This is a genomic window from Harryflintia acetispora, from assembly GCA_004340125.1.
GTDB classification, from domain to species: Bacteria; Bacillota; Clostridia; order Oscillospirales; family Ruminococcaceae; genus Harryflintia; species Harryflintia acetispora.
On record SLUK01000013.1, the window covers coordinates 57,672 to 106,239 of the forward strand.

50 protein-coding genes (1 of these 50 running past the window's edge) are annotated in these 48,568 nt (G+C 61.2%); 21 read left to right on the forward strand and 29 right to left on the reverse strand.

The window, feature by feature from the left end; genetic code table 11:
- The 4 genes from EDD78_RS12585 to EDD78_RS12600 form a co-directional block, all read left to right on the forward strand.
- A protein-coding gene (locus EDD78_RS12585; RefSeq protein WP_132085178.1) for a Gfo/Idh/MocA family protein crosses the window boundary here: on the forward strand, nt 1-778 show its 3' portion. It extends 191 nt beyond the left edge of the window; only the last 778 of its 969 coding nucleotides appear in the window; its start codon lies beyond the left edge, outside the window; it ends in the stop codon at nt 776-778.
- 478 nt (nt 779-1,256) lie between these two features.
- The gene (locus tag EDD78_RS12590; protein WP_079697902.1) at nt 1,257-2,630 is read left to right on the forward strand and encodes an ABC transporter substrate-binding protein; all 1,374 of its coding nucleotides are present in this window, start codon (nt 1,257-1,259) and stop codon (nt 2,628-2,630) included.
- A gap of 103 nt (nt 2,631-2,733) precedes the next feature.
- Nucleotides 2,734-3,618 (forward strand): carbohydrate ABC transporter permease, encoded by an 885-nt coding sequence (locus tag EDD78_RS12595; protein ID WP_079697901.1) that lies wholly within the window; start codon nt 2,734-2,736, stop codon nt 3,616-3,618.
- 15 nt (nt 3,619-3,633) lie between these two features.
- Nucleotides 3,634-4,470: a carbohydrate ABC transporter permease gene (locus EDD78_RS12600; RefSeq protein ID WP_079697900.1), complete on the forward strand. Its 837-nt coding sequence runs from the start codon at nt 3,634-3,636 to the stop codon at nt 4,468-4,470.
- 403 nt (nt 4,471-4,873) lie between these two features.
- On the opposite strand, the gene EDD78_RS12605 is transcribed toward EDD78_RS12600, so the two are convergent.
- Nucleotides 4,874-6,316: a Sapep family Mn(2+)-dependent dipeptidase gene (locus EDD78_RS12605; protein WP_165873227.1), complete on the reverse strand. Its 1,443-nt coding sequence runs from the start codon at nt 6,314-6,316 to the stop codon at nt 4,874-4,876.
- Between the two features lie 186 nt (nt 6,317-6,502).
- Here EDD78_RS12605 and EDD78_RS12610 point away from each other — a divergent pair, with 186 nt between their 5' ends.
- Together EDD78_RS12610 and EDD78_RS12615 are read left to right on the forward strand one after the other, a co-directional pair.
- Entirely contained in the window at nt 6,503-6,961 is a 459-nt protein-coding gene (locus EDD78_RS12610; protein ID WP_132085180.1) for a DUF3795 domain-containing protein, read from the forward strand.
- Nucleotides 6,939-7,154 (forward strand): hypothetical protein, encoded by a 216-nt coding sequence (locus EDD78_RS12615; RefSeq protein ID WP_132085181.1) that lies wholly within the window; start codon nt 6,939-6,941, stop codon nt 7,152-7,154. The genes EDD78_RS12610 and EDD78_RS12615 overlap by 23 nt, the downstream gene beginning before the upstream one ends.
- A gap of 122 nt (nt 7,155-7,276) precedes the next feature.
- Here the strand turns inward: EDD78_RS12615 and EDD78_RS12620 are convergent, their stop codons facing one another.
- The 3 genes from EDD78_RS12620 to EDD78_RS12630 form a co-directional block, all read right to left on the reverse strand.
- Nucleotides 7,277-8,551: a DUF2262 domain-containing protein gene (locus EDD78_RS12620; RefSeq protein WP_132085182.1), complete on the reverse strand. Its 1,275-nt coding sequence runs from the start codon at nt 8,549-8,551 to the stop codon at nt 7,277-7,279.
- Between the two features lie 37 nt (nt 8,552-8,588).
- Nucleotides 8,589-9,377, reverse strand: a complete 789-nt coding sequence (proC, locus tag EDD78_RS12625) for a pyrroline-5-carboxylate reductase (protein ID WP_079697896.1) — start codon at nt 9,375-9,377, stop codon at nt 8,589-8,591.
- A 68-nt stretch (nt 9,378-9,445) separates the two neighbouring features.
- Entirely contained in the window at nt 9,446-9,757 is a 312-nt protein-coding gene (locus EDD78_RS12630) for an MGMT family protein (protein WP_341455965.1), read from the reverse strand.
- Between the two features lie 173 nt (nt 9,758-9,930).
- On the opposite strand from EDD78_RS12630, the gene EDD78_RS12635 reads away from it, so the two are divergent.
- Nucleotides 9,931-10,857, forward strand: coding sequence for a 1-phosphofructokinase family hexose kinase (locus EDD78_RS12635; protein WP_117508179.1), 927 nt, complete (start codon nt 9,931-9,933; stop codon nt 10,855-10,857).
- Between the two features lie 309 nt (nt 10,858-11,166).
- Here the strand turns inward: EDD78_RS12635 and EDD78_RS12640 are convergent, their stop codons facing one another.
- Entirely contained in the window at nt 11,167-12,870 is a 1,704-nt protein-coding gene (locus EDD78_RS12640; RefSeq protein ID WP_165873228.1) for a sensor domain-containing diguanylate cyclase, read from the reverse strand.
- 192 nt (nt 12,871-13,062) lie between these two features.
- Between EDD78_RS12640 and EDD78_RS12645 the strand changes: the two genes are divergently transcribed.
- Nucleotides 13,063-13,242: a hypothetical protein gene (locus EDD78_RS12645; protein WP_079697893.1), complete on the forward strand. Its 180-nt coding sequence runs from the start codon at nt 13,063-13,065 to the stop codon at nt 13,240-13,242.
- A gap of 59 nt (nt 13,243-13,301) precedes the next feature.
- Here EDD78_RS12645 and EDD78_RS12650 read toward each other — a convergent pair whose 3' ends face one another.
- The 4 genes from EDD78_RS12650 to EDD78_RS12665 all read right to left on the reverse strand — a co-directional run bounded on the left by EDD78_RS12650 (nt 13,302) and on the right by EDD78_RS12665 (nt 15,333).
- Nucleotides 13,302-13,919 carry a hypothetical protein gene (locus tag EDD78_RS12650; RefSeq protein ID WP_079697892.1) on the reverse strand — a complete coding sequence of 206 codons (618 nt, stop codon included), beginning with the start codon at nt 13,917-13,919 and terminating at the stop codon, nt 13,302-13,304.
- A gap of 2 nt (nt 13,920-13,921) precedes the next feature.
- Nucleotides 13,922-14,158, reverse strand: a complete 237-nt coding sequence (locus tag EDD78_RS12655) for a hypothetical protein (RefSeq protein WP_132085183.1) — start codon at nt 14,156-14,158, stop codon at nt 13,922-13,924.
- Nucleotides 14,159-14,326: 168 nt separating this feature from the next.
- Nucleotides 14,327-14,866 (reverse strand): rubrerythrin, encoded by a 540-nt coding sequence (gene rbr, locus EDD78_RS12660; protein ID WP_132085184.1) that lies wholly within the window; start codon nt 14,864-14,866, stop codon nt 14,327-14,329.
- A 62-nt stretch (nt 14,867-14,928) separates the two neighbouring features.
- On the reverse strand, nt 14,929-15,333 hold the full coding sequence (locus EDD78_RS12665; protein ID WP_079697889.1) for a Fur family transcriptional regulator: 405 nt from the start codon (nt 15,331-15,333) through the stop codon (nt 14,929-14,931).
- Between the two features lie 400 nt (nt 15,334-15,733).
- Here EDD78_RS12665 and EDD78_RS12670 point away from each other — a divergent pair, with 400 nt between their 5' ends.
- Genes EDD78_RS12670 through EDD78_RS12685 form a run of 4 tightly spaced genes read left to right on the forward strand, consistent with a single transcriptional unit; the run spans nt 15,734 to nt 20,099 of the window.
- The gene (locus tag EDD78_RS12670; protein ID WP_132085185.1) at nt 15,734-16,708 is read left to right on the forward strand and encodes a glycosyltransferase family 2 protein; all 975 of its coding nucleotides are present in this window, start codon (nt 15,734-15,736) and stop codon (nt 16,706-16,708) included.
- Nucleotides 16,709-16,735: 27 nt separating this feature from the next.
- Nucleotides 16,736-17,959 (forward strand): EpsG family protein, encoded by a 1,224-nt coding sequence (locus EDD78_RS12675; RefSeq protein ID WP_132085186.1) that lies wholly within the window; start codon nt 16,736-16,738, stop codon nt 17,957-17,959.
- A gap of 3 nt (nt 17,960-17,962) precedes the next feature.
- Nucleotides 17,963-18,958, forward strand: a complete 996-nt coding sequence (locus EDD78_RS12680) for an RluA family pseudouridine synthase (protein ID WP_132085187.1) — start codon at nt 17,963-17,965, stop codon at nt 18,956-18,958.
- A complete protein-coding gene (locus EDD78_RS12685; protein WP_132085188.1) occupies nt 18,948-20,099 on the forward strand; it encodes a GDSL-type esterase/lipase family protein in 1,152 nt (383 codons plus the stop codon). Before EDD78_RS12680 ends, EDD78_RS12685 begins: the two co-directional genes overlap by 11 nt.
- A 62-nt stretch (nt 20,100-20,161) precedes the next feature.
- On the opposite strand, the gene EDD78_RS12690 is transcribed toward EDD78_RS12685, so the two are convergent.
- Nucleotides 20,162-20,926, reverse strand: coding sequence for an ATP-binding protein (locus EDD78_RS12690; protein WP_132085189.1), 765 nt, complete (start codon nt 20,924-20,926; stop codon nt 20,162-20,164).
- Nucleotides 20,927-21,050: 124 nt separating this feature from the next.
- On the opposite strand from EDD78_RS12690, the gene EDD78_RS12695 reads away from it, so the two are divergent.
- The 3 genes from EDD78_RS12695 (at nt 21,051) to EDD78_RS12705 (ending at nt 23,749) form a co-directional block, all read left to right on the forward strand.
- Nucleotides 21,051-21,722 carry a Crp/Fnr family transcriptional regulator gene (locus EDD78_RS12695; protein ID WP_132085190.1) on the forward strand — a complete coding sequence of 224 codons (672 nt, stop codon included), beginning with the start codon at nt 21,051-21,053 and terminating at the stop codon, nt 21,720-21,722.
- Between the two features lie 374 nt (nt 21,723-22,096).
- Nucleotides 22,097-23,224 (forward strand): sugar diacid recognition domain-containing protein, encoded by a 1,128-nt coding sequence (locus tag EDD78_RS12700; protein ID WP_132085191.1) that lies wholly within the window; start codon nt 22,097-22,099, stop codon nt 23,222-23,224.
- Between the two features lie 57 nt (nt 23,225-23,281).
- The gene (locus EDD78_RS12705; RefSeq protein WP_132085192.1) at nt 23,282-23,749 is read left to right on the forward strand and encodes a pyridoxamine 5'-phosphate oxidase family protein; all 468 of its coding nucleotides are present in this window, start codon (nt 23,282-23,284) and stop codon (nt 23,747-23,749) included.
- Nucleotides 23,750-23,828: 79 nt separating this feature from the next.
- Here the strand turns inward: EDD78_RS12705 and EDD78_RS12710 are convergent, their stop codons facing one another.
- The 5 genes from EDD78_RS12710 to EDD78_RS12730 are packed head-to-tail and all read right to left on the reverse strand — an operon-like array spanning nt 23,829 to nt 28,111.
- Nucleotides 23,829-24,689, reverse strand: coding sequence for a KilA-N domain-containing protein (locus tag EDD78_RS12710; protein WP_132085193.1), 861 nt, complete (start codon nt 24,687-24,689; stop codon nt 23,829-23,831).
- 15 nt (nt 24,690-24,704) lie between these two features.
- Entirely contained in the window at nt 24,705-25,436 is a 732-nt protein-coding gene (locus EDD78_RS12715) for a class I SAM-dependent methyltransferase (RefSeq protein ID WP_132085194.1), read from the reverse strand.
- Nucleotides 25,437-25,450: 14 nt separating this feature from the next.
- Nucleotides 25,451-26,317: a carbon-nitrogen hydrolase family protein gene (locus tag EDD78_RS12720; RefSeq protein ID WP_132085195.1), complete on the reverse strand. Its 867-nt coding sequence runs from the start codon at nt 26,315-26,317 to the stop codon at nt 25,451-25,453.
- Nucleotides 26,318-26,327: 10 nt separating this feature from the next.
- On the reverse strand, nt 26,328-26,741 hold the full coding sequence (locus tag EDD78_RS12725; RefSeq protein ID WP_341455964.1) for a GtrA family protein: 414 nt from the start codon (nt 26,739-26,741) through the stop codon (nt 26,328-26,330).
- Between the two features lie 14 nt (nt 26,742-26,755).
- A complete protein-coding gene (locus tag EDD78_RS12730; protein ID WP_132085196.1) occupies nt 26,756-28,111 on the reverse strand; it encodes a sugar transferase in 1,356 nt (451 codons plus the stop codon).
- Between the two features lie 206 nt (nt 28,112-28,317).
- Between EDD78_RS12730 and glgA the strand changes: the two genes are divergently transcribed.
- From glgA to EDD78_RS12745, 3 genes are all read left to right on the forward strand, one after another.
- Nucleotides 28,318-29,760, forward strand: a complete 1,443-nt coding sequence (gene glgA, locus EDD78_RS12735; RefSeq protein WP_132085197.1) for a glycogen synthase GlgA — start codon at nt 28,318-28,320, stop codon at nt 29,758-29,760.
- Between the two features lie 240 nt (nt 29,761-30,000).
- Nucleotides 30,001-30,585, forward strand: a complete 585-nt coding sequence (pyrE, locus tag EDD78_RS12740) for an orotate phosphoribosyltransferase (RefSeq protein WP_079697875.1) — start codon at nt 30,001-30,003, stop codon at nt 30,583-30,585.
- Nucleotides 30,586-31,275, forward strand: a complete 690-nt coding sequence (locus EDD78_RS12745) for a JAB domain-containing protein (protein WP_079697874.1) — start codon at nt 30,586-30,588, stop codon at nt 31,273-31,275.
- Nucleotides 31,276-31,340: 65 nt separating this feature from the next.
- Here EDD78_RS12745 and EDD78_RS12750 read toward each other — a convergent pair whose 3' ends face one another.
- The 14 genes from EDD78_RS12750 to EDD78_RS12815 form a co-directional block, all read right to left on the reverse strand.
- Nucleotides 31,341-32,714 carry an extracellular solute-binding protein gene (locus tag EDD78_RS12750; protein WP_079697873.1) on the reverse strand — a complete coding sequence of 458 codons (1,374 nt, stop codon included), beginning with the start codon at nt 32,712-32,714 and terminating at the stop codon, nt 31,341-31,343.
- A gap of 242 nt (nt 32,715-32,956) precedes the next feature.
- On the reverse strand, nt 32,957-33,805 hold the full coding sequence (locus EDD78_RS12755; protein WP_079697872.1) for a carbohydrate ABC transporter permease: 849 nt from the start codon (nt 33,803-33,805) through the stop codon (nt 32,957-32,959).
- 18 nt (nt 33,806-33,823) lie between these two features.
- Nucleotides 33,824-34,741, reverse strand: coding sequence for a carbohydrate ABC transporter permease (locus tag EDD78_RS12760; RefSeq protein ID WP_079697871.1), 918 nt, complete (start codon nt 34,739-34,741; stop codon nt 33,824-33,826).
- Nucleotides 34,742-34,839: 98 nt separating this feature from the next.
- Nucleotides 34,840-35,580 (reverse strand): GntR family transcriptional regulator, encoded by a 741-nt coding sequence (locus EDD78_RS12765; RefSeq protein ID WP_079697870.1) that lies wholly within the window; start codon nt 35,578-35,580, stop codon nt 34,840-34,842.
- Nucleotides 35,581-35,651: 71 nt separating this feature from the next.
- Nucleotides 35,652-36,827 carry an SIS domain-containing protein gene (locus EDD78_RS12770; RefSeq protein ID WP_207668683.1) on the reverse strand — a complete coding sequence of 392 codons (1,176 nt, stop codon included), beginning with the start codon at nt 36,825-36,827 and terminating at the stop codon, nt 35,652-35,654.
- A gap of 37 nt (nt 36,828-36,864) precedes the next feature.
- Nucleotides 36,865-37,842, reverse strand: a complete 978-nt coding sequence (locus EDD78_RS12775) for a 2-hydroxyacid dehydrogenase (protein WP_132085199.1) — start codon at nt 37,840-37,842, stop codon at nt 36,865-36,867.
- 15 nt (nt 37,843-37,857) lie between these two features.
- A complete protein-coding gene (locus tag EDD78_RS12780) occupies nt 37,858-39,234 on the reverse strand; it encodes a family 4 glycosyl hydrolase (RefSeq protein ID WP_165873231.1) in 1,377 nt (458 codons plus the stop codon).
- A gap of 172 nt (nt 39,235-39,406) precedes the next feature.
- Nucleotides 39,407-40,357 carry a hypothetical protein gene (locus EDD78_RS12785; protein ID WP_132085201.1) on the reverse strand — a complete coding sequence of 317 codons (951 nt, stop codon included), beginning with the start codon at nt 40,355-40,357 and terminating at the stop codon, nt 39,407-39,409.
- A 241-nt stretch (nt 40,358-40,598) separates the two neighbouring features.
- On the reverse strand, nt 40,599-41,390 hold the full coding sequence (locus EDD78_RS12790; protein WP_132085202.1) for an SDR family NAD(P)-dependent oxidoreductase: 792 nt from the start codon (nt 41,388-41,390) through the stop codon (nt 40,599-40,601).
- A gap of 171 nt (nt 41,391-41,561) precedes the next feature.
- Nucleotides 41,562-43,241 (reverse strand): dihydroxy-acid dehydratase, encoded by a 1,680-nt coding sequence (ilvD, locus tag EDD78_RS12795; RefSeq protein ID WP_132085203.1) that lies wholly within the window; start codon nt 43,239-43,241, stop codon nt 41,562-41,564.
- Nucleotides 43,242-43,245: 4 nt separating this feature from the next.
- Nucleotides 43,246-44,256: a 4-hydroxy-2-oxovalerate aldolase gene (gene dmpG / locus EDD78_RS12800; RefSeq protein WP_079697863.1), complete on the reverse strand. Its 1,011-nt coding sequence runs from the start codon at nt 44,254-44,256 to the stop codon at nt 43,246-43,248.
- On the reverse strand, nt 44,256-45,140 hold the full coding sequence (locus tag EDD78_RS12805) for an acetaldehyde dehydrogenase (acetylating) (RefSeq protein WP_132085204.1): 885 nt from the start codon (nt 45,138-45,140) through the stop codon (nt 44,256-44,258). The genes dmpG and EDD78_RS12805 overlap by 1 nt, the downstream gene beginning before the upstream one ends.
- Before the next feature lie 123 nt (nt 45,141-45,263).
- On the reverse strand, nt 45,264-45,989 hold the full coding sequence (locus EDD78_RS12810; protein WP_132085205.1) for a polysaccharide deacetylase family protein: 726 nt from the start codon (nt 45,987-45,989) through the stop codon (nt 45,264-45,266).
- Nucleotides 45,986-46,384, reverse strand: a complete 399-nt coding sequence (locus EDD78_RS12815; protein ID WP_079697861.1) for a hypothetical protein — start codon at nt 46,382-46,384, stop codon at nt 45,986-45,988. The genes EDD78_RS12810 and EDD78_RS12815 overlap by 4 nt, the downstream gene beginning before the upstream one ends.
- Before the next feature lie 335 nt (nt 46,385-46,719).
- Between EDD78_RS12815 and EDD78_RS12820 the strand changes: the two genes are divergently transcribed.
- The 3 genes from EDD78_RS12820 to EDD78_RS12830 all read left to right on the forward strand — a co-directional run.
- Complete coding sequence (locus EDD78_RS12820; RefSeq protein WP_159448872.1) at nt 46,720-47,460, forward strand: GntR family transcriptional regulator; 741 nt, start codon at nt 46,720-46,722, stop codon at nt 47,458-47,460.
- Nucleotides 47,461-47,515: 55 nt separating this feature from the next.
- Nucleotides 47,516-48,268, forward strand: a complete 753-nt coding sequence (locus EDD78_RS12825) for a fumarylacetoacetate hydrolase family protein (RefSeq protein ID WP_079697859.1) — start codon at nt 47,516-47,518, stop codon at nt 48,266-48,268.
- Between the two features lie 81 nt (nt 48,269-48,349).
- Nucleotides 48,350-48,568: hypothetical protein (locus tag EDD78_RS12830; RefSeq protein ID WP_132085206.1), on the forward strand; the 219-nt coding region annotated here is incomplete at its 3' end.

Below are 48,568 nucleotides of genomic sequence, written 5' to 3' on the forward strand. Positions count from 1 at the left end.
GCTGATCTACATCGCCACCCCGCATTCCCACCACTACCAGCACGCCAAGCTGGCGCTGGAGGCGGGGAGGCATGTGCTCTGCGAGAAGGCCTTCACCGCCAACGCATCCCAGGCGCGGGAGCTCTTCGCGCTGGCCGAAGCGCGCGGCCTCTTTCTGGGCGAGGCGATGTGGACCCGCTTCCTGCCGATGAAGGCGAAGCTGCAGCAGCTCCTTCACGATGGCGCGATCGGGCAGGTGCGCTCGCTGAGCGCGAGCATCGGCTATGCCATCAGCGATATCCCCCGCCTGCGCGAGCCGGCGCTCGCCGGGGGCGCGCTGCTGGACATCGGGGTCTATGTGCTCAACTTCGCCGCCATCGCGCTGGGGGAGGAGATCGAAAAGGTCGAGTCGAGCTGCCAGCTTTACGGGACCGGGGTGGATGCCTGCGAGAGTATAACCCTGACCTTCAGAGGCGGCCGGATGGCGGTGCTGCACGCCAACATGACCGCCCTGTCCGACCGGGGCGGGGTGATCTGCGGCAGCGAAGGGTATATCCGGGTGGGGGACGTGGAAACCTGCGCCCCACTGGAGGTTTATGACGGGGAGCGCCGCCTTGTCGCCCGCCACGAGGCGCCGCCCTGCCACAGCGGTTACCAGTACGAGGTGGCCGCGGCGGCCAAGGCGGTCCGGGAGGGCAGGGGAGAGTGCCCCGAAATGCCCCACGCCGAAACGCTGCGGATCCTGGAGCTCTGCGACCGGCTGCGGGACGCTTGGGGCGTGCGGTACCCTTTTGAGTAAATTGACCAAATATTTTGTAAAACCAGGGGACGGGCCCGCGAAAAATCGGGCCCGTCCCTTTACTCATTTAAAGGGATTCTAATGCGGTCCAGCGGGAATTGGCGGCTGGAAAATGAAGGGAGTGGTTTGTTAATGTTGCCTAATTAACAAAAATTTTTTCTACTCTTTTTGGACGAATGGGTTGCAAATTGAAATGGATATGTTATAATAGCGTCATACCGCAAATAAAATTTATGAATTGTTCACAGCGCGTTTTTAAATTCCGCCATTTATTCATAATTCCAGATTTCTGAAAACAGGGTGCGGCGCACCGCTCTGGAGGCAGGGCGCAGATTGTGCAAATGCACCAAATTTGGAAAATGGCGGTGGAACGCCGCCAGCCCCGCCACTGGGGTTGAGAAAAGAAGATGTGGACGACCCGGCGGCTGGTACGCCGGTAGTTATAAATCCGTCAACAAAGAAAACTGGAGGTAGGCAAATGAAGAGTCTCAAAAAAATCCTGGCAATCGTCCTGGCAACTTGCATGAGTGCGGGAATCTTCGCCGGCTGCGGCGGTAGCGGCGGCGGCGAGGCAGCTCCCTCCGAGAGCTCCGGCGGCGAGGCCACCCCGGCGTCCTCCGAGGCGGCGCCCCCTGCGAGCGGCGATTCCGGCGAGTCCTTCGAGCTCAAGCTGTTCCACAAGTGGCCTGAGATCGGCAAGGGCCGCGACTACTTCGAGGCTGCCGTCGCAGCATACGAGGAAGCGAATCCGAACGTTAAGGTCACCATCGAGTGCGTTTCCGATGAAGAAGCCAAATCCAAGCTGCGCGTCATGATGGGCGCCGACTCCCAGCCGGACGTTTACTTCTCCTGGTGCGGTGAGTTCTGCTACAAGTTCGCCCGTGCGGGCAACGCCTGGGATATGACCGAGTACTTAAACAACGATCCCGAGTGGAAAGATTCGATCATGCCCTCCACCCTCAACAGCTACACCATGGACGGCAAGGTCTACGGTATCCCGTTCCGCCTTATCGGCAAGCTGTTCGTCTACAACAAGCAGATCTTCGCGGACAACGGCATCACCGAAGCCCCGAAGACCTGGGATGAGCTGATGGCCACCTGCGAGAAGCTCAAGGGCGCCGGCGTCACCCCGATCGCGTTCGGTAACCTGCAGCCCTGGCCGGCCTGCCACTACATCACCGGCTTCAACGTGGCCTGCGTACCGAGCGACGTGCGCATGACCGACTACAACTATGAGACCGGCGAGTTCACCGATCCCGGTTACATCACCGCGCTCAATTACCTCAAGGAATTCAACGACAAGGGTTACTTCAACAACGGCGTGAACTCCATGATCCACGACGTCGCCTCCGAGAACTTCAAGGCCGGCAAGGCTGCGATGTTCTACTGCGAGACCGGCGAGTTCGGCGGCCTGGTCGACCAGGGCCTCGAGATCGGCGTCTTCCCGATGCCCGACGTTGAGGGCAACGGCGACAAGGGTTACATCGTCGGCGCTCCGGACGGCTTCATGATCTCCACCAAGTCTGCTCACCCCGAGGCTGGCATGGAGCTGCTCAAGCTCTTCACCTCCAACGAGTGGCAGTCCAAGATGGTTGAGGAGCTCTACTACCCGTCCCCGATTATCGGCGTGCACAACGAGCAGAACACCATTCCTTCCCTGCTGGAAGCGATGAACTACATTGAGAATGCCAAGGGCCTGGCCAACTGGCTGGACACCGACGTTCACACCAAGGTTTCCGATGCGTATCTGCCCGCCATGCAGGAGATGCTCAACGGCACCCTGACCCCCGAGCAGGTTATGGAGAAGGTGCAGGAGGCTGCCCAGATCGTTAAGACCGAGGAAGCGCAATAATTCTGCATTTGTTCCCGTAATGGATTGACACCGATAGGAGAGAGGGAGCGGGGAAGACTCCCCGCTCCCTTCTTTCGCTATCGAGAATCGGAGGAATCTGCTTATGAAAGTTTACCGGGATAAAAGGATCATCATCCTCTACCTGTTTCCGGCAATTGCGTTGATGGCCCTTTTCGTCTATTACCCGCTGGTACAGTCGATCGTTTTCAGTCTGTTTAAGTGGGCCTCGTTCTCTCCGGAAAAACAGTGGGTCGGGTTTTATAACTATCATCTTATCGTCTCCGACACCGCTACGTTCTTTACCATTCTGAGAAACAACTTCTTCTACGCAGTGGTTTCCACCATCTTCCAGGCCGGGTTGGGGCTCGTCTTCGCCGCCTGCCTGGAGGAAAAATTCATGCGGGGTACCCAGCCGTTCTTTCGGACCGTGCTCTTTATCCCGTCCCTGATCGCGATGACCGTTATCGCCATGCTCTGGCAGTTCATGTACGACCCCAACATCGGCATGATCAACCAGGCGATCCAGGCGCTCGGCTTCAAGGACTTTAACGCCCAATGGCTGGGTGACAGCAACCTGTCGATCTGGTGCTGCATTATCGTCTCCCAGTGGCAGTACATCGGCTATTGCATGATGCTCGACCTGGTCGGCATCCAGAAGATCGACGGCGAGCTCTTCGAGGCCGCCACCATCGACGGCGCGACCCGCCCGCAGGTCTTCCGCTACATAACCCTTCCGCTGATGAAGGAATCCATCCTGGTTACCACCGTCGTCACCATCCTCGGCTCGGTCAAGGTGTTCACCGAGGTGTACGTCATGACCGCCGGCGGACCCGGACGTTCGAGCGAGGTGCTGGCCACCGCCATGTACCGCGCGGCCTTCAAGAACGATGAAATGGGCGTGGCCTGCGCCTACGCCATCATGATTTTCGTCCTGACATTCATCTGTGCGGCGCTGCAGCTCAAGCTGTCGCATACCGGCGAAGAATAAGGAGGGGTGAAGAGAATGTTTGCGAAAAAAATCGGCTCCAACGCTTGGAAAGTCTTTATCTTCCTGCTCTTTGCCGTCTACGCGTTTGCGATTATCTACCCGTTAAGCTGGATGATCATTTCCTCGCTCAAGACCAATACCGAGTTTTTCACCTCCCCGTGGGGGCTGCCGGCCCAGCCGCAGTGGCACCACTACTATGAGGCGGTCAAGTACGGCGTCGCCGCCTACTTCTTCAACAGCGTGTTCATCACGCTGGCCTCGGTGCTCTTCTCGGTGCTGTTCTCGTCGATGGCTTCCTATATCATCACCCGGTTTGATTTCAAACTGAAGAACGCCGCCTTCCTCTTTATCCTCGGCGGCCTGATGATCTCGCCCGAGGTCACGCTCGTCTCGCTCTTCAAGCTCGAGCAGTCGCTGCATGTCTACAACACCCACTGGGCGCTGATCATCCCCTATACGGTATTCCGTATCCCGTTCACGACCTTCCTGATCCGCTCGTACATGCTCTCGCTGCCCAAGGCGGTGGAGGAGTCGGCTTACATCGACGGGTGTTCCACCTTCAAGGTCTTTTCCCGGATCGTCATGCCGATCTGTAAGCCGATCATCGCCTCGGCCGCCCTGCTGACCGCCATGACCAGCTGGAACGAGTTCATGTTCGCCCTGGTCTTTGTCGAGAGCGAGAAGTACAAGACCATCCCGATCGGGCTGATGAACCTCAAAGGCCAGTTCGGAACCAACTACCCGAGACTGATGGCCGCGCTGGTCGTCTCCGCTTCGGTGATGATCATCCTGTTCCTGTGCTTCCAGAAGCAATTCGTGCGCGGCCTTACCGCCGGAAGCGTCAAGGGCTGATTTGACACCCATTCCAATTCTGATAAAAAGGGGAGCCCCCGGCAACACTTGCCGGGGGCTCCCCTTTGATTGGCATTGGTATCTTGTGAGGTTGGCGGCGTTCGCCGCCGAGGGGAAACCCCTTGATAGGGTTTCCCCTCGCAAAAACCTCCCACTGGGAGCTTTTTGTTCCCCTTCCTGATCCGAGGGGGGATTTCGTCAAGGCAAGTGTCAGCAGTCCGGAAAGGCCGCGGGCGCTGTCCGCACCCGCCAGAAGGACATGTCGCCATCGGCACCTTGGACCCTTGAGAATCCCATTTTGGATTGCCGTCTGCTATAACAGAGGCCCCCGGCGTCTGCCGGGGGCCTCTCGATTCTTTGCGAGTATCTGGAAAGTAAGAATACTTTACAGCTTTAAAAGCGTTTAAACAAGCGGGTCGATCTCGAGCAGGGCGTTGATATAGACCTTGATGTTCAGCAGCAGATGGGCGATGTCCCCATACTCGTCCGCCTGATGGGCGCCGCCCTTTTCCATGCCGAACAGGCGCACCCGCCCGGGCACCGTGGCGCCGTAGGACACCGCATTGGGCAGGCTGCGCGCATAGGTGCCGCCGTCGAGCACCAGCGGCGGGATATCCGGCTGGCCGAGCTGCTCGCGGGCGACCTCGATCAGCTTCTGGATGACCGGGTTATCCAGCGGGATGTAGAGCGCCGGATCGTTGTGCAGCTTTACGATCTCGAAGCCCGCCTTCTCGAAGTATACCGGGATTTGCTTCATCAGGAACTCCTGGTCCATCTTGACCGGGTAGCGGATGTCCGGCTGCAGGATGATCCGATCCCCCTCCTTGCGCAGCATCGAGAGCACGAAGGTCAGCTTGCCGGACACGTCGTCCTCGGCCTCGATTCCCAGCGGCACCCCGTCGTAATCCCCGGTGAGCACCGAGATGACCTCCAGCGCGTCGCGGGTCCTGCCGCCGACGAGCCCGGAGCCCAGCAGCGCCTTGACGAGCACGTCGTTGGCGTTGATCGCCCCGTGCGGGCGGGCGCAGTGGTGGGAGGTGCCGGTGGCGTTCACACGCACCCCGCGCGCGTCGGCCTCGACGCTGATCCGCTCGAAGCCGCCGAGCTTCTCTTTTGCCTCCTCGAGGGACACCCCGCCGAGGACGGCGTAGGCCTTGTCCGGGACCGAGTTGACCACGTCGCCGCCCCAGATGTCCACGAGCTCCTCCCCGACCGGGTAGGAGGCGAACTTGCTGCGCACCATGCCCTTTTCGGCGTAGCCGACCGGGTACTTCGCGTCGGGCACCAGGCACCACTTGGGGGCCTTCTCCCGCGCGAGGAAGGCGGGCATGTCGATCGAGCCGGTCTCCTCGCTCATGCCGAAGACGATCATCACGTTGTTTTTGAGCTTGATCCCATGCTCTTTGAGAAAGCGCATGGCGTAAAGGGCCATCACGCCGGGGGCCTTGTTGTCGGCGGTACCCCGCCCGAAGATGTACTTTCCGTCCTCGGAAATATGCGGCTCGAACGGCTCGCAGGTCCACCCGTCGCCTTCGGGCACGATATCCATATGCGGCACGATGGCGATCGCATCGTCCTGCGGGTTTTCGCCATAGGTCGCGCTGCCCGCGTAGTTTTCATAGTTTTTGGTCCGAAACCCGTATTCCCCGGCCATTTTGAGAGCTTCCATCAGCACCTGGTAGCACCCTTCGCCGTAGGGTTTGTCACCCGGTACGAACTCGTCCTTGGCCTCGGATACGCTGCGGATCCTGCACAGCTTGCTCACGTCGCGCAGGAATTCCTCCCGGATGGTGGGGATCCACCGGTCGAGCTGCTCCCCCAGCTTTTGCTTTTCGCTTGCGGTCAATCGAAACGCCTCCTGTTGATGATTTCCTGTTGGGTTCTCAGGGTCAAATCCCAAGACTACTTTATTGTACACCACCGGCGGGAGAAAGAAAAGACTCATTTTCCGTACCAGGGTATCAAAATAGTCTGGCCGCGGTTGACAGCGCCGGGGCCAGCGCTTACAATAAGGCAAAGGGGAGGGGATAGGATGAAGATGCCGCAAAAAGGGATCGAACCATCCATGTTCGCCCCGTGTGGGATGAACTGTATGGTTTGCTACAGGCATTGCTGTCACCCCAGGCCCTGCGCGGGCTGTCAGGGCGGGGAGGATGGGAAGCCCATCCACTGCCGCAGCTGCAAAATTAAGGAGTGCGCGCGGGAGCGGGGCATATCCTACTGCTTTGCATGTGGCGGCTATCCCTGCGAGCGGGTCAAAAACCTCGAGAAGAGCTACCGGACCCGGTACGGTACCAGCCTGATGGAAAACGGACGCCTTGTCAAGGAAGAGGGGCTGTCCGTCTTCCTGCGGCGGCAGGAGGAACAGTATACCTGCCCGGACTGCGGCGGGGTGATTTCCCTTCACGACCGGGAATGCAGCGAGTGCCAACGGAAGATAACCGCGCAAGCGCAAAGGGGAGGGGCAGATGAAAAAAATGAATTGGCATAGACTTTTGTATATCGCCGGCTTTTTGCTGGTGGCCGGCTTTGTCATTTTGACAGGGGTGGATTTTTTGCAGTATGACGAGCTGGCGTATTCCGCTCCGTTTTCGGCTTTCGTTCTGGTGAGGGCGGTCGAGTTTCTGCCCTTGGCGGCGCTCGCTTTCATTCTGGCCGCCATCCTAAAAAAACGAAACCGCTGATCCGCGGCCCTGCCCGCGCAGCAGAAAATCCCCGGCCCGCGGCTGACTGCCGCGGGTCGGGGGTGTTTATGTTTATAAAACGGTATGGACCTAAAACTTTAGCGGCTGCACGCCGGAACGGGTCACCCCTCCAGGTCTACGGATATCAGGGCATCGTCTTCTACATTCGCTGTGATCCAGTGGCCGGCAAAGGAGTCGTGCTCATCTGTAAAGGCGAGTTCCAGCCTGAAGTGAGCCTCCCCCGCCTCGTCCGGGGAGGTCTTTACGATGAGGGAGGTGATCTGCAGCCCGGCGGCAAACTCCTCCAGGGACAGAGGAGGCAGCTCCGGTTCCGAGTCCTCCCGCCAGGCCTGGCAGGTTGGGTACAGCTCCTGGGCCGCCCGGCGCTGCCAGGCTTCCTCACCCTCCCACTCCAGCCTATCCAGGCGCTTGGCCAGGGCATTTAGGTGCTGCTGTATAGCCTCCTTGTGGGGACAGGGTATGCTGGTTTTTTTCCGCCCCTCTTTCCGCACGGCCTGAATGGCCATCTCCATATACTCGACTTTTTCCTCCGGACCCACCAGAGGGTCCTCCCACAGCTCCTCCATCAGCTTGAGCCGCTCCTGGAGAGGTTTGCCGGAGTATTCAGCCTCTATCGTTTTATCGATGTAGGCGTCATACTCCTCCGGCGTCATTTTCCGGGGAAGGTTCCACAGGCGGTTTCCTCCCTCGACCATCTCGTCGGTGAGCCGGTCTAAGCTGAGAATCATCTCCGCCAGGCCGGGGCCTATATCAATCTGCTGCTGTTTTGCAGTTTCCGCTACCGTCTGCGCCACCCCCAGCAGTTTGCACAACCCCTCGCAGAGCTTGGTGTCATGCCGCAGCAGCTCTTCGGGAAGTTTTGCGTTTGCAAACAGCTCCTTCATGCCGCCCAGGATCGATGCTGCTTTCCGGCACTTGTCCGCTGGCTCCAAACTTTCATCCATCCAAATCTGAAACGCCTCAGCCATAGGAAGGATCAACCTGTCGTTGCCAAAAAACGCGATGCCCCGTTCCTCCAGCGCCCGGTCCGGCGGCGGAGGGAATGTGGCCCGCAGCGCCGCCAGCTTTGCCTCCACCCGCTCGATGTACGCCTGCTTCTCAGGGTCCCGCAGATGCCGGGAACTCCGCGGTTTGTGCTCCGGCTTGTGGGGCTGGGCCAGCAGGTCTATGGGCGCCTCAAAGGGCTGCACCTCCAGGTAGAAATCGATCTTTTTGCCCCACAGCGTCCCCTTGGCGCCGTCCTCGGCGGTGGCGTAGCCATAGAGCCACTCTTGATGTGCTTCGGGCCAAAAAGCGGTATGCTCCTTCAGGGTGACGGCCTTTTGCCCTGCCAACCCTTCCGGCACCAGAAAGCGCCATTTTTTTGTGTCGTCCATGTTCTGTGTCGCTCCTTTTTGGTGTCTCATTTCCTTGTCATTTCCCTTCGATCGCGTCGATCGCGTCGAGCACGGCGGCGCGCAGGCCGCCCCGTTCCAGGGCCGCCACCCCCTTGATGGTGGTACCGCCCGGCGAGCAGACGGCATCCTTCATCGCGCCGGGATGCGCGCCGCTTTGCAGCTGTAAAGCGCCGGTGCCCACAATCATCTGGCTGGCGAGCCGGTAGGAGAGAGCGCGCGGCAGGCCGTGCTTGACCCCCGCGTCGGCCAGCGCCTCGAGGAACATGCTGGCAAAGGCCGGGCCGCAGCCGCTGACCGTCCCGGCCACGCCCAGCTGCGAAGTCTCCACCGGCTGCACCAGGCCGACCTGGGAGAATATCCGCTCGAAGTGCCGGTAATCCTCCCCGCTCAGCGAATGCCGGCGCTCGCAGACGATGATCCCCTCGCCCACCGAGACCGGGGTGTTGGGGATGGTGCTCAAATGCCGCGTGCCGGGCAGCAGCACCTCCTCATACCGCTCGAACGGGTAGCCTGCCGCCACCGAGACGACGGCGCGCTCGTGCAGCACCTCGCGGATCGGGGAGAGCACCTCGGCCACCAGATGGGGCTTGACGGCGATAATCACCATGTCAGTCTCCTGTGCGACCTCCTGCGCGTCGCGGCAGGGGTTGATCCCCCTCTGCGCGCAGTTTTGACGCAGCTTTTCATAATCCTTCGCGCAGGCGTAAAGGTCCTGCGGCGCGACCGCCTTTTTCAGCAGCAGCCCGTCGGCCAGCGCCTGCGCCATGTTGCCAAAGCCGATAAACCCGATTTTGTAGTTTTCCATTTATATCCCCGTTCCTTTCTTTGTCGAGGCTGGCCGTCTAATTGCCCGCCCTACGGACATGGGCATTTTTATTTTCCGTCCCAGCCGCTGTGGGCGAGATCCACCCGCCCGTCCGGCAGAAAGCGGACCCCCTCGCCCTCGAGCGCCTGGCGCTGCAGGTCGGGGGAGCCGAAGGCGTCGCCGGGGCAGAGCGATCCGTCGCGGTAGACCACCCGGTGGCAGGGCAGGCCCTCCCGCTCGGGCACGGCGGCCATCAGCGCACCCACGATCCGGCTCGCGCGCGGCGAGCCCGCCATCAGCGCGATCTGCCCGTAGGTAGCCACCTTTCCTGCCGGGATGCGGCGCACCGCGCCGTAGACCATCTGTGTAAAGGGAGACACCGTATCCTTCCTTTCTTTAGGCCACTTTGCCTTGCCGCATGGGGCCCGCATCGGTGCGGACAAACTTGTATGGCTTACTGATTATTATAGTGCGTGAGGGGAAAATCTGCAAGCGGTTGCGGCACTTCGCACAAGGTGGTATGATCGGGGGGAAGAAAGGAAGGGGATTTCCCATGATCTATACCGTCACCCTCAACCCGTCGCTGGACTACCGGATGGACTTCGGCCATCTGAGGCTGGGGGAGCTTTGCCGCGCCACGGGCACAGCGCTCACCTTTGGAGGGAAGGGGATCAATGTTTCGGTGGTGCTGCGGCGTCTCGGGGTCGAGAGCCGCGCGCTCGGCTTCCTGGGCGGCTTTTGCGGGAAAGAAATTGCCGCGCAGCTACAGGCAGAGGGCTGCCACAGCGACTTTCTGTGGCTGGATGGCCAGAACAGCCGGATCAACGTCAAGCTCCTGGGGACAGAGGAGACCGAGCTGGGCGCCCCCGGCCCGGTGCTGGGAGAGCGGGACCTCGGGCGGCTGCACCAAAAGCTCTGCTCCCTGCTGCGGGAGGGGGATGCCCTGGTGCTCAGCGGCAGTGCGCCGAGAGGCGTGCCGCCGGACGTTTACGGGGAAATCCTGCGCCGCCTTGCCGGGCGGGGGATCGCGGCGGTGGTGGATGCCGGCCGGGACCTGCTCCTGCCGGCATTGGAGCACCGCCCGCTGCTGATCAAGCCGAACCTTTGCGAGCTGGGTGAAATCTTTGGAGCGCCGCCGGAAGGCCTGCCGCAGCTGCTCGGCTATGCCCGCCAGCTGCACCGGCGCGGCGCGCAGAATGTGCTGGTTTCATTGGGAGCGCAGGGTGCACTGCTGCTGCCGAGGCAAGGGAATCCCCTTTACGCTGCTGCGCCGCCCGGGAAGGCAGGGGGGACCACCGGGGCCGGTGATTCGATGGTGGCGGGCTTCCTCGCGGGGCTGCCGCAGGGGATGCGCCATGCGCTGGCGCTGGGGGTCGCCGCCGGCAGCGCGACCGCCTTTGGCGAAGGCCTTGCCGGGCCGGCGCAGATTGCGGCGCTGCTTGCTAAGGTCACGGTGCGGGAACTGGACGGGGAAGCATAGGCATATAAATTCTGCATGAGCGCAATGTTGCGCTCATGCAGAATTTTTTTATTGCTTTGCTTACGCCCGGCGGCGGGGAGATCCAAGGCTTGGAAGGAATGAAACACTCCGAGGTTGCCTGCAGATTATTTCGCTAAAGGAAACTTTAGCGAAATAGAGGGAAACAAAAACAGCCTGTCACGCAGACAGGCAAGGCCGCGAAATCCGGCCCCCGGCCGAGGGAGCACGCGGCCGGACCGCGCGGCAGCGCTCGGGAAACGGCACGGCCGCAAAGAATGACGGCGCCGGGACAGGGCGCAATTGTGCCGCTCAGCGCTCGATCTCCCGGTACTGCACGACCTGGTCGCGGCCGCGGCGCTTGGCTTCGTAGAGCGCCAGGTCCGCCTTCTGGTAGAGCAGGCGGAAATTGAGCCCATCCTGTGGGAAGCGCGCCACCCCGAAGCTGCCGCTGAGCCGGTACTGCCGGCTGGGCTGCATAAGGCTCACGCGCAGCGCGTCCAGCCGCAGATGCACATCCTCGTCGCTCAACACGTCGCGCAGGAAGATGAGGAACTCGTCCCCGCCCAGCCGCCCGCACAGGTCGCCCCCATGCAGACCGGCCTGCAGGCCCCTGGCCACCTCGATGAGCGCCTGGTCGCCCGCCTGATGGCCCTGCGTGTCGTTGAGCTCCTTGAAATGGTCGATGTCCAGGATTACAAAGGCGTGTTGCCCCTCCCCGTCCCGGCGCAGCAGCGGGGACAGGTGGCTGATCAGCGCACGGCGGTTATAGATCCCGGTCAGCGGGTCGCTCTGGCTGAGCTGCTTCATCTGGAGCTGGCGCCGCTTCTCCTCGTCTATGCTCTTGATCAGCACAAAGGCGCGCACCGCGTCCGAAAACGGGTCGTCGATCATCTGGATTTCGAGCAGGGCCCAACGCACCAGCCCCCGCTCGTCGTAACGCCGGTGCTCGCAGCAGAGCTCGTGGACGCCCTCCCTGTGCTTGCGCAGCAGGGCCTTGCGGTCCAGCGCCTGCTCATACTTGCGGCGGTCTTCGGGATGTACGAAGTGCTCGGCCGCGTAATCGGTGATCTGGGAGAACGAGGCGCGCAGCGCCTCCGGGATCTGGGTGGCAACCTGCCCCTCGAGCCGGCCGCAGATGTCGTCGGTGAGGTTGAACTCATAATAGGAGATGCAATCCTTCACCTTCTCCTCATAGGTCTGCCGCCAGCGCCGGTAGGCGACCTCCTTCTCGTGCAGGTCGGTGCAGTCGTAGTAGGAAAGGATCGCGCTGGCCGGCTCCCCCTTGTCGTCACAGACCAGGGTATAATCCACATGGTACCAGCAAAAACAGCCCTTTTCACTGTTCCACATGCGGAAGGTGCCGCTGCCCTTGTCCTGTCCGGCGTGCATCTGGTCGGCGAAGCGGCGGCAGTCGGCCGCGCATTCGGGCGCCACCGCGCCGCAGGCGGCGAAATGGTTGAAGGCGTCGGGCACCACCGGCCCGGTGCCGAGCATGCGCGCCGCGCCCTCGGGAAGCGACAGGGTCCGGGAGCGGATGTCATAGCGGCAGATGATCTTGCCCGACTGCCCGATGGCAATGCGGTTCTCCTCCTCGCTGATGCGCAGCGCCTCCTCGGCCCGCTTGCGGTCGGTGATGTTGAAGACCGCGCCGAGCATGGTGCCCTCTTCGGGGTCGTAGACGGCGCGCACCAACACCCAGATTTGTTCCCGGGAGCGGGTGACGCAGCGGTTTTCCAGCTCGAAATGATACTGCCCGTGCGCGATATGGCCGCGCATCTCCTGCAATACCCGGCTGTATTCGTCGCCTTCGAGGATAAACCGGCAATTGTCGAAGCCCTCTTTGGCGGCGGCTTCGGCGGAGTATCCAAAGCAGCGGTAAAAATATTCGTTGCCGTAAAGCAGGCTCATGCGCTCGTCGAGCACCATCCGAAAAATCCCGCAGGGGATTTCTTCCGCCAGCGGCGCTTTCTGCCGCGCGGGCAGCACCGCCGCGGGGTATACGCTGTCGTCCATCTCTGATCTCCTTCTGTCAAGTAATTGCTCGCCTTGCCAAATAACCGTGGAAGGAAGCCGCCCACGGCGCCGCCCGCGCGGGACGGCCCCCATACCGGGCAGCGCCTCTAACTGTATTCGTTTTTGTATTCGTATAACGCATCTATATTTAGAATACACTATGTAATACGATTATTCAAGAGGTGAGATGAAATGGCGCAGTTCATACCCAAGCAGTATAAAAAGGATCCCATTACATTCCGCATTGAATTTGAAAAGCTGGAAAAAATTGACCGCCTGGCCGCCACCTACGATATGAGCCGGAGCGCATTCATCAACCAATGCATCGATTTTGCACTGGAAAACATGCCGAAAGGGCCGAAAAGGGATTGAGGTGGCAGGATGACATAAAGGGGACGGACGGCAGAAAGCCGCCCGTCCCTTTTTCCCGTTTAAAGCGAATAGTCGATGATCCACTGATCAAGGCTGTAAAAGTCGTCCTCGCCCAGCCCGTAGAGGCCCTCTTCGTCCCGGTACACCAGCACGCTCACCGTGCGTTCCTCGGTGTAGCCTATCTGCGGAATGTATGCGCGCACCGCCCCGATGATCCCGTTTGCAAGGTCGTCGTTTTGCTCCGGGCCGCCGCTTTGGGCGGCCAGCTCATTGATCTTTGCGTCGACCGCGCTGCCGCTGATCGAGAAGATGTCGATCGGGCTGATCGTCACCTCGACGCGGTACCCTTCGCCGGTCTTCTGGGCCTCCCCCACCGTGTACTTCGATTTTTGATAGATCTCCCGGTACATTGAAATGAGCTCGTCACGCACCGGCTGCGAAACGCTCTCTATTCCATAATACTGCAAAAAGACGTCCGCCTCAGCGTCCAGCCCCTGGAGGAATTCGTCCTTTGCCTGCTCGGCGGTGACGCCGGTCAGTTCGATGTAGTCGTCGTACCGTTCCAGATAGGTCGAGTCCAGGATCCCCTGCACGTAGCGGGAGGCGTCAAACTCCGTCGGGGCGCACCCGCCCAAGAGGCAAAGGGCCGCCAGAAGCCCAATGACCCGTTTGATCATTTTCATCGCTCCTGTCCGATATATTTTGAAAAGAAGGGCCGGAGATAATCATAGGCCTTGCGGCTGTGCACGATATAACTGCCGTGCGTCTCCCCCGGTAGGATGCGAAGGCTCCCCTTCGGGATGGACCTGGCGATCAGCTTGGTGTGGTCCTCCCCGTTGCCATGCAGCAGGACCACCGCCGGGCCCGCACCGCTGCGCTCGTAGTAGAGCTCGGCCAACGGTAACGATAGTATCACTCCCCCGCCCCCTTTATCAAACGTTTTCCAAGGCCATTCTACCACCCCCTGCGGGAAATGAGAAGGCCATACCGGAAAGAAAGGCCCTGTATCAAATTTCGATACAGGGCTTGTAACATTATTTTCGGAAGGTAACCAGTTTGAAAGATAAATCTTTCAAACCGTCAATTAATAATTCTCGCAGCGCAGCTCAAAGTAAGCCCTCGGATGGGCGCAGACCGGGCAGACCTCGGGCGCGCTGTCGCCGATGTGGATATGGCCGCAGTTGCGGCAGACCCAGACGACCTTCTCGTCCTTTTTGAAGACCTTGTCGGCCTTGACGTTCTCGAGCAGCTTGCGGTAGCGCTCCTCGTGGCTCTTCTCCACCTTGGCGACGCCTTCGAACTGGGCGGCGAGCTTCGTGAAGCCTTCCTCGCGGGCGACCTTGGCGAACTCGGCATACATCTCAGTCCACTCGTAATTTTCACCCTCGGCGGCGTCGAGGAGATTCTGCGGGGTCTCGGGAACCTTGTCGCCGTGCAGAGCCTTGAACCACAGCTCGGCATGCTCCTTCTCGTTGGCGGCGGTCTCCGCAAAGATGGCGGAAATCTGCTCATAGCCTTCCTTCTTCGCCTTGGAGGCGTAGTAGGTGTATTTGTTTCTCGCCTGGCTCTCGCCGGCAAACGCGGTCAACAGATTGGCTTCAGTCTTGGAACCTTTTAATTCCATGTTCAGTCTCTCCTTCATTATGTAATATATTGTGTGAACGTCCCTACCCTTTGGACGTTTGATCACCTTTTGTAAGTCTCCCCCCGCCGTGCCTGGCAGTCCGGGCAGAGCCCGGTGAAGACGATGTCATAGCCCTCCATCCGGTAGCCGCTGAGCTCACCGGCCCGCTCGGCGAGCCCGCTCTGGTACGGGAGGGGCGAATCCTCGAACCGTCCGCAGCCGCGGCAGAGCATGTGGTAATGCCGGTGGACCGAAAAGTCATACCGGTCGGCCCCGCCGGGCACGGCAATCTTCTTGCAGAGCCCCTGCTCGGCCAGGGAATTTAAGTTGCGGTAGACCGTGGCCAGGCTGATGTTTTCATAATCCTTTGCGACCTCGGCATAGACCTCCTCGGCCGTGGCGTGGGTGTGCAGGGTATTGAGGGCTTGCAGCACCATCTGGCGCTGAAGCGTGTTGCGTTTTGGCATGGCATTGGCCCTCTTTTTAAAATGCGCTCTTTTTCGATAAAATTTATTAATTGATAATTTCTATTAATAGAATACCACCGGCGGAAATCTTTGTCAAGGGAATTTTTGAAAATATTTTTGTCATCGGCGGCTGCACAAAGGGGACTTCCCGCAGCTTTCACCAAATTAACACCTTCTTCATTGAATGCATCCTTCCCCTATGCTATAATAACCGCATGGCGGTTATTATAGAGTTTAATGGCCCGCCTACGGCGTTGGCCAATGATAGCACTGCGTTTCACTTGTGCTATCATTACTTTGTTATAACTGCCCCGCGCTTTTGGCCCGGGGCGGGCGGCATAAAACGCCCTGGAATTCCCAGAATATAATAGGAAAGCTGACAGAGAAAGGAAGACCGCCCATGCCACAGGAACCAAGGCCCGAGGGCCAGCGCCTCTATATGGTCATCCCTTGCTACAACGAGGAGGAGGTCCTGCCCGAGACCGCCAAGCGGCTGCGGCAAAAATACGATACCCTGATCGCGGCCGGGCGGATCGCTAAGAATAGCCGGATTTTGCTGGTCAACGACGGCTCGAAGGACCGTACCTGGGAGATCATTGAGCGGCTGCATGGGAGCGACCCCGTCTTTTCCGGGATCAAGCTCTCCCGCAACCGCGGGCACCAGAACGCCCTGCTCGCCGGGCTGCTGACGGCCAAGGAGCACGCCGACCTCACCATCTCGATGGATGCCGACCTGCAGGACGACATCGGCGTGATCGACAAGTTCCTCGACGAATACTACCAGAACGGCTGCGACGTGGTCTATGGGGTGCGATCCTCCCGCAAGAAGGACACCTTCTTCAAGCGCGCCACCGCCGAGGGGTTCTATAAGTTTATGCGCCTGATGGGGGTGGACATCGTCTTTAACCACGCCGACTGCCGGCTGATGAGCCACCGGGCGGTCGAGGGGCTGGGGGAGTTCCGCGAGGTCAACCTCTTTTTGCGCGGGGTGGTGCCGCTGGTGGGCTACAAGAGCGCCGTCGCCACCTACGAGCGCAGCGAGCGCTTCGCGGGCGAATCGAAGTATCCACTCAAAAAGATGCTTTCCTTCGCCTTCGACGGGATCACCTCGTTTTCGATCAAGCCGATCCGGCTGATCACCACCCTGGGTGTGCTGATCTTCCTCTTCAGCTTCCTGATCCTTCTCTATGCGCTGATCCGCTGGGCCACCGGCAACACCGTGGAGGGCTGGACCTTTTTGATCTTCTCGATCTGGATGCTCGGCGGGATCCAGCTGCTCAGCCTCGGGGTGATCGGGGAATACGTCGGCAAGATCTACGCCGAGGCCAAGGCGCGACCGAAATACATCATCGAGACCTTTTTAAATGAAGATTAAAAAGGACACAGACAAGGTGGGTGCACATTGACGGTATATTATCTTCTCCTGCTGCTGATCGTCGGGCTGGGGCTTTGGATCGGCCGGGACGGCCAGGGCCGCGCAAAGCGCGCGCTCTATGTAGGGACCGTGACGCTGGCGCTGATCGCCGTGGCGTCGCTGCGCTACGGAATCGGGTTTGATTACCCAAACTACATCAAATACCTCTTTCCCCAGATCCGGGCGCTGCCTTGGGGGGAGCTTTTGTCCTCCCCGGCCGAGCCGGGCTTCACCATTCTGACCAAGGCGCTGATGGCGATCAGTGACACGCCGTTCTTCCTCTATACGGTCTACGCCGTGCTCACCATCGGGATCGTGGGGTATGTCGTCTACCGGCATTCGGCACTGCCCTGGCTGTCGATGTTCTGCTTCGTCACGCTGCAATACTTCGCCTCGTCGATGAACCTCATGCGCCAGACCCTGGCCGCCGCCATCTGCCTGCTGGCCATCCCCTATCTGCAAAAGCGCAGGCCCCTCCCCTACTTTCTCATTGTGCTGCTGGCGGCCTCCTTCCACAAGACGGCGCTGATCCTGGTCGCGGTCTACTTTTTGACCCTGCTGCCCTTAAACCGGTATACCGCCGCCGCATACGCCGGGGGCGGGCTGCTGATTTTTCTCTTCTCCGATTTCCTGATGGAGCTGGCGCTGCGCTTCACGAACAAGACTTACACCGCCGGTACCGTCTTTTACGAGGGGAGCTCGTTTTCCTACATCGTCATTTTGATCCTGCTGGCAGCCGGGGTGCTGCTGGCCGGGAAACGGCTGCTTATAAAGGATGAACGAAACGTCGTCTACCTCGACTATATGATCTACGGGATCTTCTTTTCCGCCCTGATCGTGCGCCACTCGATCGTCGAGCGGTTCGCCCTCTATTTCATGATGGCCCTGATCCTCACCGTGCCCATGATGGTCCTCTCCCTGCGCCCGGACGAAAACGCACCGGTTAAGAGCGACGGAAAATTCCGCAGCGACAAGGCCAAGGCCGCCTACGAGCGGGGGCAGCGCCGCGAGCAGCGCCAGGTCTACTATTCGGTGCTCGCGGGGGTGTGCGTGCTCTGCTTCGTGCACTTTTTGCTGGCGGCCAACTACAAGTTCCACAACACCTATCCCTATTACTCCATCTTTTCGGATGAGGCCAGGAGCGGGCAGGAGATCGTCTACATCCCCTACGGCTCGGACGAGCCCTTCCAGGGGCTGTATGTGGAGGAGTAGCGGATGAAGGAAGTCACCATTGGGAAAAACGACGCCGGGCAGCGGCTGGACAAGTTCTTATTTAAAACCTTCCCCGACCTGCCCGCCTCGATTCTCTATAAGTCGATCCGCCTCAAACGGATCAAGGTCGGCGGCAAGCGCGCCGCGATCGGCCAGGTGCTCTGCGAGGGCGACCGGCTGCAGCTCTACGTCAACGACGAATTCCTCGGCCAGGCGCAAAAGCGGGAGCTCTTCCACGCGGTGCCAAAGGCGCTGGAAATCGTCTACGAGGACCAGAACCTCCTGCTGCTCGACAAGCCCGCGGGGCTCCTCTGCCACGAGGACCAGCGCGAGCGGCGGGACACGCTCGTCAACCGGATGCTATGCTACCTCTACGAGAAGGGCGAATACGACCCCGCCGCCGAGCAGAGCTTCACCCCGGCGCTCTGCAACCGGATCGACCGCAATACCGGGGGACTGGTGATCGCCGCCAAGACGGCGGCGGCGCTGCGGGAGATGGACGAGCTGCTGCGCAGCCGCGGGGTCGAGAAGCAGTATCTGTGTATCGCGCTCGGGCGGCTGCCGAAGGAGCGCGACCTGCTGCGCGGCTACCACACCAAGGACGAGGCGAAGGGCCTCGTCAAAATTACCCCCGCCCCGCGCGAGGGAGCGCGCACCGCGCTGACCGAATACCGGGTGCTGGACTGCAAGGACGGGCTCTCGCTGCTGCTTGTCACCCTGCACACCGGGCGCACCCATCAGATCCGCGCCCATCTGGCCGCGGTCGGCCACCCGCTGCTGGGGGACACCAAATACGGCACCGCGAAGCAGAACGAGCGCTATGGCGAGCGCCGGCAGATGCTCTGCTCGTTTTCGCTGCGCTTTCCCGACCTGCCGCAGCACAGCGCGCTGCACGCGCTGTCCGGGCGGCGCTTCCAGGTGGGGCAGGTGGAGTTCCTGTCGCGTTACTTTACAGACTATCAAAACTTTCCAATAAGGGGAACAGAGGATGAATGTTAAAATCGACCGCAGCCGCCGTCCGAGGCGCAATTACACCGTCTTGGTGGCGGTGATCGCCATTTTGCTGGCGATCATTATCCCGACCGGGCTGATCCTGCTCAAAAACGGCTTTCAAAAAGAGAACCCCCTGCCGCCCGAGGAGCCCGAAAGCCTGCCCTCCTCCAGCGAGGAGTCCTCGTCCGAGCCCGAGGAGGAGCCGGTCTTCAACCTCTCTTCCCTCTACCTTGGGGTGCCCGAGAGCGTGCAGGTCGAGCAGAGCTATTTCGACGATGCGGCCTTCTTCGGGGATTCGATCACCAACGGGATTTCGGTTTACGCCTTCATGTCCAATGCCGAGGTGATCGCCGCCACCGGGGTCAACCCGGACAGCGTGCTCACCAAGGAGGCCGTCCCCGTCGAGGGCGAGGAGCAGCGGATCACCATGATCGAGGCGCTGCGGCGGGCCGACCCCAAAAAGATTTACATCCAGCTGGGGGCCAACTGGGTGGGGACCAACACTGGGATCGACAAGGAAACCTTCCTGCACCACTATCGCGACATGCTGCGCCGGATCCGCAGCGAGCACCCGCAGAGCGTCGTCTACCTGCAGTCGATGTTCCCGGTCTCCCGTGCCTTCTCCTCCAACGAGAACGGCAAGAACGGGAACGGCCTGACCATCGAAATTATAAAGGATTATAACGAGTCGCTGCGCCAGCTCGCCAGCGAGGAAGCGGTCTTTTATCTGGACATCTACCCCGCCCTGGCAGACGAGGAGGGATACCTCCCCGACGACGCGACCGCCGACGGCATGCACCTGACCTCGCAGTATTACGAGCACTGGTTCCATTTCCTGCGCACCCACACCGTCGAGGGGGCGATCACCGCCGCCGGGTTTGACCCCGGGCGGGAGCTGGTCTTCCCCGCCCCGCCCGAGCTCCCCAAAGAGGAAACGTCCTCCAATGAGTCCGCGTCCTCCGAGGAGGACGCGACCTCTTCACAGGATGAGAGCTCCTCCAGCCCTGCTCCGCCGGAGAGCTCTTCCCCTGACGAGCAGGCCGTGCAGGCCGCCGCCCAGGACTCCGTGAGCGCGTCGCAGCAGTCCGCGGAACCGTCCGACGAAGAACCGGTCATCCTCGACGAGGACGGCGAAGCGCTCCAGTAGCCATCAAACAAACCGCCCGCCCCCGGCAAGAGCCGGGGGCGGGCGTTCGGTTTTTTGTACTTTTAGCGGCTGAGCACCCGCCCGTCGGTGGAAAGGACGTCCACCTGCCAGGGGATGACCTTCCCGCTTTGCCGCAGCGCCTCGCGCACCGCATGCTCAATCCCGCCGCAGCAGGGCACCTCCATGCGCACCACCCGCAGGGAGCGGATGTCGTTTTGGCTGAGGATCTCGCTAAGCTTCTCGGCGTAGTCGCACCCGTCGAGCTTGGGGCAGCCGATCAAGGTCACCCGCCCGTCCATGTACCGGCCGTGGAAATCCCCGCAGGCGTAGGCGGTGCAGTCGGCGGCGATCAGCAGGTCGGCCCCGTCAAAGTAGGGTGCGTGCACCGGCACGAGCTTTAGCTGCACCGGCCACTGGCGCAGCGCGCTGAGCGTATCGCCCCCCGGCCCAAAGGCCGGGGGATTCCCGGCGCCCGGGGCTGTTTCGCGCCCCGCCCGCTCCAGGACCCGGCTTTCACTGCCCGGGCAGCCGCAGGGAAGCCTCTCCCCGTCCGTCCCGGCTTTTTCATGGTTCGCCGCAGCCCCGGCCTTTGCAGATTGTGCGGCTTTCACGGCCGCTTCATCGTAGGCCGGGGCCTCGCGCTCCTCGAAGCTGATCGCTCCGGTGGGGCAGGCGGGCAGGCAGTCGCCCAGCCCGTCGCAGTAATCCTCCCGCAGGAGCCTGGCCTTCCCGTCCACCATCCCGATCGCCCCCTCGTGGCAGGCCTTGGCGCAGATACCGCAGCCGTTGCAGCGCTCTTCGTCTATCTTGATGATCTTCCGTTTCATTTTTTATTACCTTCCTTTCTGATACACAAAACCATTCCCTTGCCTTTCCACGGCTATCATACTATACTAAAGCTGGAATGTATGTTGTTTTTCCAACAAATCTAAAAAATTGAGGAGCATCCTTATGCTGGAATACCAGGAAATCATCTTAAACGCCCCCCTTTTTCGCGGGATCGGGGCCGAAGAGCTCCCCGCCCTGCTGCAGGTCCTGCAGGGGCGGGTGCGCCGCTTTGGTGAGGGCGAGCTGCTCTTCCTGGCGGGCGAGGCGGCGCACAGCGCCGGGCTGCTGCTCGAGGGGCGGCTGCAGCTCCTGCGGGAGGAGTACGGCGGCAGCCGGACCTTGCAAGCGCAGCTTTCGCCCGGCGAGCTCTTCGGGGAGAGCCCGGCCCTCCTCCCGGACGGGGCGGGCCGGCTGCCGGTGACGGTGCAGGCGGCGGCTCCCAGCACAGTGCTGCTGCTGGAGCTCGGCCGCACGGTGGGCGGATGCCCGGGGAGCTGTAAGTGCCACCAGAAGCTGATGGAAAACCTGCTGGAGGTGCTGGCGCAAAAAAACCTGCTGCTCAACCGCAGGCTCGGGCATCTCTGCCGGCGCACCACCCGCGACAAGCTGCTTTCCTTCCTCCACGAGCAGGCGGCAGCAGCCGGGAGCAACGCCTTCGCCATCCCCTTTGACCGGCAGCAGCTGGCCGACTACCTCTGCGTCGAACGCAGCGCCATGTCGGCCGCCCTCTCCCGCCTGCGGGAGGAGGGGCTGATCAGCTATCGGCGCAGCCGCTTCTGGCTGACCGGAAAATGAACCGCAACCGACCGCGGCCGTCCCAAAAAGGACGGCCGCGGTTTCTTACCCGGTATGAGGGTTTTTTCTCCCGGTTCGCCCTTTTCCCCTAATATCAGTCATAAATTCCCCCTCATTTTGGTGATAGGTGTCCGCGCTATGACCACAGATGTGAATTTTTTTACTTTTCCCCATAAAATTCTATAAATTTGTATCGAATCACAGTAGAATAAAAGATAGAATGTAATTATAATAATAAATAAGGAGTGAAATCCAAGAATCTTCCGTGTATTTTGTCAAAATACTAAGTTTCTTACGACTACAATGTAAAAATTGACACAATTCGACAAAGTACTCCCTGCGATGCGCAGGATGAGAAAGGACAGCTCGGCGCTATGGACAACATGGAAAGCATCACCCATCGATTCATCGGACTGGTCCGCCCCCTGGTGGGCGGGCGCGCGGTCTACGTCGCGGACCAGGACGCCATCATCACCGCCTCGACCGACCCGGGGCTGATCGGCCGCCGGCACGAGGGGGCGCGCGTGGCAATCCTCTCCTCCCAGATCGTGCGGATCTCGCAGCACGACCTGCCGCAGTATCCCGGCTCGGGCGAGGGGGTCATCCTACCCCTCAGCGGCCCGGACTGGCGCGGGGCGGTCGGCATCTGCGGCACGCCCGCCGAGGTGGAGGAGCAGGGCAATCTGCTGCGCCTCTGCCTGACGCAGCACCTCGAGCGCAGCGCCCTGGCCGGCTCCCAGCTTTATAAGGACTACCGCCAGCGGCTGCTGCAGCTGCTGATCTACGGCGAGTGCCCCGGACAGGAGCTGCAGCGCCTGTGCACCCTGCTTGGGGTGCAGCTGCAATTCCCCATGCGCGCGCTCGTGCTCTCCTCGGGCGGGCGCAGCATGATTAAAGACGGCTCGCTCACCGCGCTGCTGATCGACCGGGGCTTCATCAACCCGCAGCGTGACGTCTACGGCGTGGAGGGCGACCGGTTTGTGCTGCTGCGCTACGCGCCGCCGCCCGAGCCGGGCGAGCCGACGATCGCAAGGCAGCTCTATGACCTGGTGCGCGAGCACTTCATGGTCGAGCCGGTGCTCGCGCGCGGCGAGGCATGCGAGGACTATCTGGGGCTTTGCGCGTCTTACCGCGAGGCCAACTGGCTCAGCCGGCTCGGGCAGGGGTACCGGGACATGAGCGACCGCGCGCAGGAGGCGCAATATCTGCTCGGGCAGGTGGACCCCGGGGCGTGCGAGCGCCTCATCGGCCCGATCTACCGCGACATGCGCCATCAATTTACCGGCGAGTTCGAGGACATCATCTCCACCATTGAGTTCTACTGCACCGGCGAGGGGCTGGCCGCCGCCGCCGGGCAGCTGCACATCCACAAAAACACCCTGATCTACCGGATCAAGAAGGTCTCCTCCATCGCCGGGGTCGAGAAGGAAAGCGCCTTCGTCAAGGAATTTTTCCTGCGCCTGCTGGTGCAGTACCACCGCCAGCACACCCGCAAGCCCTAGCTTGCAAATTTCCTGCGGCTGCGGTACAATCAGAAAAAACGCCGGAGGGGATGCCAAATGAGAAGAAGGGACCGTGCGCTGCCGGAGGACGAGGCGCAAAAAATCCTGCAGGAGTGCGAATACGCCTCCCTTTGTACCGTCGGCGCCGACGGCGCGCCCTACTCTGTGCCCGTCTCCCCCGTCCTGCTACAAGGGGCGGTCTACTTCCATTGCGCCAAGCAGGGGCAAAAGCTCGATAACATTGCGCGGGACCCGCGCGTCTCGCTCTGCTGCGTGGGCAAAACCCGGCTGCTGCCGGAGGAATTCTCCACCCTGTTCGAGTCGGCGGTCGTCACCGGGCGCGCTTCGATGGTGGAGGACGAAGCGCAGAAGGTCGAGGTGCTGCGGGCCATCTGCCAGAAGTATGCCGCCTCGAATATGCACAATTTCGAGCGGGAGGTCGCGCGCTCGCTGCATCGCACCGGGATCTGCAAAATCGAGATCGAGTCGGTCACCGGCAAGGCCAAGCGCACGCCGCGGGAATAAGCTGTAAATTGGCAAAGGCACGCACTTTTTAAAGTGCGTGCCTTCGTTTTTCCCATCGCTTTAAAACCTGAAATTCACGTCAATTCTTTTCGCTCTCCCCGCCGCCGGACCCGGGCAGCGCGCCGGGGCGCATCCCCTCCAGCGTGCGCAGCTGGCCCAGCGCCAGCTCATGCAGCAGCACCAGCCGCTCGGACTGGCTCTTGCCCTGCCCGATCAGGATGGCGTTGTAGCTCTCGAGGTTGGCCAGCACCAGGAGCTGGTGCAGCCCCGCATCGTCGCGCAGGTTGCCCGCCCTTTTGGGATTTTGCTCCCGCCACTGCCGGGCGGTCATCCCGAACAGGGCCACGTTGAGCAGGTCCGCCTCGCTGGCATAGGTCATCGACACCTGCGCGGGGGTCAGGCGCGGAGGCAGCAGATTTTGGCGGATCGCGTCGGTATGGATGCGGTAGTTGAGCTTGGAAATCTCCCGGTTGAGGTTCCACTCCAGCGACAGGCGGCTGTTTTCGTCGCTCTTGAGGCGCTTGTAGTCCTTGATGATATAGAGCTTGAACTCGGCCGAGACCCAGGATGCGAACTCGAACGCGATGTCCGAGTGCGCGTATGTACCGCCGTACCGCCCGGCCTTGACCGTCATCCCGGCGGCGCCCACCCCGGCAATCCACTTGCTGGGCGACATGGTGAACGCGTGCAGCCCGGCCTGCTTCCTAAACCCGTCGAATTCGACGGGTTTAAACCCGGGGTTGTGCAGGCTCTCCCACAGGCCGAGAAATTCCAGCGTATCCCGGCTGCGCATCCAGTTTTTGATCACGTCGTTCGGCTCGTCGCTGCGGTAGCGCGCGATGTCGGTCAGGGAAAGGTATTCGTTTTGGAAATCGGAAGTGTAGATGCGGATGTCCAGCCCCTTGGCGTGCAGGGTCTCCTGCACATTCTCCTTCGGCATGGCCGCTCCCCCCTTTTAGTTTTTGACGGCCGCCACCAGCAGCATCATCGGGCGGCGCATCTCGTCCGCCATCCCCGGCAGGGAGCGCATTTCCCGCGGGGGCTGCGGCTCCACGATCCGGCGCAGGGAAAGCCCGTTTTGCAGCAGGGTGTCGAGATAGGTGGTCAGGGTGCGGTGGTACTTCACCACATGCTCGCCGAGGAAGCGCGCATCCCGCTCCCCCTCGTAGTAGTAGTTGTCCACCGGGAAGTGCAGGATTTTCCCTTCCCCATCATAGTACCAGTCCTGGCTGCCCTCGGCGGTAAAGACGGGGTGCTCCACCGAAAAGACGAAGTCCCCGCCAACGCTCAGCCAGCCGGCGATCTTTGCCGCCAGCGTGCCGAAGTCGCGCACATAGTGTAAAGCCAAAGAGCTTAACACTATGTCGAAGCTCCCTGCGGGGAAGTCGAGGTCCTCCATCGCGGCAAGGCGGTACGCCACCTGCGGCGCCGCCGTCTTCTCCTTGGCCACCTCGAGCATCCTCTGCGAGATGTCGGTGCCCAGCACCGAGCGAGCGCCCCCCTCGGCGGCATAGATGCAGTGCCAGCCGTAGCCGCAGCCGAGGTCCAGCACCCGCTTGCCCGCGAAATTGGGCAGCAGCTGCCGCAGCTGCTGCCACTCGCCCGCGCCCGAGAGCCCCTGCTGCGAGCGGCTCATCTGGCTGTATTTCTGGAAAAATATCGGGTCGTCATATTTGTTTTCTTTCATCGTAAACCTTTCCGCTACTCTTTTTTCGTCAAATGCCGGTAAGCGGATACCTTGCGGTATTTGCCCAGGTCCTCCCGCCGACGGTATTCCCGGATAAAGTCGAGGTCGAAGGTGACGCAGAATACCCCGTCCTCCTCCTCGGGAGCAAGCAGCAGCGTGTTGTCCACCACCTGCCCCTCCTCATCGAAGGCCGCCGGGCTGAAGGCGCAGGAGCGTCCGAAGCGCTTGCCCGGAGGATTGGCCATCGCCACCCCGACCATATTCTCAATCGCGCGCACCGAAAGCTCCCGCAGCCTCGGGGCCATTTCGGAACAGTCGTTGGGCACCAAAATCAGCTCGGCCCCCGCGAGCATGAGCTCTCTCGCACTCTCGGGGTACTCGCGGTCATAGCAGATCATCAGCCCGATCTTCACCCCGCAAAAGTCGGCGACGTAGAAGCCCTCCCCGCTCTCCAGGTACCGTTCCCAGTCGAAGTCACAGGTATGTACCTTGCTGTAGGTGAGCGCGATCTCCCCGTCCTTCCCGATCAGAAAGGCGGTGTTGCGCGGGTAGCGCTCCCCCCTGCTGAAGCCGGTGATCACCGCGCCGATTGAGAGCGCCTTCGCCTCCTGGCAGACGCGCCGCAGCGGTTCGCTCCCGGGGGTCAGGGCGTTTTCACAAAAATCCTTAAAGTCCGGATGGTCTCCGATCTGCGAAAGCGGCAGCAGGCTCGTAAGGATTTCTGGCGGCTGGTAGCCGGTCAAAAAGCACTCGGGGAACAGCACGAGGTCGGCCCCCTGCTCCTTTGCCACGCGTAAGAAATGCAGCGCCTCTTCGGTGTTTTGCCGCCGGTCGGTGCCGCCCACCCGGTGCTGGACCAGGGCCAGCTTGATCTTGTCCATTCTTGCCGCCTCACTTCTTTTTAAAGATAATCAGCTTGCTGAAGAGATAGTTGAGCACGATCACCACCACATTGGAGGCGATCTTGGCGATCATGTCGTTCTGCGCCAGCAGGTCGACCGCCACGAACATGAAGGCCATGTCGAACACCCCGCTGAGCAGCCGGCAGCCGAAGAAGAGGCCCATCTCCCGCGCAATGGCGGAAAACCCTTGTGACTTGCTCTCGAAGACCCAGGTGCGGTTGGTCAGGTAAGCGAAGAGCACCGAAAGCACCCAGGCCAGGGCGTTCGCCACCAGGTAATGGATGTGCAGCAGGTCGTTTAAAGCGAAATAGGAGACGATGTTGCACAGCGTGGTCAGCACGCCGAAGACCAGGTAGAGCAGGATCTCCCTGTACTTTTTCATCAGGTTCCAAATGGTTTCCAAAGTGCGAATACTCCTTAGCGATGATTTTGTTCGGGCGCGTCCACCCCTTCGGTGCTGTCCTTTAAAAACAGGATCTTGAAGGTGAGGAACATCAGCTTAAAGTCCATAAGCAGCGAATAACGCTCGATATAGAGCAGGTCCATGAGCAGCTTGTCCTCGGGGGTGGTGTTGTATTTTCCGTACACCTGGGCGTAGCCGGTCAGGCCGGCCTTGACCTTGGTGCGGTACTTGAATTCTGGGAACTGTTTGATGTTCTCCTCCACCAGCTCGGGGCGCTCGGGCCGCGGGCCGACCACCGACATGTCCCCGCGCAGGATGTTGATCAGCTGGGGCAGCTCGTCGAGCCGGGTCGCGCGGATCACCTTCCCCACCGGGGTGATCCGCTCATCATTTTTCTGCGCCAGCCTGGCCACCCCGTCGCGCTCGGCGTCCACGCGCATGCTGCGGAATTTGTAGAGCTCGAACACCCGGTCGTGGTCGGTCAGCCGCCGCTGGCGGTAGAGCACCGGCCCGCCGTCGTAGAGCTTGATGGCGAGCGCCACCGCCAGCATGAAGGGCGAGGCGAGGATCAGCCCAAAGGCCGACACCAGGATATCCACCCCGCGCTTTAGGAGGCGCTGCTCGGTGGTCAGCTGGTAGTTCTTGCACAGCAGCACCGGGGAGTCGAAAATATGGGTGGATTGGGCGGTGCTGATGATGATGTCCTCGACGTTCGGCACGATATAGACGCGCACCCCCTGCTCGTAGCAGAAGTCCACGATCTCGTTGCGCAGGTTGAGGTCGATGTCCGAGATCATCACCGTGTTGACCCGCAGGATCGCCCGCTTGATCTCCCCGGGGTCCTTTTCCTGGGTCATGATCCGCTGGAGCTTATACCGCTCGCGTATGCTCTTCACCCTCGCCGTGAGGCGCTCGGCGCGCTCAATGTCCCGGCAGATGATCAGCACGTCGCGCACCGGGTAGATTTTAAAGTAGACAAAATTGGAAAAATAGGTGATGACGGTGGTGGTGAAAAATTGCAGCAGCCAGAGCACCACCATGGGCGCCGCCTCGAGCATCCGCCGCCCGACCAGCGAGAGCTGCAGGTAGGTGACCACGTTGACGAAAACCAGCGCCAGGCCGTTGGAATAGAGCACCTCGCCGTAGCGGGCGCTGCCGGTCTTGAAGCCGCCGTACATCGAATTGAAGGCGAAGTAGACCAGGCAGTAAATCAAAATCACCACAAAGTTCCCCTTGTAGTAAAAGCGCGTCTGCGTGTAGCTGACGTCCCAGATGAGCACGAACAGCCCCGTGACCGCCAGCAGCAGCAAAAGGCGGCAGAGCAGCATGATGGTGCGCCGGTACTTGTAGCGTTTCTTCTGCTGTTCCAAGCCGATCCCCCTTTCCCGGTAAAAAAGCGAAGCCTTTGGATTCTTTTATTTTACCCCATCCGACAGCATTTTACAATCAAAACCGGGCATTTTTTCCTGTTAAGCGGCATAGAATGAGGATAGCCCTTTCCAGAATCTGCTTTTTGTTGTATACTAGAGACAAAGACAAGCCATATCCGTGAGAGGGCAAGGAGGGAGGAACGAAAATGAAGAAAATTTTGTTCGTGGCGAGCGAATGCGTGCCTTTCATCAAAACCGGGGGCCTGGCCGATGTGGTGGGCGCCCTGCCGGGGGCGCTGGACAAGAGCCGGTTCGACGTGCGGGTCGTCCTTCCCGACTATGCCTGTATCCCCGCCCCGCTGCGCGACAGCCTGCAATATGCCGGCAGCTTCCAGATGAACCTGGGATCTCTCGGCGAGCAGTATGTCGGGATTATGCAGACGGTGCGGGATGGTGTGACCTATTACCTGATCGACAACCAGCATTATTTCAGCGGCCCCACCCCCTATGGCGACCTGCGGTGGGACATTGAAAAGTTCTGCTATTTCTGCAAGGCGGCCCTGTCCATCCTGCCCTCCGTGGGCTTTCGGCCGGATGTGATCCACTGCCATGACTGGCAGGCCTCCATGGTCCCGGTCTTTTTGCATGAAATGTTTTTGGACAACCCCTTCTACCGGGGGATCCGCACCGTGGTGACCATCCACAACCTCAAGTTCCAGGGGGTCTGGGACATCCCCACCTTCCAAAAAATCACCGGCCTGCCCGAGCGGGTCTTCACCCCCGGGCGGATGGAATTCCATAAGGACGCGAACATGCTCAAAGGCGGCCTCGTCTATGCCGACCGGATCACCACCGTCAGCCCGACCTATGCCGAGGAGATCAAAATGCCCTACTACGGCGAGAAGCTCGACGGGCTGCTGCGCTCTAAGAGCGGTGACCTTTGGGGGATCCTCAACGGGATCGACTATGGAATCTATAACCCCGAGACCGACCAGAAGCTCTATGCCACCTACAGCAAGGACAATTTCCGCTCCGGCAAGGCCCAGAACAAGCGCCGCTTACAGCAGGAGCTGGGCCTGCCGCAGGACCCGGACGCGATGATGATCGGGATGATCACCCGCCTGACCGACCAGAAGGGGCTGGACCTCTTGGCCTATGTGATCGAGCGGCTGCTGCTCAGCCGGGTGCAGCTGGCGGTGATCGGCACCGGGGACGCGAAATATGAGAGCATGCTGCGCCACTTCGAGTGGACCCGCAAGGACAAGGTGTCCGCCTCGATCATGTTCGACGACACCCGCGCGCACCGGCTCTACGCCGCGTCGGACGCAATTTTGATGCCCTCGCTCTTCGAGCCCTGCGGCCTGACCCAGCTGATCGCCCTGCGCTACGGCAGCCTGCCCATCGTGCGGGAGACCGGCGGGCTCAAGGACACCGTACGCCCGTATAACCGGTACGAGGGGACTGGCACCGGCTTCTCTTTTAGGGATTACAACGCCGACGACATGCTCAGCACCATCTACTTTGGCGAGATGGTCTTCTACGACGACCGCCGCGCTTGGGACGCGATGGTCCGCCGCGGGATGGAGACGGACTTCTCCTGGAACACCTCGGCGCGCCGGTACGAGGAGCTGTATGACCAGCTCTCCTGAAAGCGGCAGCCCACATGCATTTCCGTGCGTGAAATGAGGCCGCTTTGGGCTCGCACCGGGTACTGAACTGAAAAAAGGCAGGACGGGAAACCCGCCCTGCCTTTTCTATTTCGGTAGTCCTTTAACCGACTTTGCAAAAATACAAATTTTTCGGCCACAAACCGAAAAAAGATTCCTTTTTGCGCCGCGTTTTGCTATAATGGGAACAGAAATTTGATAATGAGACAGGAGCGTTGATTTATGATCAGCAGAGAGCGCGTCATCGAAATCCTCAAGGAGGCCGGCGTCCTGCTCGAGGGGCATTTCATCCTCACCTCGGGCAAGCATTCGGACAAGTACCTGCAGTGCGCCAAAATTTTCCGCAACACCCGCTACAGTGAGGAGCTCTGCCGCAGCCTGGCCGAGCAGTTCGCGGATGATCGGGTGGACGTGGTGATCGGCCCGGCGATGGGTGCGGTACAGATGGCCTATGAGGTCAGCCGCTCGCTGGGGTGCGAAAACTTCTTCACCGAGCGCGTCGAGGGTAAGATGGCCCTGCGCCGCGGGTTCGAGGTCAAGCCGGGGATGCGCTGCCTGCTGGTCGAGGATGTGGTCACCACCGGCGGCAGCGTCAAGGAGGTCGTCGAGCTTTGCGAGCAGGCCGGCGGTGTGGTGGTCGGGATCGGTTCGATCGTGGACCGCACCGGCGGTAAGGCCGATTTCGGCTATCCCTTCAAATCGGTCGTCTCCTTTGAGGTCAACGCCTGGGAGCCGCAGGACTGCCCGCTCTGTCGTGAGGGCAAGCTCGAGGCCGTCAAGCCCGGCAGCCGCTCCCTGACGAAATAGATGGCCTCCAACAATCCTCATAAGGGGCACCGCGAGCGCCTGCGCAGTCAAATCAAGGCGCGCGGGCTCGACGGGCTGCCCGAGCACAATGTGCTGGAATACCTGCTCTTCCCGCTCATTCCGCAGCGGGACACCAACGAGCTTGCCCACCGGCTGATCGGCGAATTCGGCTCGTTTAGCGGCGTGCTCGATGCGGGCTATGAGCAGCTGCGCACGGTGCAAGGCATGACCGACAACGCCGCGCTCTTTCTGAGCTGCCTGCCGGATTGCCTGCGCCTCTACGGCGAGGGCTGCCGCCGCCAGGACCGGGTCTTCAAAAACAGCGAGGAGATGGGCGAATACCTCAAGCAGCAGCTTCAGGGGCGCAGCGATGAAACGCTGATCTGCCTCTTCCTCGACCTCAAGTACCAGATGATCGACTGCCGCGTCATCTCGGAGGGCGTCCCCTCGATGATCAATTTCCCCATGGCCAAGATCGCCCAGCTCGCCGTGCGCCTGGGCGCGTCGATCGTCACGATCGCGCACAACCACCCCAGGGGCTTAGCCATCCCTTCCGTGGCCGACCGTGAAACGACCAGCCGGCTGCGCGAAACGCTCGCGAGGATCGGGATCGACCTGTACGACCACATCATCGTCGGAATAGACGACGAGTTTGTCTCGATGCGCGCTTCCAATTACTTTATAAAATAGCGGATAGAAAGAGCCCCGGCAAAGGGATTGATCCTTTGCCGGGGCTCTCTTTTCGTTTGTGCGGTTTAGCGGTTGAGGTTGGTTTCGATCATGTCGTTGCCTTCCATCTCCATGGTGGCAAGCGCGGTGTCAATGTCGCCGGTCTCAACCATCTGCTGCAGCTGCTGACGCACGATGGTGTAGATCAGTTGCGAGGAGTCGAGGGTATAGGCGCCGTCCTCGTTGCCGTACTGGAGGATGTCCTTGGAGACCGCCAGCGCCTTCTCAACCGAGCCGACGTTCGGGTCGTATTCGAGATCAGCATTGGCCTCCTTGTGGGCGGCCAGCGAACCGACGCCCAGGGCCCAGGAACCGATCTGCTCAGGGGTGGTCATCTGCTTGACGAACTCCCAGGCGGCGGGCTTGTTCTTGCTCTCGGCCGAGACGATGTAGCCCCAGCCGCCGGTGGCCATGCAGTACGGATCGCTGCCCTCGACCATGGCGGGCATGTTGAAGTACTGGTAGTTCATGTCCGGCGCGTCGGTCGCGAGGCTCCCAGCGTACCAGGGGGCGCCCATGACCATGGCCGCGGTGCCCTGGATGAAGAGCTCATACCGGCTCGCGCCGATGTCGCAGATCACGTCCGGGTCGGCGGGGTTGGCGTACTTGAGCATGAACTCAGCGGCCTTTTTGGCCTCGGGGGTGTTGAAGTGCACCACGCTGTTGGCCTCATCGCGGTAGTCGCCGCCGTTCTGCCAGATCAGGGAGACGAACATCGCTTCCCACTGGGCGTAGGCGTAGGCCAGGCCCGACTGGGTGATGGTGTCGCCGCTCTTGACGGTCAGCTCCTTGGCGAAGGAAAGCAGCTCATCCCAGCTCTTGGGGCCGTTGTTCTCGACCCAGCCGTCGGGCAGGGTCTTGCCCATCTTCTCGAGCAGGTCCATGTTGACGAGCAGGCCCGGGCTCTCGACGTTGATCTCGGCCGGGATGCAGTAATACTGGCCTTCAAACTCCTTGTTCTTGAGCGCGCCCTCATAGAACTTCGCCTGCATATCTTCCTTGGAATAAACGCTGTCCGGCACCGGATCGAGCTTGCCGGCCTTGGCCCAGTGGGTGATCCCCTGCCAGGTCTGGGCGACGTCCGGCTGCTGGCCGGCGGCATAGGCCTGGGTGAGCTTGTCGGCGAACTGCGGGAAGTACTCCACCTTCACCTTAATGTCGGGGTTCTGCTGCTGGAACGCCTCGATCGCCGGATCGAACCAGCCCTTCCAGGGCGCGGTGTCCTGGGTCCAGAACACGATCTCGCCCGCAGGCGCGGCACCTTCGCCGCCCTCGCTGGCCTCGCCGCTCGCGGCGGGGGTTGAGCCCTCGGCCGCGGGCTCCTTGTTGCCGCCGCACCCTGCGAACAGGGACACGCTCAGCGCGCCCGCCAGAATCAGGGCAAATACTCGCTTCATCATAAAATAACCTCCATTGTCAATTTTTACTGACTTTTTATTCTTCCCTCATGAAGCGATACCGCCCCACGGGTATGAATACATTTTAATTTGCCGCGAAGCGGCACCTTATTGAGATGTTTTGCCCGAAGGGGCAAAACGCGGACATGTCCGCTCCCTACGGGGGAAACGTCTCCTTCGGAGCCGTCCGGGGGGCTGTGTCCCCCGTGATAGCTCACTAGGGGATGGGCGGCGTGTGAAAGGGTTTACCCTTTCACGCCGCCCATGGTGAGTCCCGCCACAAAGTTCTTTTGCGCCAGGGCGAAGATCACGCAGACCGGGGCCACCACCATGGTGGCGCAGGCCATCATCAGATCCATCTGGCTGCCGCGGTCCGAGTTGAGCGCCGACATGCCCACCGGGAGGGTGAACAGGTCGCGGCTGTTGACCGAGATCAGCGGCCAGAGGAAGGAGTTATACGAGGCCATGAACAGGAAGATGCACAGCGCCGCGGCAGCCGGACGCACCATCGGGAAGATGACCGAGAAGAAGGTGCGGTACTGCGAGCAGCCGTCGATCTCGGCGGCCTCGATATAATCGGTCGGGATATCCTGCATGAACTGGCGCATGAGGAACATGCCGAAGATGTTGACGAAGTACGGCACGGTCAGCACCAGGTAGGTGTTGGTCCAGCCGAAGCCCACCATGATCCGGTAGAGCGGGATCATCAGGGTGTCGTAGGGGATCATCATGCAGGCCATCAGCAGCCAGAAGAGGAGCTCCCTCCCCTTGAACTGGTATTTGGCGAAGACATAGCCGCTCAAAGCACTTGTGAAAACACCCATCACCGTGTTGAGCAGCGCGGTGACGACGCTGTTGAAATAATACCTTCCAAAGGGCATCTGCTCGAAGACCCTGGCGTAGTTGGAAAATTCCATCTTCTGCGGCCAGAAGGTCGGGGGCATCTGCATGAGCTCGGTCTGGCTCTTAAGGGAAGAGACGACCATCCAGTAGATGGGCACCAACACCGTCAGGGTGCCGACGAGCATCACCACCAGCGCGACATAATAGCCGGCGCCATGCTTCTTTTTCTCGGAAAGATTCTTTTCTTTCATTGCAATTCCCCTCCTCTCCTAGCTTCTCTTCTTGGGCTTGCGTTCCCGGGTCAGCAGCGACTGGATGACGCTGACCACCAGGATGATCGACATCAGCAGCAGGCTCATCGCCGAGGCGTAGCCGATGTCGCTGTTGTTGATGCCCCTCTTCATAATGTGCATCATGAGCACCATTGTCGAGGTTCCGGGGGTCCCCTTCCCTTCGGTGAGCACCTGGATCGGGGTAAAGATCATGAAGCCGTTGATGGTCGCCATGATGCAAACGAACAGGATGTTCTGCTTGATCAGCGGCACGGTGATCTTAAAGAATTTTTCCATCCCATTGGCCCCGTCGATGTCCGCCGCCTCATAGAGCGAGGGGTCGATCCCCTGGATGGCGGCGAGCAGGATGACGGCATAGTAACCGAAGATCGACCAGATCTGGATGACGGCGTAGCAGATCAGCGCCTGCGAGGCCGAGTTGATGAAGCCCTGCGCGGGCAGCCCCAATGCGCCGAGCATGGCGTTAATCAGGCCGTAGTTCTGATGGTACAGCCATTTCCAGACCAGCGAAATGGCAACCGCCGAGAGGACGGAGGGCAGGAAGTACACAAAGGTGTAAAATTTCTGCCACTTCGAGGTCATGGCGTTGAGACCGTTGGCCAGCAGCACCGAAAGGATCACAGTGGTGGGTACGATGTAGAGCACCGCCATTACGGTGTTGCGCAGCGCGATGGGTAAAATCGGGTCGGCGGTAAACATCTTGATGTACTGGTGCAGCCCTACGAACTTGTAGTCCGGATAGGCCATATGTGCGTTGGTAAAGCTGTAGATCACCACCATCACGATGGGCAGGAACATGAAGATAAAGAACCAGACCAGCAGCGGGATCAGGATGCTCGCCACAAACGCACGGCGCTTGAATTGGCGCTGATGGATCAGCTCCTTAAAGGGCACCTTGCGTCTCTGCCCCTTTGACGCGGGAGACTTTGACGCGGTAGGTTCTTTTGCCAATAATTTCGCTTCACTCACAGAGTTTCACTCCCTCATAAAAGTTATTTGAGTTCGACCGCGTAGGTGAAGAAATCGTCCCGCACCACGCTGTTGCAATATTCGATCAGCTGGGCCCCGGCCCAGGTCTGGCGCTGCAGGTTGATCGCCGGCCGCCCGGCCGGCAGGCCCATCAGCCGCCCCTCGGGCGCGGTGAGCGCCGCGGCCCGAAACTGCTCCACCGCCCGGTCGGGGTAGACCCCCAGCAGGCGCAGGGAGCTGTAGAGCCCGTTGGTTTTCACCATCTCGGCGGTGAGCGCCGGGGTGAGCGAACGGGGGATGTATGAGACCTCGATCGCGTAGCAGACCTCGTCCATCAGCCGCTGGCGGCGGATACAGAAGACCTGCTCTCCCGCGCGCAGCTCGAGCCTGTGGCGCACTGCCTCCTCCGGCGTCAGCGCCGAAAAGGACAAAAGTTTGGCCACCTCGTTCATCCCCCGCCGGCGCAGCTCGTCGCCAAAGGAATAGAACTTGGAGAGCTTCTTTTCCATCGTCGCGCGCCGCACAAAGGTCCCCTTGCCCTGCACCCGGTAGAGGTAGCCCTCGTTTTGCAGATCGTCCAGCGCCTTGCGCACCGTGATCCGGCTCACGCCGTAGGTTTCGCACAGCTCCCGTTCGGGAGGCATTTTGAAGTCCGGTCCCCACTGCCCGCTTTGTATCTTGTGCAGCAGGTCTTCCCGCACCTGGTAGTACAGGGCCACCGGCACCTGGCGCGCCAGGGCGTGACCCGTAAGGTCAACCGACATACCGCCTCACCCCCTTTTCATCTCCATGGCCATGGCCGAAGGAGGACACAAGGATCTCCAATCGAATCCGCTTACAGATCGTATACCGTCACGCCCTTGACCACCCGGTTGACGTCCCCCTGCGGGCAGGGGTTGTCGGTGGTGATCCCGAGAGCGAGGGATTTTTGCAGCCCCAGGCACTGCGCGAAGAGCAGGGAAGCGACCAGTGCCCCGGCCTCCTTGGGAAGCGCCATCTGCGGCAGCTCGTAGCAAACCTTCATATCGGCGCTCTCGATCCCGCTCGTACCCTTCTCCCCCACCAGGACCACCTTGTTCCCCTTGCGCTCGGCGATCAGCTCGCGGCAGAGGTCCTCGTCATACCGGCGGGAGAACGGGTCGCTCGAGAGGAAGTGCACCGTCACGGCGCTGTCGCAAAGCACCGTCTTTGGGCCATGCCGGAAGCCGGTGGCGGAATCATAGTTGGTGTTGACCTGCCCGTGGCTGAGCTCGAGCGACTTGATCGCGCCCTCGTGCGCGAGGCCCTTCATCGCCCCGCTCCCGAGGAAGATCAGCCTGTCGTAACTGGCCTTTGCCAGCTCTTCGGCGGCCAGGGCGATGGAATCGAGCTGCAAAGCCATTTTGGCGCTCAGCGCGCGGATGTCCCCGACCGCTTTGTCCAGCTCCTGGTAGTGGAAGGCGGCCCAGGCGGCGAGCAGCATGCAGCTCACCGAGCTGGTCATCGCAAAGCCCTGGTCGCAGGAGCGCGCGGGCATCAGCAGCGAGAGGGTGTCGGGCAGGGTGGTGGCGCACCGGTCCAGGTGGCTGCCCTTGCCGCAGGTGATTACCAAATTGTAGAGGTTGTGAATCTTTTTGCGGGCGTACTCGATGGTGCCCACGCTCTCGGGGCTGTCGCCCGAGCGCGCGAAGGACACGAGCAGGGTCGGCACGTCAAAGAGGCAGCTTTCGGGCGACGAGACGACGTCGGTGGTATGTACGCATTCGGCGCGGAGCCCCTTCTCACGGCCCACGAGCGCCGCCGCCATCTCCCCGATGAAGGCCGAGCTCCCGGCCCCGGTGAAGACGATCCGCAGCCCCGGCACCGCCAGCACCTGCCCGAGGAAGGAGGAAATCTCCCCCGCGCGCTCCTGCAGCATGTCGGCAAGCTCGTTCCAGAGCTCAGGCTGCTGGGCGATCTCGGTCGCGGTGAGCAGGGCGGTGCGCTGTTCAAAGTAAGCGGCGTCTTTGCCGCCAAGTAATGTTTTCATCATTGGTTCAGCTCCCATTTTTCGTTAGGGGTCTTGCCCGTCAGATCAGCCGGGACTTGACTTCCTTGCCCTCGAGCAGGTCGGCCATGTTGTAGGCCGACTGCATGGCCACGTTGTGGATTTCCCGGTCGGCCAGGCCCGCCATATGCGGGGTCAAAACGGTGTTCGGCAGCGAGAAGAGCTCGCTTTCCAAGAGGGGCTCCTCCTCGTACACATCCAGCGCCGCGCCCGCGATTTTCCCCTCGCGCAGGATCTTGGCAAGTGCCTTGGTGTCCACGATCGGCCCGCGCGAGCAGTTGACCAGAAACGCCTGCGGCTTCATGCTGCGAAGGCTTTCCTCGTTCATCAGGTGGTGGGTCTCGTCGGTCAGCGGGCAGGTGATCACCACGATGTCGCTCTGCGTGAGCACTTCTTGCAGCGGCAGATAGCGCACGCCGTATTTCTCCACCAGCTCGGCGTTTTCATATGGGTCGTAGGCCAGCACATCCATCTCGAAGCCCTGCGCGCGGCGCATGACGCCCTGGCCGATGGCGCCAAGCCCCAAAATGCCCAGCGTCTTGCGGGAGACGGCGCAGCCGCGCGCCACGCCCTCGCACCACCTGCCGGCGCGGATGTTTTGATCTCCCTGCGGGATCCGGCGCATGAGGGAGAGGATCTGCCCCCACGCGAAATCGGCCACCGCGTCAAAGTTCTGCCTGGGCACGTTGCAGGCGACGATCCCCGCGCGCTCGAGCGCCGGCAGGTCGAGATGGTCGCACCCGGCGCAGTTGAGGGAGATGTAGCGCAGCCCCTCGCACTGCTCGGTAAAGGGGGCGCCGATCTCGATGTCCGCCCCCATGAGGATGCCCTCCGGCTTCTCGGGCAGGGCGTTCCAATAGTCGATCAGCTCCTGCTGACCCCAGCCCTTGCGCTCGCTCTCAGCCAGCAGGATGGGCTCGACCCCGCGCTCACGCAGCGCCTCGAAGGCCTCGGGCTCCTGCTCGAAGGAGAAGGAGACGATCAATGCTTTCTTTGCCACTTTACTCACTCCTCCTTATTTATATTGCGGCAGGTATTCGCCGTGCTCGGCGATGAAGTCGTCCACCAGCGCCTCGGCGACCTTCCAATCGCTGAGAGCGCCGTCGAGAAGCATGGCCTCGACCCACAGCTTGCGGTCGCCGGTCAGCGCCGCCTGCACGGTGGGCTCGACCGGGGCCAGGCGCCGGGCGATAATGCCGGAAAGCTCCGGGCTAAAGCCTTCTACCTTTACAGGCAGGAAACCGAGGCCGGTAGCCGCCGCGGGCAGCTCGAGGACGGCATCCTTCGGGAGGGAGTCGACCGCCCCGTCGTTCGGGACGTTGACCGAGAACATCTTGCGCTCGTCGTTGAGGAGCGAGCGGATCATCTGCACGAGCTGCTCATGCTCGCCGGAGGAACGGGCGAACATCTCGGGCGCGACCTGGCCGTCGCCCTCACCCTGCTCAAACATGCTGCGGTAGGTGTTCTCGCCGCGCTCGAGCACCTTGTCGATCGGGTAGGCGTCCACCCCGAACACGCTGCCGTAGTAGTTCCCTTCGGGGAAGCGCTCGGGGAAGAACTCGACCGCGTGCCGATCCAGCACCGCCGGCAAGGCGCCGTAGCGCTCAAAGAGATCCCAGGAGAAGGGGTTGTCGAGGTGGTTGGGGATCTCCTTGTCGGTCAGCTCGGGGTTAAAGAAGTTGTATTTGTGCCCGCCGGCCTTGGCGGCCTCTTCCTTCTGCTTCCGGATGATCTCCAGCAGCTGGGGCTTCACGTCCTTGCCGTCGAGGCGGATGTCATAGAGGAAGGTCAGATGGTTGAGCCCCACGCCGACGGTGGAGATCCGGCTGACGTCCACGCCGAGCATACGCGCCAGGTAATTCTCCCCGTAGATCACCCCGTGGCAGAGGCCGACGAGCTTCATGCCGGTGGCGCGGCGCACGGCGGTGACGATCGAGGTCATGGGGTTGGAGTAGCTGAAGAAGTAGGCATCCGGGCAGAGGCGCTTGACGTCCTCGGCGATGGCGATCATCGCAGGGATCATCCGCTGGGCGCGGGAGATGCCGCCCGGCATGATCGAGTCGCCCACCGGCTGGTAGATGCCGTACTTGCGGGGGATCTTCACGTCCGCCTCCCAAGCCTTGCGCCCACCCACGGCGATGGTGACCACCACCATGTCCGCGCCCGGCAGCAGGTCGCAGCGGTCGGTGGAGGAGGAGATCACAATATCCGCGCCCCTCTGCTGGACCATCTTCTTGGCGAGCTTGGTGATGGATTCGAGGACCGGCGGGTTGATGTCGCACAGCGCGATCTCCCATTTCCCGGAGTCGAGCTGGATGAAGTCGGCGATCAGGCCCTTGGTGAAGACGGCGCTGCCCGCGCCGATCAGGACGATCTTTTTGCGTTCGCTCATAATATCGAAATCCTTTCTCATTACAGTTGAATTTAAAATGCGCCGCAGGTACCTTTTTGAGATGTTGCGCTCCTTTGGAGCGCAATACGGGCGTGCCCGCACCCTACGGGGGAAACGTCTCCTTCGGAGCCGTCCGGGGGACTGTGTCCCCCATGATTACGAACCAGGGTTTTTAACGGGAAGCGTCGAGCAGGTTGGTCACACACACATCTAAAAACCCGGCCAACATCTCCACCTGTCCCCGGTGGTCCAGGGAGTTGAGCCGCTCAACGTCCGCGGCGGGCATGAACATCTTGATGAACGGCGGGTCCTTCTTGCTCAGCTCATAGGCCGGATCCTCTTTGATCCCCGCATATGCGCGGTCATAGCAGCCGGGATGGTTGAGCTTGTCGATCTCGGCGAATATCCCGTAAGGGGTCTTTTTATAGCTGTAGATCGCCCCGAAATAGGGGTACAGGTCCTGCTGCCCGTCCCGCGTCTTGACGAAGCAGCGGTACCCGGCGGCGTACTGGCCGAAGTTGTCCGGGCACTTGCGGTCCGGCTCGATGGTGTAGCGCTCGCTTTTGATCGAGACGACCGCCTCCTCGAAGGCACAAGCCAGCTTGTAGTCTTCTGCAAGGTCGCAGAGTTTGAGCGAGAAGCCCGCCTGGCACGCGGCGGCGGCGATCGCCTCGGCGCACTCTTTTATGTAGTCCGAGATGGCCTTGACCTGCTCGCCGCGCTTCTTCCCGCACAGCGCGTCAAAGGCGTCCTGCGGCATGAAGAGCTTGAGGTAGTCGTCCTCGTCCCGGCTGATCTCGTAGCGGCTTCCCTCCCCCAGATTCTCCCACACGATGGGGAACGAAGCAGGGTTGCTCCTTTTATCCAGCTCGACCATCAGCCCGGTTCTCGTCTCGGGCAGGTAGATCAGCCCGATATGCAGATAGAACTTCTCGTCGGTCTCCTTGTTTCTCATGTGGCAGCGGCTGCCGTACCAGTGGCGGCCGATCGAGTCGCGCGCGCCCCGGTCGGGGACAAGCTCCACGGTTTCGCTCCCGACCGATTTGATCGCGTCGTCCAGCACATCTCCAAAGCGGTGCAGGCTCATCAGCTTTTCCATGTCAACGTGGAAGGCGTCGTTCATAATAATCTTTCCTTTCCAGGTATTGTGTCGCGGCTATCTTTCCCGGGGAACCCCTTGATAGGGTTCCCCACGCCCCGACAGTCCACCGGACTGCCGGGCCTCCCCTCCTGATCTTTTTAAGGGTCGGCGTTTCGTGCCGTGCGCGGCACGACCAAAGGCGCCGCCTTTGGATGTGGCGATTTTTTGAAAAAAATCGAGTAAAACTTGTTGTTTCAGGCCGCGGCCAAAGGTTAAACGGCGGTCAATCGCGGTTTAACATTTTCCAGGCGTAGTCCGGGTTCTGCACGCAGAACTTTCCGCCGGTAATCTCTAAGAACATCCCGGTCAGGTAACTGGCTGCGTCCGAGCAAAGGAACGCCACCGCGTTGCCCACGTCCTGCGGCTCGCCCAGCCGCCGTAAGGCGATCTGGCTTTGCAGCGCGTCGCCCCGCTCGTCGATGACCCCCTGGGTCATCCCGGTGGCGATCACTCCGGGGATGAAGCCGCAGACCCGGATGTGGTAGGGGGCCAGCTCCGCCGCCAAGGTCTTGGTCAGCGAGTAGACCGCCGACTTGCTGGCGGCATAGGCCCCGCTGCCCGCGCTGCCCAGGATGGCGGCGTAGGAGGCGGCATTGATCAGCACCCCGCCGCCGCGTTTGCTCATATACTTCTGCGCTTCCCTGCCGCACAGGAAGACCGAGCGCAGGTTGACGTTCATCACCGTGTCCCATTCCCCTGCGCTCATCTCGCACAGCGCCTTCTGCGGATAGATACCAGCGTTCGAGACGAAGATATCCACCCCGCCGAAATGCTCCTCGGCGGCTTTAAACATCCCCTGTACCGAGGCCTCGTCCGACACGTCGCAGGGAATTGCCAGCACCTCACCGAAGCGGGCGAGCTCCTGCTTCGCTTCCTCCAGCCGCTCGGCGCTGATGTCGCTAATAAAGACCTTACAGCCCTCCGCGAGCAGCGCCTTCGCAATGGCGAAGCCAATTCCCTTAATGGAGGCCGCGCCGCTCACGCCGGCGACCTTGCCACCCAGTCCATATTCCATTTCGCTGATCACTCCTTTCGATCCTTTAAAAGTTCACCTTTTAAATTGCGCCAGTTCCGGCTCCACCGAGGCGCAAACCATTGAAATTGTACCGGTTCCGGCTTTGCCGGAATGGCGGTTTTTAAACCGCCAAGGTGCAATTTTGAGAATGTTGAAAATTAAAATTATATTTTAATTTTCAACATTTAAGACCGCGCCCCGGCTGGCCGAGGTGGCCAGCTTCTCATAGATGGCGAGGTACCCGGTCTTATATTTCTGCTTCGGCGGCTGCCAGAGCGCCAAGCGCCTGGCAATCTCCTCCTCCCCCACTTCGAGGGTGATGGTTTTCGCCGGGATGTCGATGGTGATCCTGTCCCCGTCGCGCACCGCGGCGATCGGCCCGCCCGCGGCCGCCTCGGGCGAGACATGCCCGCAGAAGCAGCCGTTGTTGGTGCCGGAGAAGCGCCCATCGGTCACGATCGCCGTCGAGGTGGCGAGCCCCATGCCGTAGAGGTACTTCATCGCCTTGTACATCTCCCGCATGCCGGGGCCGCCCTTCGGCCCCTCGTAGCGGATGACGAGCACCGTGCCGGGCGCGATCTCCCCGCCCAGGATGGCGGTCTCCGCCGCCTCCTCGCAGTCGAACACCCGCGCGGTGCCGTGAAAGACATGCATCTCGGGGACGATGGCCGAGGGCTTGGTCACGCACCCCTCGGGGGCCAGGTTCCCGCGCAGGATGGCCACCCCGCCGCTCCTGGAGAAGGGTTCCTCGAGCGTCTTGATGACCTCCCGGTTCGGCGCGCGGTAGTGATAATTTTCAATGTTCTCCCCCACCGTCTTTCCGGTGACGGTCAGCGCCCCGCGCTCAAGCAGCGGCGAGAGCTCGCGCAGCACCTGCGGGATTCCGCCCGCGAGGTAGAAATCCTCCATGTTGTACTTGGAGGCCGGGTTGACCTTGGCGATTAGGGGCGTGGTGTCGCCCAGCGCCTCGAAAAGCCCGGTCACCTCGTCGGCCGAGAGCCCCGCCTCGAGCGCCACCGCGGTCAGATGGAGCACCCCGTTGGTCGAGCCGCCGGTGGCGTTCAGCACCCGGATGGCATTCGAGATGGATTCCCGGTTGATGATCTTGTCCGCCGTCAGGTTCTCTTTCACCAGGCGCACCGCCGCCTCGCCGGTGCGGTGGGCCATCCGGGTGCGCTCGGCGTAGACCGCCGGAATCAGCGCGCCGCCCGGCAGGGTCATCCCCAGCGCCTCACCCAGACAGCACATGGTGTTGGCGGTGCCGTAAAACGAGCAGCTCCCGCAGCCCGGGCAGCAGCTCTCCTCGAGCGAGTCGAGCTCGTCGGGCGCGATCTTCCCGGCCTTGAGCATGCCGCACCCCTCGGAGAGGGAGGTCAAATCGGAAGCCCTTCCGTCGAAGGGCGCGCCCCCCTGCATGGGGCCGCCGGGCAGCAGGATGGCGGGCAGGCGCAGGCGCGCAGCCGCCATCAGGAGCCCGGGCACGATCTTGTCACAGGAGCCGAGCAGCACCACCCCGTCGAGCCGGTGCGCCTGCACCATCACCTCGACGTCGTTGGCGATCAGCTCGCGGGAGGGGAGGATGTATTTCATCCCCTCGCTCCCCTGCGCGGTCCCGTCGCACGCGCCGATCACCCCGAACTCCACCGGGGTGCCCCCGGCGGCGTAGATGCCGTTTTTCACGCTCTGCGCGAGCGCGCGCAGGTTATAGCTGCCGGGGCAGACCTCGCTCCAGGTGTTGGCCACCCCGATGATGGGCTTTCTTAAATCCTCGTCCGAGAAGCCCATCGACTTATATACGCCCCGGTTGAAGCTGTAGTCGGGGCGGCGTAAGATTTCCTCGCTGCGCCGCATAGGCTCATTTCTCCTTTTTCTGCTGCGCCAGCCGGTAGGCGACGTCGAGGATCATGTCCTCCTGCCCGCCGACGGTGCGCAGCCGCCCAAGCTCGATCAGAATATCCCGCGCGTCCAGGCCGTAGCGATCGGCGGCCCGCTTGGCATGCAGGAAGAAGCTGGAATAAACCCCGGCGTACCCGATCGAAAGGGCGTATTTGTCGATGATCATCTGCACGCCGAGCTCCGGGATGTTGTCCTCGGCCGCGTCCATGATGGCGTAAAGGTCCTCCCCCGTCTCGATCCCGAGCTTGTGGAAAACAGCGGTCAGCACCTCGTGCGGCGCGTTGCCCGCGCCCGCCCCGAGGCCCCGCAGGGTCCCGTCGATGTAGTCCGCCCCGGCGTTCACCGCCGCGAGCGAGTTGCCGATGGCAAGCCCCAGGTTGTTGTGTGCGTGGAAGCCCACCGGCAGGCTGAGGTGTTCCTTTAAATAGGAGACCCGTGCCGCCGCGTCGTCCGGGACCATCGCCCCGGCCGAATCGGCCATGTAAACGGCGCTGGCACCATAGGACTCGAACTTCTTGGCCTGCTCCAGAATCTTCTCGGGCGGCTCCATGTGGCTCATCATCAGAAAGCCGATGGCTTCCATCCCGAGCTCGCGGGCCATCTTGATGTGCTGCTCGCCGACGTCCGCCTCGGTGACGTGGGTGGCGACCCGCACGAGCCCAGCGCCCATCTCATGAGCGCGCTTTAAGTCCTCCACCGTGCCGATCCCCGGCAGCAGCAGGATCCCGACCTTCGCGTCCCCCGCGTTGTCGAGGACCGCCTGCAGCACCTCATATTCGTCGTATTTCATAAAGCCGTACTGGCAGGAGGAGCCGGAAATGCCGTCCCCGTGCCCGCACTCGATGGTGGGGGCCCCGGCCTTGGCGAGCGCGGCGGCGATTTTCCCGGCCTGCTCGGGCGAATAGGTGTGGCGGATGGCGTGGCTGCCGTCGCGCAGGGTGGTGTCGATGATCCGTATTTTCTTCGCCATCAGCGTCTGCCCCCTTCCAGCTTGCGCGCGGCCCAGGTGTCGGCCATATGGACCGCCGCGCAGGTGATGATATCGAGGTTCCCGGCGTAGGGCGGCAGGTAGTCCCCGCTGCCCTCGACCTGCACCATGGTCACCACCGTATTGTCACCCGAAAGCTCGGGCTCCATGGTGACCCGGTAGCCCGGGACGTATTTTTGAAGCTCGGCGACCATCCTGCCCACCGACTCCCGGATCGCCGCGAGGTCGGGCGCATCCTTGGTGCGGCAGTAGACGGTGTTGCGCATCATCAGCGGCGGCTCGGCGGGGTTTAAAATGATGATCGCCTTGCCCCGCTTCGCGCCCCCGACCTTCACCAGCGCCGCCGAGGTGGTCTCGGTAAACTCATCGATGTTGATCCTGGTCCCCGGCCCGGCGCTCTTGGAGGCGAGGGTCGAGACGATCTCGGCGTACTCGACCTCCTGCACCCGGGAGACCGCCGCCACGATGGGGGTGGTGGCCTGCCCGCCGCAGGTGACCAGGTTGATGTTCGCACTGTCGAAGTGCTCCTCGAAGTTGACCACCGGCACCACATAGGGCCCGACGGCGGCGGGGGTCAGGTCGAACGCCTTCTTGCCCGCTTCCTTATATAAGGGGGCGTTCTTGAGGTGCTGCGAGGCGCTGGTCGCCTCGAATACGACCTCGATCTCGGGATCGTCCAGCAGCGGCTGCAGCCCGTGGATCTCGGTGCGCACCCCATATTCCTTGGCCTTGACGATCCCGACCGAGTCCTCATAGATCCCGACCATCATCGCAAGCTCCAGGTTCTGCGAACGCTTGCGTATCTTTTCCATCAGGTCGATGCCGATGTTCCCCGGCCCGACGATGGCGCATTTGATCTTTTTCACGCCGTCCTCCATTTCTGAGCGTTGTCTCTCTACTAAAAAAGTGGCGGTTTTGCCCCCGGCAAAATTCGGCCCGGCCGGGCCGAAAGCCGGTTTTTTCTGAATAGCTCGAAGGGTTCCTTCGAGCTATTTGCGTACCCGCTCCATCTTGAGGTTGCCGACCACATATTTATAGCCCGCCTCCTCGATGAACTTGTGCGCCCTGTCATAATAGGAATACTCCTCGCCGTAGAGCCAGCAGAAGACGTCGACCGGCTTCTGGATGTGGCTCTCGATGCGGCGCTTGCTCTCCACAATCTCCCGCTGCATATCCTCGTCCGAGGTGGTCTTGGTGATCTGGAAGTGGCTGCCGGTATGGCAGCAGATGACGTGCCGGCGGCTGATCTCCTCCATCTCCTCCCAGCTCATGGCGATCCGCTTATCATGCTGGTACTCCTCGGGGATGTCGGTGCGCAGATGATGGCTCTGGGCAAATTCGAGCTGCTCCTCATACGGCACATCCATGAAGAACCCGGGGACGTAGAACCAACCGGTAAAGTTGTATTTATCCAGGATCGGCAGCATGTAGTCGTAATGGCAGCGGTATCCCTCGAAGATGGCCGGGATCAGGCCGGGGCGCTCCTTGTGCCAGACGCCGGTGTCGAAGAAGCGGTCCATGTCCTCCACGGTGACGGGGGAAAAGTGCTCGGCGTAGTATTTGATTTCCGCCTCGAAGCGGGGAATGTCCTCCTTGTTGGTGCGGTGGTAGTTGATCACCCGTATGTAGGAGTTGTTGAGGAGGTAACGGAACATCTCCATGGTGCGCTTATCCTTGGTCACGCTCTGGGCAAAGGCCTGAAGATCGAAGCTCATTTCTGCTCCTCCTTTACGAAGTCCTTCACTACCTCGCGGTAGGGTGCAATGCGGAAAAACTTTTCGGCCATGGCGCTCATCGCCGGGGCGATCGCCGGATACGGGTCCTCGACCTTGCCGCTCTTGTCATAGTAGTAGGCGAAGATCAGCGCGGCCAGCCCCTGGATCAGCCCCAAGCCCTCGTCGGCCGGCGCCGGGGTGAAGGTCTTCTTCGCCCCTCCGGTCAGATCGTCCAGCCCGATGATGGCCGGGATCCCCTCCTCGGCGGTAACCCTCGTCTCGCAGTACTCGATCACCTTCATGAAGGATTCCTCGCAGCCTGCCAGCCCCTCTAAAAACTTTTCAATATCCTGCACGTCGATCCCCGACGCCTCCAGCAGATTCTTTTCGCTCATCTGGCTCCATCCTTTCCCGAGTTCAGTATTGATTTCCAAATTGGTTATGACAACATTATAATATGTCATTATTCCAAAGTCAACAGCTTTCTGAATATTTTCGTAAAATCTTAATTTGGATTTTTGTGCACATTGTACACCCTCCGCAATAATCCGCCGCAAACCGGCATAAAATGCGGGCCCGGGCGGGTCGGCCGGGCATGGAAAGCAAAAAAGGCTCTGGAAATTGGAAATGCTTCGTGGTAAGATAGAGCTGTAAATGACTGGAACTGTTGGCTTTCCTTATGTTATAACAATATGTCAACATGATTCTATATCCAAAGGAGACGGTTGTTATGTCGATTGACCTGCGGGACGCCGCGTTCAGCAAGGAGGTACCGGTCGCCCTGTACTACCAGCTCAAGGAGTCGCTGCTGCAAAAGATCCAGGATGAAACCTGGAAGCCGGGGCAGAAGATCCCCACCGAGCGGGAGCTCTGCGAGATGTACGGCGTGAGCCGGATCACGGTGCGCAAGGCGCTGGACGATCTGCAAAACGAGGACTACCTCTACCGCATCCAGGGCAAGGGGACCTATGTCAAGCGCTCGTCGATCGACTACCGGCTCTCGAAGTTCTATTCCTTCAATGAGGAGCTCAGCCGCCGGGGGCTCAAGGAGCGCGCGCAGATGCTCTCCTTCTCAAAGGTAGTCCCCGAGGACAAGGTGCGCGCCCAGCTCCATCTCGCCGAAGGGCAGGAGGTCTTTTGCGTCAAGCGCACCCGGTACATGGACGAGACCCCCTACGTCATCGAGATCAGCTATATCCCCAGTAGCCTCTGCCCGGGGCTCTGCCGGGAGGAGATCGAAACGGAGGGGCTATACAGCTCGATGCGCCGCCACGGGGTCCATCCCGACCATGCGACCGAGCAGTTTAGGGCCACCGGGCTGACCGGCGCCGAGGCGAAGCTCCTCTCCCTCTCCCCGGGCGAGCCGGCGATCAACCTGCGCCGGATCACCTGGGCGGGGAACACGCTGGTGGAATACTGCAACAGCATTGTGCGGGGGGACTTCTTCACCTACACCGTCGAGCTCAAATAAACAAAGTGGAGCGCCGCGGCGCTCCCTGTTTTTTCAGAAAGGAATGGTCACAGAGATGAAACTGCTGCGTTATACCCACGAGGGGCGCGAGGCTTTCGGCTTCCTGCGCAAGGACACCGTCTACGAGCTGCGCGGCGACCTGCTCGGCGAATACGAGGCCACCGGGGCCGCCCTGCCGCTCACGGCCCTGACCCTGCTGCCCCCGATCAACCCCACCAAGGCGGTCTGCGTGGGGCTCAACTACCGCGACCACGCCGAGGAGATGAACCTGGAAATCCCGGACGAGCCGGTCCTCTTCCTAAAGCCCTCCACCGCCCTGCTGCCCCCCGGCGGGACCATCCGCTGGCCGCGCCTCTCCTCCCAAATTGATTACGAAGGGGAGCTGGCCATCGTGATCGGCAAGACGGCGCATGAGGTGCCGCCCGAACGCGCCAAGGAGTACATCCTCGGCTACACCTGCGCCAACGACGTGACCGCGCGCGACCTGCAGCCGGGACACGGCCAATGGACGCTCGCCAAGGGCTTCGACACCTTCCTGCCGCTCGGGCCCTGGGTGGAAACCATGCTCGACCCCGGGGCGCTGGAGATCGAGACCCTGCTCGACGGGCGGGTCATGCAGCGCTCGAACACCCGGCATCTGATCTTCGACCCCCTCTTCCTGCTAAGCTACGTCTCGCAGGTGATGACCCTGCTGCCGGGGGACGTGATCCTCACCGGCACCCCCTCCGGGGTGGGCCCGATGGTCCACGGCTCCCAGGTGGAGATCCGGATCGAAGGGATCGGGAGCCTGCAAAACACCCTGGAATAACCGTCCGGAAAGACCCGGGGGCCCGCCAGATGGCGGGCCCCTCTCCGGTTTTTGTTGCATCTTCAGCCGGGATATGGAATAATGAAAGCAGCACAGGTGTTGCAGAAACCTACACCTTTAGAAAGAGCGGGATTTCTCCTAAAAGCAGGAAAAACCAGCCCGTTTTTCAGGCTGGCCGCGGCAAAAATGCGGGATTGGCAAAGGCGTACCTTTGCGCAGAGAGGACGGGACAAAATGGGAAAGAACAGGATCATGGCATTCGTGTTGGCGGCGGCGCTGGCGCTTTGCGTTCTGCCGGCT

Excerpts from the sequence above, each read along its gene's own strand:
- EDD78_RS12710 (WP_132085193.1), bottom strand. The coding sequence starts at position 24,689 with ATGCCGAAGGAGAATGTGCAGGAGACCCTGCACGCCAAGGGGCTGGAC.
- EDD78_RS12670 (WP_132085185.1), top strand. The coding sequence starts at position 15,734 with ATGCCACAGGAACCAAGGCCCGAGGGCCAGCGCCTCTATATGGTCATC.
- EDD78_RS12715 (WP_132085194.1), bottom strand. The coding sequence starts at position 25,436 with ATGAAAGAAAACAAATATGACGACCCGATATTTTTCCAGAAATACAGC.
- EDD78_RS12780 (WP_165873231.1), bottom strand. The coding sequence starts at position 39,234 with ATGAGCGAACGCAAAAAGATCGTCCTGATCGGCGCGGGCAGCGCCGTC.
- rbr (WP_132085184.1), bottom strand. The coding sequence starts at position 14,866 with ATGGAATTAAAAGGTTCCAAGACTGAAGCCAATCTGTTGACCGCGTTT.
- EDD78_RS12825 (WP_079697859.1), top strand. The coding sequence starts at position 47,516 with ATGAAACTGCTGCGTTATACCCACGAGGGGCGCGAGGCTTTCGGCTTC.
- EDD78_RS12720 (WP_132085195.1), bottom strand. The coding sequence starts at position 26,317 with ATGGACAAGATCAAGCTGGCCCTGGTCCAGCACCGGGTGGGCGGCACC.
- EDD78_RS12770 (WP_207668683.1), bottom strand. The coding sequence starts at position 36,827 with ATGATGAAAACATTACTTGGCGGCAAAGACGCCGCTTACTTTGAACAG.
- EDD78_RS12640 (WP_165873228.1), bottom strand. The coding sequence starts at position 12,870 with ATGGACGACAGCGTATACCCCGCGGCGGTGCTGCCCGCGCGGCAGAAA.
- dmpG (WP_079697863.1), bottom strand. The coding sequence starts at position 44,256 with ATGGCGAAGAAAATACGGATCATCGACACCACCCTGCGCGACGGCAGC.
- EDD78_RS12750 (WP_079697873.1), bottom strand. The coding sequence starts at position 32,714 with ATGATGAAGCGAGTATTTGCCCTGATTCTGGCGGGCGCGCTGAGCGTG.
- EDD78_RS12790 (WP_132085202.1), bottom strand. The coding sequence starts at position 41,390 with ATGGAATATGGACTGGGTGGCAAGGTCGCCGGCGTGAGCGGCGCGGCC.
- EDD78_RS12820 (WP_159448872.1), top strand. The coding sequence starts at position 46,720 with ATGTCGATTGACCTGCGGGACGCCGCGTTCAGCAAGGAGGTACCGGTC.
- EDD78_RS12810 (WP_132085205.1), bottom strand. The coding sequence starts at position 45,989 with ATGAGCTTCGATCTTCAGGCCTTTGCCCAGAGCGTGACCAAGGATAAG.
- EDD78_RS12635 (WP_117508179.1), top strand. The coding sequence starts at position 9,931 with ATGATCTATACCGTCACCCTCAACCCGTCGCTGGACTACCGGATGGAC.
- pyrE (WP_079697875.1), top strand. The coding sequence starts at position 30,001 with ATGATCAGCAGAGAGCGCGTCATCGAAATCCTCAAGGAGGCCGGCGTC.
- EDD78_RS12745 (WP_079697874.1), top strand. The coding sequence starts at position 30,586 with ATGGCCTCCAACAATCCTCATAAGGGGCACCGCGAGCGCCTGCGCAGT.
- EDD78_RS12665 (WP_079697889.1), bottom strand. The coding sequence starts at position 15,333 with ATGCCAAAACGCAACACGCTTCAGCGCCAGATGGTGCTGCAAGCCCTC.
- EDD78_RS12645 (WP_079697893.1), top strand. The coding sequence starts at position 13,063 with ATGGCGCAGTTCATACCCAAGCAGTATAAAAAGGATCCCATTACATTC.
- EDD78_RS12815 (WP_079697861.1), bottom strand. The coding sequence starts at position 46,384 with ATGAGCGAAAAGAATCTGCTGGAGGCGTCGGGGATCGACGTGCAGGAT.
- glgA (WP_132085197.1), top strand. The coding sequence starts at position 28,318 with ATGAAGAAAATTTTGTTCGTGGCGAGCGAATGCGTGCCTTTCATCAAA.
- EDD78_RS12755 (WP_079697872.1), bottom strand. The coding sequence starts at position 33,805 with ATGAAAGAAAAGAATCTTTCCGAGAAAAAGAAGCATGGCGCCGGCTAT.
- EDD78_RS12695 (WP_132085190.1), top strand. The coding sequence starts at position 21,051 with ATGCTGGAATACCAGGAAATCATCTTAAACGCCCCCCTTTTTCGCGGG.
- EDD78_RS12595 (WP_079697901.1), top strand. The coding sequence starts at position 2,734 with ATGAAAGTTTACCGGGATAAAAGGATCATCATCCTCTACCTGTTTCCG.
- EDD78_RS12765 (WP_079697870.1), bottom strand. The coding sequence starts at position 35,580 with ATGTCGGTTGACCTTACGGGTCACGCCCTGGCGCGCCAGGTGCCGGTG.
- EDD78_RS12705 (WP_132085192.1), top strand. The coding sequence starts at position 23,282 with ATGAGAAGAAGGGACCGTGCGCTGCCGGAGGACGAGGCGCAAAAAATC.
- EDD78_RS12785 (WP_132085201.1), bottom strand. The coding sequence starts at position 40,357 with ATGAACGACGCCTTCCACGTTGACATGGAAAAGCTGATGAGCCTGCAC.
- ilvD (WP_132085203.1), bottom strand. The coding sequence starts at position 43,241 with ATGCGGCGCAGCGAGGAAATCTTACGCCGCCCCGACTACAGCTTCAAC.
- EDD78_RS12600 (WP_079697900.1), top strand. The coding sequence starts at position 3,634 with ATGTTTGCGAAAAAAATCGGCTCCAACGCTTGGAAAGTCTTTATCTTC.
- EDD78_RS12685 (WP_132085188.1), top strand. The coding sequence starts at position 18,948 with ATGAATGTTAAAATCGACCGCAGCCGCCGTCCGAGGCGCAATTACACC.
- EDD78_RS12615 (WP_132085181.1), top strand. The coding sequence starts at position 6,939 with ATGAAAAAAATGAATTGGCATAGACTTTTGTATATCGCCGGCTTTTTG.
- EDD78_RS12620 (WP_132085182.1), bottom strand. The coding sequence starts at position 8,551 with ATGGACGACACAAAAAAATGGCGCTTTCTGGTGCCGGAAGGGTTGGCA.
- EDD78_RS12650 (WP_079697892.1), bottom strand. The coding sequence starts at position 13,919 with ATGATCAAACGGGTCATTGGGCTTCTGGCGGCCCTTTGCCTCTTGGGC.
- EDD78_RS12680 (WP_132085187.1), top strand. The coding sequence starts at position 17,963 with ATGAAGGAAGTCACCATTGGGAAAAACGACGCCGGGCAGCGGCTGGAC.
- EDD78_RS12700 (WP_132085191.1), top strand. The coding sequence starts at position 22,097 with ATGGACAACATGGAAAGCATCACCCATCGATTCATCGGACTGGTCCGC.
- EDD78_RS12690 (WP_132085189.1), bottom strand. The coding sequence starts at position 20,926 with ATGAAACGGAAGATCATCAAGATAGACGAAGAGCGCTGCAACGGCTGC.
- proC (WP_079697896.1), bottom strand. The coding sequence starts at position 9,377 with ATGGAAAACTACAAAATCGGGTTTATCGGCTTTGGCAACATGGCGCAG.
- EDD78_RS12610 (WP_132085180.1), top strand. The coding sequence starts at position 6,503 with ATGAAGATGCCGCAAAAAGGGATCGAACCATCCATGTTCGCCCCGTGT.
- EDD78_RS12590 (WP_079697902.1), top strand. The coding sequence starts at position 1,257 with ATGAAGAGTCTCAAAAAAATCCTGGCAATCGTCCTGGCAACTTGCATG.